Genomic DNA, 54,122 nt, shown 5'->3' with positions numbered 1-54,122 from the left:
ACGCCGCTGGAGATGACGGACCGCGAGGGGCGGTTTGTTACGCAGGATCCGATTGGGCTAAGTGGTGGGGTAAACCTTTATGGATACACCCGAAACCCTATTGATTGGATTGACGCCTTAGGGTTAAGTTGTGAGAGCCTGAATGGAAAGTATAGTGAGACGACTAAGGCAAAGCTTCCAAGCTGGGTTGCCGAGTCTTTCCATAATGGTGAATACAAGACTATTGTAACTACTAAAGATATTTATGCGTATCGTGTTTTTGGTGGTAATGCCAAGGCAGGTGGAGGTTTTGTATCTACAACGCCGGCTTCTAGTAGAATACAAGCGAAGTTAGACGCGGCCCTGTTACTGGAATGGAAAAATACACGGCAATTTGAGGCTAAAATCCTTATTCCCAAGGGGACGACACTCAATGTGGGAGCGGTGGCGCCGCAGATCACCAAGTCAGGAACAGTATTTAAAGGCGGTGCGGACCAAATGCTAATGCCGCAAAATTGGCCTGAAAGTTGGATTGTGGGTGTCAGAAGTATAAGCGCTATATAAAGGTTGCGAGATGAAAGAAGCTGAGTTGGTAGGTTTGTTGCGAGAAATACTGAGTGAGTTAAAAAAGCTTCAGGCCGAGCGAGGCGGAACTGATCTTCGTTCTATTGTCGAAAATTACGAAAGGGCGATAGTGCTCTTGCTTGGTGGTAATTTGACCGATAATTTAATCAAGTTTTCTCCTAGGGAGTATTTAGAGATATATAGTGATTATGAGAATCCACTGCTTGAAAAAATGGATTTTGCACAGAAGGAAATTAATCATTATTTGGTGGTCGGGCTTTGAGTGCTTGGTGTTTTTTTAGACGTTATTTTTGATGGTGCAAAATGTATGCAGGCATGTTGTTGCGGAGTGACTTGTAGATAGTTGTTTTTTCTATAGATCATGAAAGGTCGAGAAGCAACATGTATTCAAAAAATATGGTGGCACAATGATGAAGCTTATGGGGTAGCTCCAGCGTGATGTAAGTTATTTGGCATCCTCTGACTCTCTGATCAATGGCTTGAGCCGTACTCATAGTAAAATATGACAAAAATTTGCATTCATCTAACCACGGGTATATACACGCACCATGCTCGATTCCCAATGTTTATGCATCAACCTGCGTCGCGCCGCCCGTGGCGTCAGCAGGCATTACGACGGCGCTCTCGACGGCTTCGGGATCAACGTTGCGCAGTATTCTTTGCTGTGCAATCTGCAGCGTCTGGATCAGCCGAGCATCTCGGTCCTGGCCGAGGCCATGGGGCTGGATCGCAGCACCCTGGGGCGCAATTTGCGGGTGCTGGAGGGCGACGGCCTGGTGACGCTGGTCGAGGGCGAGGACATGCGCAACCGCATCGTCCTGCTGACCGAGGCCGGGGCAGAGCGCCTCAAGGCTGCGTTGCCGGCCTGGGAAGCCGCACAGCAGCGTTTGATCGATCGCCTGGGTGCCGAGAAGCGCGAAACCTTATTGAAGCTGCTGGACGAACTGGCGTGATGCCGGTTTTTCCGATCTTAAGCGGGTATATACCCGCTACTGGAGAATAACAATGACATCGATGTGGCGTACTTGCGGCTGGGTTCTGTTGGGGAGTGCGCTGATCCTTGCGTTGTCTCTGGGCGTACGACATGGCTTCGGGCTGTTTCTGGCGCCGATGAGCGCCGAGTTCGGTTGGGGCCGTGAAGTCTTTGCCTTCGCCATCGCCCTGCAGAACCTGATCTGGGGCCTTGCCCAGCCGTTCACCGGTGCATTGGCCGACCGCTTTGGCGCGGCAAAAGTGGTGCTGATCGGTGGTGTCCTGTACGCGGTGGGGCTGATTTGCATGGGGCTCTCCGATTCGGCGGTGACCTTGTCGCTGAGCGCCGGCCTGCTGATCGGCATCGGGCTGTCCGGTACGTCGTTCTCGGTGATCCTGGGGGTGGTCGGTCGCGCAGTGCCGCCGGAAAAACGCAGCATGGGCATGGGCATCGCCAGTGCCGCCGGTTCGTTCGGCCAGTTCGCGATGTTGCCCGGCACCCTCGGTCTGATCGGCTGGCTTGGCTGGTCCGCGGCGCTGCTGGCGTTGGGTTTGCTGGTGGCGCTGATCGTGCCGCTGGTGAGCATGCTCAAGGACAAGCCGCTGCCGGTGCTGGGGCACGAACAAACCCTTGGCGAAGCACTGCGCGAAGCCTGCTCTCACTCCGGATTCTGGCTGTTGGCGTTCGGCTTTTTCGTGTGCGGATTCCAGGTGGTGTTCATCGGTGTGCATTTGCCGGCCTACCTGGTGGATCAGCACCTTCCGGCGACGGTCGGCACCACGGTGCTGGCGCTGATCGGCCTGTTCAACATATTCGGCACCTACACCGCTGGATGGCTCGGCGGGCGGATGTCCAAGCCGCGTTTGCTCACTGGTTTGTACGTGCTGCGGGCGGTGGTGATTGCGTTGTTCCTGTGGGCGCCGGTGACCACCACCTCGGCCTACCTGTTCGGCATGGCCATGGGCTTCCTGTGGCTGTCGACAGTGCCGTTGACCAACGGTACGGTAGCGACCTTGTTTGGTGTGCGAAACCTGTCCATGCTCGGTGGGATTGTTTTCCTGTTTCACCAGCTCGGTTCGTTCCTGGGCGGCTGGTTGGGCGGGGTGGTGTATGACCGGACCGGGAGTTATGACTTGATCTGGCAAGTGGCAATTCTCTTGAGCCTGTTGGCCGCCGCCCTGAACTGGCCGGTGCGCGAGCGGCCGGTAGAGCGTCTGCAATCACAAATGAGTGCGACATGAACAGTCTTTGGCCGCGGGTCGCTGTAGCCGCCGCCTGCGCCTTGTTGCTGGCGCTGTCGTGGTGGGGCTGGCATCAGGGCGGGCTGGCGCTGATGCAGTTGGGCATGGGGACTTGCTAGCGCGATGGCGGGGCGAGTAACGTCGAACCCTGACGAATTCCCAAGGATGTCCCGAGATGCTGATGCGCTGGCTGGCAGTTCCTGCGTTACTGGTCACATTTTCCGGGTGGGTTCACGCGGCGGATTGCCCGGATCTGTTGCAAGGCTCGTTGCCCAAGCTGCGTGCCAAGGAATCCATTGATTTGTGCCAGCGCTTCGCCGGTAAGCCGTTGGTGGTGGTCAATACCGCAAGCTTCTGTGGCTTCGCTCCGCAGTTCAAAGGCCTTGAGGCGCTGAACCAGCGCTTCAAGGGGCAAGGGCTGGAGGTCATTGGCGTTCCGTCCAACGATTTCAAGCAGGAGTCGAAGGATGGCGCCGAGACTGCCAAGGTCTGCTACGTCAACTATGGCGTGACCTTCACCATGACCGAACCGCAAAAAGTTCGTGGCGACGATGCGACGCACTTGTTCAAGGTCCTCGCCAGTCAAGCGAGCGCGCCGAAGTGGAATTTCTACAAGTATGTGGTGGATCGCCAAGGCAAGGTGATCGCCAGTTTCTCCAGCCTGACCAAGCCGGATGATCCGGAGTTCATTGCGGCGGTGGAGAAAGCGCTGGCTTCGCCACCGCTCGTTTCGACCCCCTGAGCATCACCCACGAAAAAGCCCCGTCTCTGTGAAGAGAGCGGGGCTTTTTTGATTCCGTTGGCGGGCGGTTCAGGCTCGCCGGGAATCATCAGAAACGGTAGGTCGCGCCGAGACCGAAACCGTTCGCGTAGTTTTCATACTTGGAGTTGTAGCTCTGGCCACGGTCGTTGCTGTTGTTGATCTTGACCGACTCTTCGTGCAGGTACGAATACGCCAGGTCGATGGTCAGGTCGTCGGTCGGGCTCCAGCCTGCGCCCAGGCTGAACGCCTTGCGATCGCCCGTCGGGATGCGTGGGGAACGGTCGACGTTGTTGGTCGGTGCCTGGTCAATGGACAGGCCGCCACGCAGTACCCATTGCTTGTTCAACTGGTAGGACGCGCCGATGGCGTGAGCCCAGGTGTCGTGCCAGTTCTGTTCTTCGGTGATGGTGCCGAACTGGCCGTTCAGAACAGCCGGAACACCTGTGTTTTCAACGGTGATGTCTTTCAGGCGGCTCCAGCGGGTCCAGGTGCTGCCTGCATACAGAGTCCATTTGTCGTCGAGTTGGTGAGTGACCGAGAAGTCCACCGATTCAGGCGTGGTCACATCCAGCGAAGCGTCGAACTTCTGATTTGGGTTCTGGCCGATCAGGCTCAGCACGTTGTAGTTGACCTTGGTGCTGCCCTCGAGCTTGTACTTCACTTTCGAGTGGTAGGTCATGCCGACGCGAGTACTGTCGGTGGCTTGAATCAGCACGCCGATGTTGTAGCCCAGCGCGGTGTCGTCGCCTTCGATCTTGACCTTGCCGTCTGGCGCGGCCTGGGTAATCGACAGGTTCGACTCCAGGGTGCCGTCAATGCGGTTGATGGTCGGGCCAAAACCGATGGAAACCTTGTCGTTGAAGGCGTAGCTGACAGTCGGTTGCAGGGTGACGACCCTGACTTCGCTCTTGCTGCCGAAGTAACGACCGGCAAAGCCGTTCTCGTAATCAGTCACCAAACCGAACGGCGCGTAGACGCCGAATCCGACCGCCCACTGGTCATCGATTGGCTTGACGTAATAGCCCATCGGCACGCCCATGAAGGGGACCATGTCACCCTTGTTGGTGCCGCCGTTTGGACGGGAGCTGGCATCACTGATGTCGGTGTGCGCGTCGATAAATGCGACACCACCGGTCACTTGTTCGCGTTTGAGGCGAGACATGCCGGCAGGGTTGCCGAAAACAGTGCTTGCATCATCGGCAGAGGAAGATCGCCCGGCAAAACCTGTACCCATCCCGCTGATGCTTTGTTCGTTGAGGGCAAAGCCACTTGCGAAAATCTGGGTGGATGCCATGGCAACGGCGAGACTGATACTGGTTTTGAGCATTACTTTTTTCATTATTAGAACTCCTGGTGATCACCGGGGCGAAAATTACCAACATTTTCGTCCCGGCGCCATAGGCTGTATGCCTTGATTTAGAGCGGTTTTGTAGGACAATCCGACCAGATTCGCGGCGTGTTGCGCGATCTTTGGATCCAGAGGTGTCAGCAGGCTACCTGATTCAGCGGTGAAACACAGGTTTGCCAGGCGCAAGTGAAGTCACGCAGGCGCCCCTGGGGATGAAATGTCTGGCGCCAGATTCTGGCCATGCCCAGCAAATCATCGGGGGCGGGGAGGGGGGTATTCTGTTCTTCCACCAGCAGCCAGGCGATGGCTGTGGCGTAACGCAGGTTGACGGTCAACTCGAGGTGCGGGCCACTCAGGAACGCATGCTGGCTGGCCAGGCCGCGGACCAGGCTCGCACGTTCCGGATCAAGGGCCAGGTAATGGTCCCAAAGGGCCTGGTGGCGGGGTTCGGCGATGCGGTACAGACCGTGCCCGCGGCGGTCATGCAGGGCAGAACCAAGGGCGGACTGGCTGGCGGCAATGCCCAGCAGCAGGGATTCGGCAGTAGCGCTATGTTGTCCGAGATAGATCAATGTCGGACGAATCACATAACGGCACAGTTCGCTGGCAGCGATACCCATAAAACCCTCGAAACCTGAATTGGGCGGCGATACCTGAAGGGGGCTTGGCAGCTGTGAATCGACTCAGGCTCACCGCAAGCGGGTCAAGCCGCTTGAGTTGAAGTGTAGTGTCATATTCGCGCCGTAAAGGCCTGTTTTTAAAATATTTCCAACGACCAGTTATAACCCTTATATCGGATCGTGCTTAGTCGTGGCTGGAGGGCAGGGAAACATCGGGCAATAAAAAGCCCCGCTTTTCGGGCAGGGCTTTCGGGTTTTCAGCCTTTCTGGCGTTTCAGGCAACCAGTGCCTGACGGGTACGCTCGATCACGGCCTGCAGCGGCTCGGCGCTGGAGTATTGATCGGGGTACAGGCGTTCGCTGTGACGAGCGATGCCGTGTTCGTTGACCAGTGTGAAGCTGAAGCAGCCTTTGCGAGCGGCCATGATCAGGCAGTTCATTGGAGCAAAAGCGTTGGTTAGGGTGCGAATGGCATCCTGAGTCTGGATTTGAGTAGACATTATTGGGTGTTCCTACAATTGACACGGATAAGAACCGTGCAGCGTTAAAACGTTCCAGTAACGTCGATCACCATTGATCGAACGAAGAACCCGACTGGAACAAAGCAGCCAGTTTGAAGCGCTGAAAAGTTGGCGCGCTTGGGCTGGCAGGTAGGTACTTAGGAGGGCAGGCAACACATCGAGGGCAAAGGTTCTGGGCCCGGGGTGAAGATCCTGATCAATTTGCAGGTTGGTTCGAGCAGAGTAGGCAGGCGGAACAGCACCCTTTGTTTTCGATTCAAAGGTGGTGTTGGCGCAAGATTTACCTGGAAACCATCGAGGTGGTCGATCCCGCTTGTTCGGTGGAGGCTTCCGTCGGGAAGGCTGACCGGGGGGATTTGTTCGACCAGAATTGACTTTCAGCTTGGTACTAACGCCGCGGATACTAACGGATTGAACTGGCCAAGGGAAGTGTGTTAACGAAAAGAGTTTCCCGGCCGGTGCCTGATATGGCCATTTTTGGCCTGTAGCGGCGTGCATAAGGCTGCGCTGTCTGCGATTGATACGCCTTGTATCCGGACAAAATCCGACCACCGGTCATCGAAGTTTGTAGCCGCGCAACCGTCCAGATGCAGGGTTTGCCAGGGCTTATCCCCAGGCGAGGCCAGAAAATGCGCCGAAAAGGTGCATCGATATAACCGTCGCAAAGGCACTTGTGCACATTAGTTGCGCAGTCTGTCACCCCGCTGTCATCACATGTTCAAGCACAATGGCTGCCTGTAACCAAAATTTAAGTCAATGAAAAACATCGCTTTTTTTTACTGGTGAAAAAATCGTCAGTTTGACTGCGAGCCCCATTCCACAGGGCTTTGAGCGGGTTCGAGGGCGGTTGTCCACTGAGTTATCCACAGCTTCTGTGGATTGTCCCGAGCGCTTGCTCTAGGACGGGCGTGCCGGGATATTTTCAGCTTTACCTGTAAGAAAAAGAGAGTAAAGTTGCGCGCCTTCCGATCTGCCCCACAGTGCTTTATGAAGTTTCGCTCAGCCTCTGTTTCCTCTTCCTCCACACCACCTTCTGTTGCCCCTACCAAGCGCTTTTCCATGCGCGTGGCAGAGTGGCTGTTGGACAGTCCGCACCTGGGCGAAAACCGTAACGTCAAACACATCGCCGGACGCCTGCTTAAGCAGCCGGCCCGGGAAGGCGTGGTGGCCGCGCAAAGTCGCCTTGGCCAGTTGATGTGCCGGGAATGCGGGAATGCCCGGGACCGCCGGATCGGTCAGGACCTGCTGCGTCAGGCCGCCCGGGCAGGCGATCGCCGTGCGCAACAGGAACTGGGGCTGATCGAAGACTGAGCTGTCCAAGATCAGGCGCCTTGGTTAACCTTCAGGCTTTATCCCAATGGCAGGAGTGGCTATGGCAGTGGACTTGACCAGCGTATTGCTGGGTCTGGCAGCGGCTGGGTTGCCGTTGCTGGTATTGGCCTGGCAACTCCAGCGTCGGGCCAGCACCACGCAAGCCGACGTTGCGCTGCTGCACGAACGCCTGGCCATGGCACAACTGGCGCAGGACGGATTGAGTGCACAACTTGAGTCCAGCCGCGATGAAGTCGGCGATCTGACCCAGGCCAATGCCGCCAAGCAGGCTGATCTGGCGGCGCTGCGTCGTGAAGTCGAACTGCTGCAGATCGAGCGCGACGACGCCCGGGACGCCGCCCATGCGTGGAATATCGAGCGCGCCGGCAAAGAAGCCGAATTGCGCCGCCTGGATGCCCAGGCCGCCTCGCTCAACGCCGAGTTGCGCGAACAACAGGACAGCCATCAACAACGCCTCAACGACCTGCAAGGCTCTCGGGATGAATTGCGCGCGCAGTTTGCCGAGTTGGCGGGGAAAATTTTCGATGAGCGCGAGCAGCGTTTTGCCGAAACCAGCCAGCAGCGCCTGGGGCAGTTGCTCGATCCACTCAAGGAACGCATCCAGTCCTTCGAAAAACGTGTCGAGGAAAGCTATCAGAACGAGGCTCGTGAGCGTTTCTCCCTGGCCAAGGAGCTGGAGCGTCTGCAGCAGCTGAATCTGCGCTTGAGCGATGAGGCCACCAACCTGACCCGCGCCTTGAAAGGGCAGAAGACCCAGGGCAATTGGGGCGAGCTGATTCTTGAGCGGGTGCTTGAGCATGCGGGGCTGGAGAAGGGCCGCGAGTACCAGACGCAGGTCAATCTCAAGGGGCCGGACGGCGAGCGCTTCCAGCCGGACGTGATCATTTACCTGCCGGGCGACAAGCAGGTGGTGGTCGACTCCAAGGTCAGCCTGACGGCCTATCAGCAATACGTGGCGGCTGAAGACGAGGGCATCGGCCAGATCGCCATCAAGCAGCACGTGCTGTCGTTGCGAAATCACGTCAAGGGCCTGGCCGGCAAGGATTACAAGCGTCTCGATGGCTTGCACAGCCTGGATTTCGTGTTGCTCTTCGTGCCGATCGAGGCGGCGTTTTCTGCCGCGTTGCAGGCCGAGCCGACGCTGTTTCAGGAGGCTTTCGACCGCAACATCGTGATCGTCAGCCCCACCACGTTGCTGGCAACCCTGCGGGTCATCGACAGCCTGTGGAAACAGGAGCGCCAGAGCCAGAATGCCCGGGAAATCGCCGAGCGGGCAGGCTGGCTGTACGACAAGTTCGTGCTGTTCATCCAGGATCTGGACGAGGTCGGCAATCGCTTGCAGCAACTGGACAAGGCCTACAGCTCGGCACGCAACAAGCTGACAGAGGGGCGAGGCAACCTGGTCAGTCGCAGTGAACAACTCAAGTTGCTGGGCGCACGGGCGAGCAAGAGCCTGCCGGCGGACTTGCTGGAGCGGGCGATGACGGATGTGGACGGGTTGGTCGAATTGCNGTCGGCAATCGCTTGCAGCAACTGGACAAGGCCTACAGCTCGGCACGCAACAAGCTGACAGAGGGGCGAGGCAACCTGGTCAGTCGCAGTGAACAACTCAAGTTGCTGGGCGCACGGGCGAGCAAGAGCCTGCCGGCGGACTTGCTGGAGCGGGCGATGACGGATGTGGACGGGTTGGTCGAATTGCCGGAATAGCCCCAGGCGAGCGTGGACCTTGTGGCGAGGGGGCTTGCCCCCGTTGGGTCGCGCAGCGGCCCCCATGCTATTTAAAGAAACTATTCAGGAAGCACCGGTTACCTGATTGACGACTGCTGCGCAGCCGAACGGGGGCAAGCCCCCTCGCCACAGAAGGTTGTGTTGAACCGAATTACAACGGCAAATACCGGCTCAACAACGCGCGCAACGCTGCCGGTTTCACCGGTTTGGCCAGATAGTCCAGCCCCGCGGCATGCACCTGGTCAACCGTCTCCGGCCGGCCATCGGCGCTGATCACCACGCCGGGAACCGGCTCGCCCATCTGAGTGCGCAGCCAGGCCATCAAGTCGGTTCCGGTCTCGCCATGATCGAGGTGGTAATCCACCAGTGCCAATTGCGGGCGCATGCCTTCGGCCAGCAGCGTTGCGCACTCTTCGCGATTGCGTGCGGTCCAGACCTGGCAACCCCAGCGGCTGAGCAGGCTGTTCATGCCGATCAGGATGCTGTCCTCGTTGTCGATGCACAGCACCTGCGCGCCATTGAGCAATTTGCCATTGAGCTCGGCGACTTTGACCGGCGCTGCGGTTTGCGCCCGGGCCAGCGGCACGCTGACGCTGAACACACTACCGCGTCCCGGCCAGGAGCGAACGCGCAGGGTGTGACCGAGCACGCGACATAGTCCGTCGGCAATCGCCAACCCCAGGCCGAGGCCTTTTTCGGCCCGTGTCTGGTGGCTGTCGAGGCGCTTGAACTCTTCGAAAATCACCTGCTGTTTGTCTTCCGGAATACCTGGCCCACGGTCCCAGACTTCCAGGCACAGTTGTCCTTTGCGCCGACGAACCCCCAGCAGCACCGGCCCTTTGCCGTAGCGAAATGCGTTGGTCAGGAAGTTCTGCAGGATCCGCCGCAGCAGTTTGATGTCGCTGTCGACCCGCAGCGCGCTGCCGCGAACGCGGAATTCCAGTTTTTGTTCTCGCGCCAGTGCCTTGAATTCGGTACCGAAGGTGTCGAACAGTTCGTTGACTGCGAATGGCTGGCGATTCGGGTTGATCTTGCCGTTCTCCAGGCGGGAAATGTCCAGCAGGTCGCTGATCAAGTCCTCGGCCGAGCGCAGCGAACTGTCCAGGTGTTCGACCAGTTTCTGCGCTTCGCCGGACAAACCATCGTCCTGATGGGAGAGGGCGGCGGAGAACAGCCGCGCCGCGTTCAGCGGTTGCATCAAGTCGTGGCTGACCGCCGCGAGAAAACGGGTCTTCGACTGGTTGGCCGCCTCGGCGTTGCCCTTGGCTTCGGTCAGGGCAACGTTGAGTTGCGAGAGTTCGTGGGTCCGTTCGGTCACCCGTTGCTCCAGGCCTTCGTTGGCTTCGGTCAGCGCCTGCTCGGCTTCGCGGAACGCGGTGATGTCGGTGAAACTCATGACGAAGCCACCGCCCGGCATCGGGTTGCCGATCAGCTCGATCACCCGACCATTGGGGAACAATCGTTCGGAAGTATGTGCGCGGCCCTGACGCATCCAGTGCAGGCGACGCGCGACGTGAACCTCGGCTTCGCCCGGGCCGCACAGACCGCGCTCGGCATTATGGCGAATGATGTCGGCGATGGGCCGGCCGACACTGATCAAGCCATCCGGGTAGTTGAATAGCTCCAGGTATCGACGGTTCCAGGCCACCAGTTTCAGCGACTGGTCGACCACGCTGATGCCCTGGGTGATGTTCTCGATGGCGCCCTGCAGCAAGGCGCGGTTGAATTGCAGCACCTCCGAGGCTTCGTCGGCGATGCGCACGACGTCCTCCAGTTGCATCTCCCGGCCTTCAATGGCGGCTTTTACCACCGCGCGGGTCGAAGAGGCGCCGAGCACGCCGGCCAGCAGGCGTTCGGTATGGGCGATCCATTCACTGTCGGCGTTCTGGTTCGGGTTGAAGCCTTTGCCCTGGCGGTAGGCAAAGCGGATGAAGCTTTGACGGGCGCGCTCTTCGCCGACGAAGCGCGCCGCCAGTTGCAGCAGGTCGTCGATCTGCACCGCCAGCAACGAGCGTGCGTTGGGGCGGGCACTGATTTCCTGGCCGATGAAGCGGCCCGCTTGCCAGTGCTCGGAAACCCGGGTGCGCGACAGCACCGAGACCCAGGCGAACAGCGTGAAGTTGCCTGCCAGTGACAGCACCACGCCCTGGGTCAGCGGGGTGATCGGCAGGTTCAGCGGATTGCTGTGTAACCAGGCCAGCCCCGGGAATGTGCTCAGGGACAGGCCGAGGCTGAGGGCGGCAATCGGCAGGATCAGGGTGTAGAACCACAGGAACGTGCCCGCGGCGAGGCCAGCGAAAACCCCGCGACGGTTGGCCTGTTTCCAATACAGCGCGCCAAGCATGGCAGGGGCCAGTTGAGTCACGGCCGCGAAGGCGATCTGGCCAATGGTCGCCAGGCTTGCGGTCGAGCCCAGCAGGCGGTAACTGACATAGGCCAGCAGCAGAATGACCACGATGCTGACGCGGCGCACCGACAACATCCACTGGCGGAACACTTCGAACGGGCGCTCGGCGTTGTTGCGACGCAGCAGCCAGGGCAGCAGCATGTCGTTGGAAACCATGGTCGACAATGCCACGCTGGCCACGATCACCATGCCGGTGGCCGCTGATGCGCCACCGATAAATGCCAGCAGGGCCAGCGCCGGATGCGCCTGGGCCAGGGGCAGGCTGATGACGAACGAGTCCGGCAACACTGAGCTGGGCAGCATCATCTGCCCGGCCAGGGCGATCGGCACGACAAACAAGGCAGCGAGGGCGAGGTAGGTCGGGAATACCCACTTGGCGAGGCGCAGATCCTGGGGGTCGATGTTCTCGACAACGGTCACGTGAAACTGCCGCGGCAAGCAAATGATCGCCATCATCGCCACACCGGTCTGCACCACCATCGACGGCCAGTTGATGGTTTCCTTCCAGTACTGTTCGAGCCGTGGCGCCAGCATGGCCTGGTCGAACAGATCGTCGAAACCGTCGTACAGGCCGTAGGTCACGAACGCGCCGACGGCGAGAAACGCGAACAGCTTGACCAGCGACTCGAAGGCAATCGCCAGCACCATGCCGCGGTGGTGCTCCGTGGCGTCGAGGTTGCGGGTACCGAAGACGATGGTGAACAGCGCCAGCACCAGCGACACGATCAGCGCGGTGTCCTGGGCTCGGGTGCCCATGGCGTCGGCGCCGGCGCCGATCAGCAGGTTCACGCCGAGCACAATGCCCTTGAGCTGCAGCGCGATGTAGGGCAGCACGCCGACCAGGCAAATCAGCGCCACCACCACCGCCAATGGCTGGGATTTGCCATAGCGCGCAGCGATGAAGTCGGCGATCGAGGTGATGTTCTCCTGTTTGCTGATCATCACCATTTTTTGCAGGACCCACGGCGCACCGATCAGCAACAGAATCGGCCCGAGGTAAATCGGCAGGAACGACCAGAGCTGTTCGGCGGCCTGGCCCACTGCGCCGAAAAACGTCCAGCTGGTGCAATAGACCGCCAGCGACAGGCTGTACACCCAGGCTCGCACACGCGGCGGCAAGGGCGCGCTGCGACGGTCGCCATAGAAGGCGATGGCGAACATGATGGCCATATAGGCCAGGGCGACGGCGGCGATCAGCCCGGTGGACAGCGACATGGGGACTCCAGACAAAAGACACCCGGACCTCCCGCCCGGACAGACAGTCTCGCACGACCGCCAGCGTTAGTCAGTGTCGACCAAGGTCGTGGCGTGGCGGGGTGTCGCAGGGGGATTTGCTGTGCCTGAAGTGGCCTCTTCGCGAGCAAGCCCGCTCCCACATTTGATCGCATTCCAATGTGGGAGCGGGCTTGCTCGCGAAAGGGCCTTCACTGATTCAATGCGATCTCGATCAATCGGTGCAACTCTTCGAGTTCCAACGGCGCCTCGGCAAACAGGATGCGAAACACCGTCGGCGCGGCGATCAGATTGATCAGCCGGTCGACACTGGGCCTGGGCACATCCGGATAACGATCCAGAATCGTCTGCAGTTGCCCGCCAATGATCGTCGCGCAATAACTCGGCTTCAGCGCTGCCTGTACGTCGCAGAGCATGTTGCGGCCGGGTTCGGAGCTCATTTCGTCCAGGTACTGTTCCGCCCAGGCGCGCACATCGCCGTGAAGGCTGCCGGTATTGGCCGGTTCGTTGTCGGGCTGCATGCGGGCGAGGGCGACGTCGGCCAGCAGCGCCGACACATCGCCCCAGCGCCGATAGATGGTTGACGGCGTGACGCCTGCGCGCGCAGCGATCTGCGGGACGGTCACGCTGGCGCGGTCCTGCTCCTGCAGGAGTTGACGCACGGCCGCATGAATCGACTCTTGTACCCGTGCGCTGCGGCCACCGGGGCGTAATGTGGGAGCGGTCATCCTGTGTTTCCTGTATTGCGCTGGGTGCCGTCGCAGGCACCCGGTCCTGAAAGCCATGCCTGGGACCTTAACACAAAGAATTTGCTTTAAGAGGGATCCAGTAGCACACTCCGCAAAAGCAAAAAATTAGCTTTTGCGGAGTGTGTCCATGCCCGGTTCTCGTTCAAATCGTGCCAGCCTGTGGTTTCTGGCCGTTACCTTGCTCAGTTTTCTGGCGGCCTCCACTGCGCCGACCCCGCTGTACCACCTGTATCAGGAACAGATGCAGTTTTCTGCCGCGACCCTGACCCTGATCTTTGGCGTGTACGCCCTCAGCCTGTTGGCGGCGTTGCTGACGGTCGGCTCGCTGTCGGATTACCTGGGACGCAAGCCGGTGATTTTTACGGCGGTGGTTCTGAACATGTTGGCGATGCTGCTGTTCATTCACGCCGACAGCGTCGCCTGGCTGATCAGTGCCCGAATTCTGCAAGGTTTTGCCACCGGGATGGCGACCGCCGTGCTGGGCGCAACGCTACTGGATACCGACCGCGAACGGGGGCCGCTGGTCAATAGCGTTGCACCGTTGACCGGCATGGCCATTGGCGGGCTGGGCTGCGGTGCGTTGGCCGAGTACGCCCCGGCTCCGTTGCACCTGACTTTCTGGCTGCTGCTGGCTTTGTTCGTGATGCAGGCGTTGTTTGTCTGGCGCTTGCCGGAAAGCGTCTCGCGGCAGGCCGGGGTTTGGGCGTCATTGCGACCGACGCTGCATGTGCCACGGCAAGCGCGCTCCACTTTGTGGCGGGTGCTGCCGCTCAATACTGCCCTGTGGGCCCTCGGCGGTTTCTACGCATCCCTGGCGCCTTCGTTGGTGCGCACGGCCACGGGCTCGACCTCGAACATGATTGGCGGGGCGACCGTGGCCGCCTTGACGTTAACCGGCGCGCTGATGATTTACAGCATGCGCAACCGACCCGCCAGCAAGGCGTTGTTATTGGGCGCCAGCATGATGCCAGCGGGTGTCGTGTTGATATTGCTGGGGGTGCACGGTGCCAGCCTGCCGCTGTTTTTCCTTGGCACACTGGTCGCAGGCTGTGGATTCGGTTCCGGTTTTCTCGGCACCTTGCGTAGCCTGGTGCCGCTGGCCTTGCCCCATGAACGTGCCGGGCTGGTGTCGACGTATTACGCGCTCAGCTATCTCGCCTTTTGCCTGCCATCGCTGCTGGCCGGGAACCTGAGCCGGACCCTCGGCCTGGTGGCGACCGTCGATGGGTATGGTGTGGTGTTGATTATTCTGGCCCTTGGCGCTTTGGCAGGTTTGATGCGCCCGCGTTCCAGCAGGGTGTGCGAGGCCAATCCATGACATTGCGTCATGGGCATGCCTGATTGAATATCTATAAAGTAGATAAGATATAGAGAAATTACCCGTTATATAGATATTCGATTCGGATCTAACATGGGCTCTACCTCACGAGAGGACAGGAGTTCGCCATGACATGCGCCAATAGCATCAAGCCCGGTATCAAACCTTTCAGTCACTTGCAGCATCCCCGCGAGGTGATTCGCCAGTTCACCCCCAACTGGTTCGCGGCCACCATGGGCACCGGTGTGCTGGCGTTGGCGCTGGCGCAATTGCCGGTCGCCATACCCGCCTTGCACGCCTTCGCCGAAGCCCTGTGGCTGTTCAATATCGGGCTGTTTCTGCTGTTCACGGCGATGTACGCGGCGCGTTGGCTGATGTTTTTCGATGAAGCGCGACGGATCTTCGGCCACTCCACGGTATCGATGTTTTTCGGCACTATCCCGATGGGCCTGGCAACCATCATCAACGGCTTCCTGGTGTTCGGCCTGCCGCGCTGGGGGGAAGGCGTGATTCACGTCGCCGAGGTGCTGTGGTGGCTGGACGTGGCGATGTCGCTGGCCTGCGGAGTGCTGATTCCCTACATGATGTTCACCCGCCAGGAGCACAGCATCGACCAGATGACAGCGGTCTGGCTGTTGCCGGTGGTCGCGGCAGAAGTGGCGGCCGCCAGCGGTGGCCTGCTGGCGCCGCATTTGGCCGACGCTCATGCGCAACTGGTGGTGCTGGTGACCAGCTATGTGCTCTGGGCCTTTTCCCTGCCGGTGGCCTTCAGCATCCTGACCATTCTGTTGTTGCGCATGGCCCTGCATAAACTGCCCCACGAAAACATGGCCGCCTCGAGCTGGCTGGCCCTTGGCCCGATCGGCACCGGTGCGTTGGGCATGCTGGTACTGGGCGGCGATGCACCACTGATTTTCGCGGCCAACGGTTTGCCGGGTATTGGTGAGATTGCTGCAGGTTTGGGGCTTGTGGCCGGTATCACCCTGTGGGGCTTCGGCTTGTGGTGGATGCTGATGGCGTTGCTGATCACTGTGCGTTACCTGCGTGCAGGGATTCCATTCAACCTCGGCTGGTGGGGCTTCACCTTCCCGTTGGGCGTGTATTCTCTGGCGACGTTGAAGCTGGCCACTACCTTGAGCCTGACGTTTTTCAGTGTGTCTGGCTGTGTGCTGGTAGCGTTGCTGGCCGTGATGTGGCTGATCGTCGGCAAGCGCACGGTGCTGGGCGCCTGGCGTGGCGAACTGTTTGTCTCGCCGTGCATTGCCGGATTGAAGAAATAACCGGCAAAGATTAGGTAATGTGTGGCCTGGATCGGTATTTGATAATCCAATAAGAATCCAGGCCACTCGCTACCTAACATCAGGGACACATGGAAGATGAGTCACCCCTCACAGTTCACCTTGCTGCGCACCCGGCGCTTCCTGCCGTTCTTCATCACCCAGTCCCTCGGGGCGTTCAACGACAACGTATTCAAGCAGTCGTTGATCCTCGCCATCCTCTACAAGCTGAGCATCGAAGGTGACCGCTCCATCTGGGTCAACCTGTGTGCGCTGCTATTTATCCTGCCGTTTTTCCTGTTCTCGGCCCTGGCCGGGCAATTCGGGGAAAAGTTCGCCAAGGACGCGTTGATCCGCCTGATCAAGCTTGGGGAAATCGCCATCATGGCGGTCGGCGCTGTCGGCTTCCTGTTCGATCACCTGTCGCTGATGCTGGTGGCGCTGTTCGCCATGGGCACCCATTCGGCGCTGTTCGGGCCGGTGAAGTACTCGATCCTGCCGCAGGCCCTGCGTGAAGATGAGCTGGTAGGCGGCAACGGCCTGGTGGAAATGGGCACCTTCCTGGCGATCCTCGCCGGCACCATTGGCGCTGGGGTCATGATGTCTTCGGCGCATTACGCGCCGGTGGTGTCCACGGCGATCATCGGCATTGCCGTGCTCGGCTACCTGGCCAGCCGCAGCATTCCCCGCGCGGTGGCCGCCACGCCGAATATGCGCCTGAACTGGAACATCTTCAGCCAGTCCTGGGCCACGTTGAAACTGGGCCTGGGGCAAACGCCGGCGGTGTCGCGCTCGATTGTCGGCAACTCGTGGTTCTGGTTTGTCGGGGCGATCTATCTGACGCAGATCCCGGCGTATGCCAAGGAATGGATGCACGGCGACGAAACCGTGGTAACGCTGATCCTGACGGTGTTCTCGGTCGGCATCGCCTTGGGTTCGATGCTGTGCGAGAAGCTTTCCGGACGCAAGGTCGAGATTGGCCTGGTGCCGTTCGGATCGTTTGGCCTGACCGTCTTCGGTCTGCTGCTGTGGTGGCATTCCGGCGGGATCCCGGACAGTGCCGCCGGCCATGGCTGGATCGAAATCCTCGGTTTCGGCCACACCTGGCTGGTGCTGCTCGATATCCTTGGCCTGGGCGTCTTCGGCGGTTTCTATATCGTGCCGCTGTATGCATTGATCCAGTCGCGTACCGCCGAGCACGAGCGGGCGCGGGTGATTGCCGCCAACAACATCCTCAACGCATTGTTCATGGTGGTGTCGGCAATTGTCTCGATCGTCCTGCTGAGCGTGGCCAAGCTGTCGATCCCGCAACTGTTCCTGGTGGTCTCGCTGCTGAACATCGGCGTCAACGCCTACATCTTCAGGATCGTCCCCGAGTTCACCATGCGTTTCATGATCTGGCTGCTCAGCCATTCCATGTACCGCGTCGAGCACCGCAACCTGGACCTGATCCCCGATGAAGGCGCAGCGTTGCTGGTGTGCAATCACGTGTCATTCGTCGATGCCTTGCTGATTGGCGGGGCGGTGCGTCGGCCGATTCGCTTTGTGATGTATTACAAGATCTACAACTTGCCGGTGCTGAACTTCATCTTCCGCACCGCGGGGACGATTCCAATCGCGGGGCGTCATGAAGACATCCAGATCTACGAAAAGGCCTTCACGCGCATTGCCCGGTATCTGAAGGACGGTGAGCTGGTGTGCATCTTCCCCGAGGGTAAATTGACCGCCGATGGCGAGATGAATGAGTTCAAGGGTGGCTTGACGCGCATTCTCGAAGAGACGCCGGTGCCGGTGATTCCGTTGGCCTTGCAAGGGTTGTGGGGGAGTTTCTTCAGCCGCGATCCGGGTAAGGGGCTGTTTCATCGCCTGTGGTCGCGGGTGACCCTGGTGGCAGGGCCGGCGGTAGCGGTTGAGGCGGCGGAGCCTGCCAGGTTGCAGGCGTTGGTGGGGGAATTGCGCGGGGCCGTAAGATAATCGGTGATTCTACCGGCCTCTTCGCGAGCAGGCTCGCTCCCACACTGGATCTTCAGTGAGCACGACACTTGTGTGAAACGGAAAAACCTGTGGGAGCGAGCCTGCTCGCGAAGGCGATAGTGGCCTAGGCGCTGACCTTGAGGCCAACCAACCCGGTAATGATCAATGCCACACTGGCCAGCCTCACCAGCGCCATGGATTCGCCAAACAGAATGATCCCGGCGATCACCGTGCCTACGGCACCGACGCCGGTCCAGATCGCATAGGCCGTACCCAGCGGCAATTCCTTCATGGCAAGGCCGAGCAAGCCAAGGCTGACGGCCATGGCCGCAACGGTCAAAACAGTGGGGAGCGGGCGGGTGAAGCCGTCGGTGTACTTGAGGCCGACGGCCCAGCCGACTTCGAACAGGCCGGCGAAAAACAGAATGATCCAGGACATGAAGACCTCCATCGATTGACGGGGTCGTCCCCAGATTAATGACTCGATCGAGCCGCGAGGTCGTCCTCGCGATGCGCAATATAGTGCCCAGTATTAACCCGGGGATCAAGATCGCGGATCAAGATCGCAGATCATTCAGTGGCTTGTTGAGCAGCGATTTCCCGGTCCTGTTTCTCGCTCATGCGACGGAAGTAAGTCGACAGCAGCGCCCCGGAAATGTTGTGCCAGACGCTGAACAATGCGCTGGGCACCGCCGCCAGTGGCGAAAAGTGCGCACTGGCCAGCGCCGCACCCAGTCCGGAGTTCTGCATGCCGACTTCCAGGGCCAGGGACTTGCGCTGTGCCAGGGGCAGCTTGAACAGGCGCCCGGTGAAGTAACCCAGCAAGTAGCCAAAGCTGTTGTGCAGCATGACCACGGCCATGATCAGCAGGCCGGACTCGGCAATCTTCGCCTGGCTGGCGGCGACTACTGCGGTGACTATGATCACGATGCTGACCACCGACACCAGCGGCAACACGTCCACGGCGTGTCGCACCTTGTCACCGAGCAGCCGTTGGGCCACCACGCCCAGCACGATCGGCAACAGCACCACTTGCAGGATCGACCAGAACAACTCCATGAACGACACCGGCAACCAGGCCGAGGCCAGCAGCCAGATCAGCGCTGGCGTCAGCAACGGGGCGAGGAGGGTGGTGACGGCGGCGATGGCCACCGACAACGCCAGGTCGCCACGGGCCAGCCAGGTCATCACGTTCGACGAGGTGCCGCTTGGGCAGCAGCCCACCAGAATCACGCCGACGGCGATTTCCGCCGGCAAGTGGAACGCCTGGCAGAGCAACCACGCCACACCGGGCATGATCACGAAATGTGCAACCACGCCCAGGGCCACGCGCCATGGGTGGCGAGCGACTTCAGCGAAGTCTTCGAGTTTGAGGGTCAGGCCCATGCCGAACATCACCAGCCCCAGCAAGGGCACGATGGCGCCTTTGAGGCCGAGGAACCATGCCGGCTGCAGGAACGCCACGGCCGCGAAAATCAGGACCCAGTAAGCGAAGGTGTTGCCGACAAAACGACTCAATGCAGCCAGTGCGCGCATGGCTTGATCCTTATTATTAAGTAGCACCACAAAAAACCAATGTGGGAGCGAGCCTGCTCGCGAAGGCGGTGGGTCAGTCAATCTATATGTCGACTGATACTCCGCTTTCGCGAGCAAGCCCGCTCCCACAGTTTGAGATCACAAGCTGTTAGATCCCCTGCGGAGTCTCTTCGCCGCCCAGCGCTTCAACCAGCGCCGGCAGGAAGTCGCCGAACGTCAGCATCATCAGGGTGAAGCTGGCGTCCAGTTGGCCGAGGGCTTCGTCGCCGCCGTCCTGTTCCGCCTGGTCTTGCAGCAGGTCTTCGAACTTCAGGCGCTTGACCACCATCTTGTCGTCGAGGACGAACGACAGTTTGTCCTGCCAGGCCAGGGACAGTTGCGTGACCACTTTGCCAGTGCTCAGGTGCAACTGGATTTCTTCGCTGGTCAGGTCCTGGCGCTTGCAACGCACGATGCCGCCGTCTTCATGGGTGTCGCGCAGTTCGCACTCGTCCAGCACAAAGAAATCGTCTGCGGCTTTCTGCGTGGTGACCCACTCGGTCATGGTCGCGGTCGGGGACATTTTTACGGTCAGCGGACGTACCGGCAGGGTGCCGATCACTTCGCGCAAGGTCGACAGCAGGTCTTCGGCGCGTTTCGGGCTGGCCGAGTTGACCAGGATCAGGCCCTGTTTCGGCGCGATGGCGGCGAAGGTCGACGAACGGCGGATAAAGGCGCGAGGCAGGAAGGCCTGGATGATTTCATCCTTGATCTGATCGCGTTCCTTTTTATAGACCTTGCGCATTTGCTCGGCTTCGATCTCTTCGACCTTTTCCTTGACGGCGTCACGCACAACGCTGCCCGGCAGAATACGTTCTTCCTTGCGCGCGGAAACCAGCAGGAAGTCACCGCTGACGTGCACCAGCGGTGCATCTTCGCCTTTGCCGAACGGCGCGACGAAACCGTAGGTGGTCAACTCCTGGCTTGCACATGGGCGCGCCAGTTTGGTGGCCAGTGCAGTTTCCAACGCCTCGGCATCAACAGGCAGATCTTGGGTCAGGCGATAGATAAGCAGGTTTTTGAACCACATGGGGTGAGCCTCTCCTTTATACAAAGGCGGGCATTATTGTCTTCGCCGTGCCATAGGCCAACCTTTCTCTAAGCCTTTGGAAGGCCTGAGAAAATTATTTTAAAAAGTGCTTGCCAGAGGTTGGGTCGCTCCGTAGAATGCGCGCCACACCGAAGCGAAGGGTGATTAGCTCAGCTGGGAGAGCGTCTGCCTTACAAGCAGAATGTCGGCGGTTCGATCCCGTCATCACCCACCATTCGTTTCAAGTGTTTAGCGCAGCGGTAGTTCAGTCGGTTAGAATACCGGCCTGTCACGCCGGGGGTCGCGGGTTCGAGTCCCGTCCGCTGCGCCATATTCGGTAACCTGGAACACTGAACGCCAGGTCACCACGGAAAAGCCCGCTTAGGCGGGCTTTTTTCTGCCTCAAGTTTGTATGTTGTACCCGCGGGACGTGTCGTTTCACCGGTTTTTAGATTTTTTTGAAAAAAACTTCAAATAAATCAACACTTTATAAAAACTTGTGGCATAATGCGTCCCGTAACGAAGCGAAGGGTGATTAGCTCAGCTGGGAGAGCGTCTGCCTTACAAGCAGAATGTCGGCGGTTCGATCCCGTCATCACCCACCATTCGTTTCAAGCGTTTCGCGCAGCGGTAGTTCAGTCGGTTAGAATACCGGCCTGTCACGCCGGGGGTCGCGGGTTCGAGTCCCGTCCGCTGCGCCATATTCGGTAACCTGGAACACTGAACGCCAGGTCACCACAGAAAGCCCGCCTAGTGCGGGCTTTTTGCTGTCCGGGATTTGGCTTTTTTCGCGCCCTGTAGGAGCGAGCTCGCTCGCGATGGTCGTCAACGATAACGCGTAATTTCAGATAGCCAGCGGAGCCCATTGGTTTTTCGCGAGCGAGCTCGCTCCTACAGTCCGGTGTTGCGGCTGTGGCGGTAGTCGCTGACGGCTTCATACACGGCCTTGCGCAGGCGATTGATCCCGCCGATAGGGCGGTGTGCTTCGATGCCAAACCAGGGGTTGAACGACTGGTTGTCGCATTGCAGGTTCAGCGCCGGTGTATCGAAGTCCTGCGCCGGCACGTTGATCCGCGCCACCGTTTCGAAGGGCGCATCGCTTTCACTCCACTCAACGCTGGTGTCCTCGATCGGCATGTACTTGTTGGCGTCCTGTCGCTGGATTTGCAGGGCGAAACACGCGGGCACCCGGTCGGTCGACAGCTGTTGGTTCAGCGCATTGCGCAGAAAGTTTGGCAGCTTGCGATTTTGTTCCGGCAGGCTGTAGGCCGGGCAGTTATCCGGATCGGGTATCACCCGGAACTTCGCGTTGGCTTCACCGAATTTGTAGGGTGACACCGAAAAGTAGGTCGTTTGGGTTGGGCTCGACGGGGCGGGGGACAATGTCGCCAGGGCAATAAACAGGTGACGAACCTGCCAGGTGCGTGGATCCCAGCCTGGGAAAAAAGCCATGATCTTTTTACCATCGGCCTGGGCGGCGACGTTCTGACGGTATTCGGCGACATTGCTGACAAAGAAGTTCGGATGGCTGAACATCACAAAGTCCTGTTCGCTTCGCCCCTGCTGATCGCTCAACAGTTGTTTACCCGGAACATCGAACAGTTTGATCGCCATGCCCCGGGCGTCACGGATGCTGTCGAACTGCGGGTAGGCATTGCCGTTGGACAGGCGCATCGTCGCTTGCCAGATTTTGCCCGGCTCGCTGAACACGCCCTGGCGCAGTTCGCCTGGCAGTTCCGGCAGCACCCGGACTTCGGCCTTCACGCAACCGTGGGCCTTGGCATGGGCGTCGCGCAGGTAGCGGGTGTTTTCACGGTGCTGATCGACGATGCGCACGGCGGTCTGGATGATGTCCTGGGTCATCGCCGCTTCACCCTCAGGTATGAGCTCTTGCGCCGACACCGGTCCGCGATGCTGCCAGGCAAACCAGGCGGTGGCCAATACCCAGCCAAGCACTGCGAGACCCAGCAGCCACAGCACCAGCTTGCCGAGGAGTGCGCCCAGGCGCAGCCAGAGAGTTGTCAGCATGGGAAAGTCCTTTTGTCGTGGGCTGGGTTCATGGCAATTGCGCTTCCAGCGGGCCGCCCAGCACCTTCAGGTATTCCAGCAGCGCCCAGCGCTCCTCCGGCTGCAGCCAGCGGCCGATCACGCCGTTGCCGGGTTTGCCGGCGCGGAATTCATGACCGCTGTTGTGGTTGCCGGTGATTCGCGTGTCGAACAGAAAACCATTGGTGATGGCTTCGGTGCGGTAACCCAGGTGTCCCGGGTCGTATTCGAAAGTGCCTTTGTAGAACGTGGTCGCACGCTCATCCTGAGGCGACAGCAATTGATAAATGCTCGGCACCGAACCGTTGTGCAGGAACGGCGCGGTCGCCCAGACACCGGCCAATGGCCTGGCCTTGTACGAACGCAATTCGCGCACACCGATGGGCAGGCCGAAACCGTCCATTTCCGGGCGCTCGGCAGGGCTGACGTGGGCGTCCTGATACGCGCGGTCCCGGACAAATGCCGTGACATAGGCCAGCCCCTTGGCCACGGACATCCTGCTCAGGTCCAGGGGTTCGGCGGGTTTTGGCTCTACATCAAGTTTGTCCAGATCCGCCTGCGTCCATTGCAGCGCTGTCAGGTCGAAGCGGTGGTCGGCGATGTTGTTGGCCGCACCGGGGTCTGTGCCGATGTAATCCACCGGGAGCATTTTCAAGTGCTGAACGTATCGCCCCTCGCCCTGGGTGGCAGGCGGTACATGACAGCCTGCGCAATTTTCCGTGAACAAGGTGCGCCCCTTTGCTGCCAGGGGTTTGTCGATCGCACCCAGCAGATCTTCAGGCCAGGCGGGCGGCGAGAGTCGTTGCAGGGTCTCTTCGATCAGGTGCAGGTCGCGCACACGGACACTGGAGGGATAGCGGGCATCGCCCGTCAGCGGCTGGCCGTTCCTGTCGAAGAAATCCAGCGTGGCGCCGACGCCCAGCGCCTCGCCGATGTTGCGCGCCATCGGTTGTTTCGCCGAGCCGTTCCACTGCACCCATTCGAACGTCCACATGTACCACAACTGCGGATAGTCGACCGGGGCATTGGCTACGCGGTAGTTATCGGGGGAAATTGCGTCACCGAAACTGGCGTTGGCAATGCGTCCGAAGGCGTCTGTACGCCCCGGGCCTTCCTCGGTTGGATAGAGCCCGCGATGGGTGTCGTTCCAGGCCACTTTGAGGAATGTATCGAGTGAAGATTTGAATTCCTTGCGCAACTGTTGGTGGCGGGCGTCGTAGTCCTGGCCCAGCACGTTGCGGGCGAAACGTTCGAACTTCCACGGGTTGTAATAGGTCGAGACCAGGCTGGCCACCAGCGCTTGTCCGAAACTGCCGCCTTTGAGTGTAGGAACACTCGACGGCAGGACATGCTGCGCCGAGCCGCCGTCGATACGCACCGCTTGACCCTTGAAGCGCAGCTCACCGGTGTGGCAGGCCGCGCAGGTGATGTCCAGAAGCACATCCGGGCTCCCTGCATTCTGGTGCCGGGTAAAGCCTGCCGGGAGGTTGCCGGGGTTGTTCGGTGTCGGTTTCTGGCCGGGGTCCACCAGAAAACCGAAACGTGCGAGGTACTCGGGGGCGGCGAAACGTTGCTGCGAGAAAGGCAGTTCGAGGGCGGTGAACCAGTCATAGTGCAAGCCTTTGACCTGAGTGCCCTGGGGAGTGAAGTAATAGGTCTCTCGATCGGTGGCGCTCCATTGCTCCAGGTAATGTACCTGTTGCGCGGGCGACCAGACCGGCAATTTCGGGTTGGCTACGTAGTAGAGAACCACGGCCATGACCAGCCCGAGCAGCACTGCGATGAGAGCCAGCAAGCGAAAGAAGAGGCGCAAGATAAACATCCTTGTCGGGTGATCTTGCCGTTATCCCCCAGTCCCCAAGGTGCGGCAAGAGGCCATTACGCCAGATGTTGTAGGTTCAGGAACCGGTCTGCGTCGGAACAAGATGAAAGAAGCTTCATCAGCCGAATTGTGAAATGCGTTTAAACACCTGAACTTATCAAGTGTTTCCGGCTCTCATGCCGGTAGCCATTGGTCGTGGCGGCCTGATAAGCTCGCGGCTTTACTCGATTGCCCTTTAGGCGCATGAACAAGGAAATAGCATGAAACAGCATCGGTTGGCGGCGGCGGTGGCCCTGGTTAGCCTGGTACTCGCGGGTTGTGATTCGCAGACCAGCGTAGAGCTGAAAACTCCGGCGCAAAAAGCTTCCTACGGCATTGGCCTGAACATGGGCAAGAGCCTGGCTCAGGAAGGCATGGATGATCTCGATTCCAAAGCTGTAGCCCAGGGCATCGAAGACGCCGTCGGCAAGAAAGAGCAGAAGCTCAAGGACGAAGAACTGGTCGAGGCGTTCGCCGCGCTGCAAAAGCGTGCCGAAGAGCGCATGGCCAAGATGAGCGAAGAGTCGGCTGCTGCCGGCAAGAAGTTCCTCGAGGAAAACGGCAAGAAAGCCGGCGTGACGACTACCGCTTCGGGCTTGCAGTACGAAGTCGTGCAGAAAGCCGATGGCCCTCAGCCAAAGCCGTCTGACGTAGTGACCGTCCACTACACCGGCAAACTGACCAACGGCACCGTTTTTGACAGCTCCGTCGAGCGCGGCAGCCCGATCGATCTGCCGGTCAGCGGCGTGATTCCGGGTTGGGTCGAAGGCCTGCAACTGATGCACGTTGGCGAGAAGTACAAACTGTACATCCCTGCTGACCTGGCTTACGGCGCTCAAAGCCCGAGCCCGGCGATTCCAGCCAATTCGGTGCTGGTATTCGACCTGGAACTGCTGGCCATCAAGGACCCGGCAAAAGAAGACGCTCCTGCCAAGTAAGCAGCGTCTGCTTCGATAACAACGCCTCGCTCATGCGGGGCGTTGTTGCATCTGGCGCTCGGCACGGGTAAACAAAACGAACAGACGCTCTAGACCGGAGTCTCAGGCATAGTAGCCCTGGCGGTAGACGCACAAGGCCGCCAAGTCAATGAAATTATGGGTTTTTTTTGATGAGTAAAAAACGCCCGATCTGAACGCAGGCCTTGTAAAACGGGGCTTGCAGCGGCGAAAAGCAGCTCTGTTCACAAGGTTATCCACAATTTGTGTGGATAACATTTCAACGGGAGGAATCATGAAGGCACCCTGGAATTTCGCTCGTTTCCTGCCACTGGCCGGGCGCCTGCTGGCACGCGGCCGATTGCCGACCCTGCTGTTCGCGGTCGCCAGCAAAGGCGCGAGCCAGGGCAATCGACTGGGCAAGCTCAAGGACGACTTGAAGCTGTTGCAGGCACTCTGCCTGGCCTACTGGCGGGGTGAGTATCGCGCCATCAGCCCCAAGGCGCTGGTTTCGGTCGTTGCGGGCCTGATGTACTTCCTCAGCCCGGTGGATGCGATTCCGGATTTCATTCCGGTATTCGGCATGCTCGATGACATCGCGGTATTGGCGTGGCTGATGAAAGTACTCGACGACGAACTCAATGCCTTCCGCACCTGGCGCAAACGGCAGGTGCCGGAGAAGCTCGCGGTGGTTGAGCGTCTGCCTGATACCCCCGAGCAACTGCAACTTCAAGGCCCGAAAAAAACCTGAGTCGATTTCGACCTGTTCACAGATTGATACGCCCCCGCGACCTTGGCCGCTGTTAGGATTACACTTCTAAGGAAAAGTGCTGACTCGCTAAGTGTTTTTGTCCTACGGGGTAGTCATGGATATTCAGATAATTACACGCGAAGGCGAGCCCGAATATGCGGTTCTGCCATGGGCTCAGTATCAGGCGTTACTGAAAGCAGCAGGCATCAAGGAGCAAGCATCACCTGAAACCACGAAGTTTCAGGCAGCAGTACCAGACCCGATTCTTCCGGGGCTGGATCAATTACGCATTTTGCGCGAAGGGAAGGGCATCGCCATCGAGGCGCTGGCCCGCACGGTAGGCATCAGCCCGTCTTACCTGGCCATGATCGAAAGTGGCGAGCGTCTGCCCGACGCCGCGATTCGCCGCAGCCTGGCCTGGGAATTGACGGTGCCAGGGTGGAGGGATGAATCGTGAGCGTACGCATCAGTCGTCAACACTGGGACGGATTGCTGGGCGAACTGGATCAGGCGCGGCGCCAGCGCCATTTGTTGACGTATCGGGCATTGCTGGAGCGTTTGCAGCTGCCGACCCCGGCCATGCAGACCCTGACGGCGGCCCTTGAGCATCTGGCGGCCCTGGACGCCAAGGCGGAACAACCCTTGCGCAGTTCTCTGGTGATCAGTCAGGGCGCCAGCCGCTTGCCGCGCACCGGGTTCTTTGAGTGCGTCGAACGCCTCGGGCGTTTTTCCGGGCCGTCGGATGGTGTTGCCGCCGCGTCCTGGCACGCGTCGGAAGTGGTGCGGGTGTTCGAATACGAATACCCGGAATCGGCCGAGGCCTGAGTGTTTTTACAACTCAAGGCACGGGCCGGTTACTGGCTCGCGCGCCGATTGTTCCACTGGTCATGGTTTGTCCGGCAGCCACGAGGCTGGCGCTGGCTCGAGGGCCAGTTCGCCCGCATGGCCAACCTGGGCAATGTCGGCGCCCAGAGCTTCTATGGGCACATCCTGACCTTTCGCGGTGTCGGCCTCGGTGCTCGTGAGGAGGGCGTGCGTTTGTTGCGCCTGGCGGCGTTGGCGGGCGATGGCAAGGCGGCGTATCAAGTGGGCGTGATCAGCCTGGCGGGGACGGCGAGCAAGGCGCCGGATCCGGCTGAAGCGGCGCGGTTCTGGGCGATGGCTGCCAAGGCTGGGCATCCGTTGGCCGAGATCAAGCTCAAAGAGTTGGCGTCTCGCGGTCCTTTGGATAATTAGTGGCTGGTCTGACGCTTTCGCGAGCAGGCTCGCTCCCACAGATGTCGAGTCAAATGTGGGTATTGCGAACGACACCAAATCCTGTGGGAGCGAGCCTGCTCGCGAAGGCGTCAGTTCAATCACCGTTGCCCCACGAACAACTCCGCATCCGACACCCGATGCGCCAGACTATCAATCATATGCACGCTGTACCCCGGCACATTCTTCGCGTGATGCTTGGCCTGTGACGCCATCTCCGCCAACTGGCTCGCATCGAGTTGTGCACAGGCCTGTGGATGCAGATGCACCACCCCGATCGACAGCGACAACAGCGCAAACTCCTGGCGCAAACCCTGGCGATTCGGCGCAATGAAGCAGCCGGCTTCCAGGTGCTCGCTGCGATAGAAGCGCCGGCACTGGCTCTGGAAGTCGTCGAGCAACTGGTTCAAACGTTTGCGCCAGTCTTCCGGGCCGAGCACCAGCAGGAAATCATCACCGCCGATGTGCCCGACAAAGTCGCGGGACGGGTCGATGCGGTCATTCAGGCATTGCGCCAGGCACAGCAGGACTTCGTCGCCGCGGCCATAGCCGTAGATGTCGTTGAAAGGTTTGAAGCTATCAATGTCCACGTAGCAGATCACCGATTCCCGTTGCTGTTGCAGCAGCCGCGTCAGGCATTGCTGGATCGGTACGTTGCCCGGCAGCAAGGTCAGCGGGTTGGCGTAGCGGGCCTGCTGGATCTTCAGTTCGGTAATCAGTTTGAGCACGTCTATTACGCGGCCCAGCCCGAGGTAGTCGCCATTGAGGGTGATGATGAAGTCTTCTTCGATACGCTGGCGGGCACGGCTGGTGATCAGGCGGCTGACTTGTTGCAGCGACTGGCTCAGTTCGACGGCGAGGAAGTCATCGCTCATCAGGCGGCTGATGGGCTTGCGGGCGAACAGGTCGGTGGCAAAGGGCTTGAGCAGGACGTCGGAGAGCGAATGACGATGGACAATGCCGCAAGGCTGGCCCAGTTCATCCACGACCGCCAGCGAGTTCAGGTTGGCCTGGCGGCGAAAGGCTTCGAGCACCGTGGCGGTCGGAGTGTCCCGGTCCACGGCGGGTTGCTCGTTGAGCAGGGCGCTCAGATCGCTGCCGTCTTCGCTCAACGCAACGGCGGTGCTGTCCTGTCGGGGCATCAATGCCCGGGCATCGCGCGGTGGGTGTTCCTGAGGGCGGCAGAGCAGGTAGCCCTGCACCAGGTCCACGCCCATTTCGGTCAGCACCGTGAGCTCTTCGGGTAGCTCGATACCTTCGGCGATGACTTGCGCCCGTGAGGCCTTGGCGATCTGCAGGATCGAGCCGACGAACTCGCGCTTGAGCGCATCCTGATGAATGCCATCGATGAAATGCCGGTCGATTTTCACGTAATCCGGCCGTAGTTCGGACCACAGCCGCAAACTCGAATAACCCGCCCCGAGATCATCCAGCGCAATCGAAAATCCCATCGCCCGATAGTGATGCAGGGCGGTTTGCAGCAGCTGGAAATCTTCCGTCGGCGTCTGTTCCGTGAGCTCGATCACCACCTGACTCGGCGGGATGCCGAAGTCCTGCAGCAATTGCAGGGTGCGCCCCGGTTGATGCGCCGCTTCGAGCAGGGATTCCGGAGAGACGTTAAGGAACAGCAGGCCAGGCAGTTGTTGCTCATTGAAGCGTCGGCAAGCGCTTGCGCGGCAGGCAATTTCCAGTTCGCTCAGGCGTCCGGCCTGGCGGGCGACGGCGAACAGCGCGACAGGAGAGTGCAGAGGGCTGTTGGAGGGGCCGCGACTGAGGGCTTCGTAACCGAGAATGCGCCGTTCGGAGAGGCTGATGATCGGCTGGAACAGGCTGTGCAAACCGCTTTGAGTCAGGATCGAGCTCAATGCACTCAGCTGTTCGGTTGTGGTCATGGCGATCTCTGGCGATAAAAAAAGGACCGGGCGTGCCCTTGGTAAAAGAGCACGCCCAGTCCTTTATTTCACGACAGAATGATGACTGTTTAATGACGCTCCGGGGAGCGTCAGCATTAAATTGCCATCATTGTTGGTAAAAACTCAGTGCTTGGCCACTGCCGTGTTGAGTTTCAGGTAGTCCAGCAGAATCCGCCCGGTTTCGCTCAGGTAGGCATCGTCTTCCGGTTTGGTCTTGGCATCCTCGGCCGCAATGGCGTCCTCGTCTTCTTTCTTCAGCTCTTTGAGCGGTTCTTCGCCCTTGGCCTTGCGACGGATGTTTTCCATGGCCAGCTGTTTGGCTTCGATGTCGGCGTGCTGGGCGCGACGCTCGGATTCATTGAGGCTGACGGTTTTTTCGGCCATCAGCTTCTGTGCCAGGGCCAGCTTGTCGCGGATGAACACGAATTCCGCATCCTTGGCCGTGCGCACGTCATGCTCGGACTTGAGCTGCGAAATGTACGGCTTGAACGGATCCACGGCAGGCTTGATTGCAGCCTTGATGGTGTCCCACGGCATGGCTTCCGGCAGGGCGCTTTCACCAATTTCCTTGGTGTCGATGATCGACGGGTAATCGATGTCCGGCAGGACGCCCTGATGCTGGGTGCTCTGCCCGGAAACCCGGTAGAACTTGGCCAGGGTCAGTTTCAGTTCGCCATGGTTGAGCGGCTGAATGGTTTGCACGGTGCCTTTGCCGAAAGTCTGGCCGCCGATGATCAGTGCGCGGTGGTAGTCCTGCATGGCGCCGGCAAAGATCTCCGAAGCCGAGGCGGACAGGCGGTTGACCAGCAACGCCATCGGGCCTTTGTAGAACGCGCCCGGGTTTTCATCTTCCAGCACATCGACACGGCCATCGGCATTGCGCACGAGCACGGTCGGGCCTTTGTCGATGAACAGGCTGGTCAGCTCGGTAGCTTCCTGCAAGGAGCCGCCGCCGTTGTTGCGCAGGTCGATGACCACGCCATCGACTTTCTCTTTCTGCAACTCGGTCAGCAGTTTCTTGACGTCGCGGGTGGTGCTCTTGTAGTCCGGATCGCCAGCGCGGAAGGCCTTGAAGTCCAGGTAGAACGCCGGGATTTCGATGATGCCGAGCTTGTAGTCCTTGCCGTCCTGCTTCAGGTTCAGCACCGACTTTTTCACGGCCTGGTCTTCGAGTTTCACCGCTTCACGGGTGATCGGCACGATCTTGCTGGTCTGGTCGTTCGGCGCATTGCTGGCCGGAATCACTTCCAGACGCACCACGGTGCCTTTCGGACCACGGATCAGCTTGACCACTTCATCCAGGCGCCAGCCCACCACGTCGACCATCTCTTTGTTGCCCTGGGCCACGCCGATGATCTTGTCGGCCGGTGCAACCAGCTTGGTCTTGTCCGCCGGACCTGCCGGCACCAGGCGAACGACTTTCACCTGGTCGTTATCGCTCTGCAACACGGCACCGATACCTTCGAGGGACAGGCTCATGTTGATGTCGAAGTTCTCCGCGTTATCCGGCGACAGATAATTGGTGTGCGGGTCGTAGGACATGGCGAAGGTGTTGATGTACGCCTGGAAGATGTCTTCGGCACGGGTCTGGTCCAGGCGCGCCAGCTGGTTCTTGTAGCGCTTGGTCAGGGTTTCCTGGATCTGCTTGGGCTCTTTGCCGGCGATCTTCATCCGCAGCACTTCATCCTTGACGCGTTTGCGCCACAGGTCGTCGAGTTCTGCGGTGGATTTGAGCCAAGGGGCGTCCTTGCGGTCGATCAGCAAGGTTTCCTTGGTGGTGAAATCAATCTTGTCGACGCCTTTGCCAAGCTCCGCAAGGGCGAAGTCCAGACGCGCCTTTACGCGGTCCAGGTAGCGCTTGTAGATGGTGAACCCGGCGTTCAGGTCGCCGCTCTTGAGGAAGTCGTCGAACTGCGTCTTCCACTTGTCGAATTCGGCAATGTCGCTGGCCATGAAGTAGCTGCGCGACGGATCCAGCAGCTTGAGGTAGCTGTCGTAGATGATCACCGAGCGCGCGTCATCGAGTGGCGGCTTGCTGTAGTGGTGGCGCTTGAGCAACTCCACGACGTTCAGACTGGCGATCACTTCGTCACGATCGGGTTGAAGCTTGTCCCAGCTATTGGCTGCGAATGTATTGCTCGACAACGGCAGCAAGCCGATACCGATGAATAAGGCGAGGGCAGTGCTGGGGAACAGATGCTTCATGCTGATTCGACGCGGGGACAATTGATAACGCATATTAGGCCGTCTTTGAAGTCGCCGGTTCTTTGGGAGCCGGTCGCATAATGCAAAAAGCCCGGCGCTATAGCTTCGGGCTCAGTCCAGACTCACTATGGAGGCACTGTGAAAGCATTGCAAGGCGTTGACGGTCAAGTGGTATGGGTTGATGAGCCGAGTCCTGCATGTGATGTAGGACAAGTTCGTATTCGAGTGGCGGCATCGGGCCTCAATCGCGCCGATTTGTTGCAGAAAGCCGGCCTGTATCCGCCACCGCCCGGGGCCAGCCAGGTGCTCGGTCTAGAGTGCTCCGGCGTGATCAGCGAGGTCGGCGCCGGGTCCTCCTGGAAGGTCGGTGATCGGGTTTGCGCCTTGCTGGCCGGGGGCGGGATGGCCGAGGAGGTGGTTGTCGACGGGCGGCATGTATTGCCGGTCCCTGACGCAATGTCACTGGTCGAAGCGGCGGCATTGCCCGAAGTTTATGCAACAGTCTGGCTGAATCTGTTTCAGCTGGCGGCGCTCAAGCCGGGTCAGAAAGTGCTACTGCATGCCGGGGCAAGTGGAATCGGTTCAGCGGCCATTCAGCTGTGCAAGGCCTTCGGTAACCCGTGTTGGGTCAGCGTCGGCTCCGCCGAACGACTGGCGTACTGCGAAGCGCTCGGCGCCCAGGGCGGCGTGGTGCGTAACGGTGATCTGGAGAGCCTGCGGGACCTGGGGCCGTTCGACGTGATTCTCGACCCGGTGGGCGGCCATTACGCGGCGTTGAACCTCAAGCTGCTCGCGCAGGATGGCCGTTGGGTGTTGATCGGGCTGATGGGCGGGCGCGAGGCCAAGCTGGACCTGGCCCAGGTGCTGGCCAAGCGCGTGCAGTTGCTGGGTTCGACGTTGCGCAGCCGTGATGATCAGTTCAAGGCCGATCTGTTCAGCGACCTGAGCCAGCATGTGTGGCCGTTGTTCGCCGAAGGGCGCTTGAGCCCGCAACTGGCCAGGACATTCCCGATCAAGGATGCCGAGGCGGCGTTTGCCGAGTTGGCGAGTAATACCGTGGCGGGGAAGGTGGTGCTGGTGATTGACGAAAGCCTCACCTGAGAACACGGAACCTGTAGGAGCGAGCCTGCTCGCGATGGTCGTGAACGATAACGCGTGTTACCTGATAACCAGCGTCGTCTTCAAGTTCATCGCGAGCAAGCTCGCTCCTACAGGGGATCCGGGTTATTTCCAGTCATGGATCGGCCAGCCGGCTTTTTCGGCCTGCTCGCGCAGCACCGGATCCGGGTTGACCACGTGGGGGAAGTCCACCTTCAGCAACAGCGGCAGGTCGTTGCGTGAGTCGGAATAGAAACTCGCGCCTTCGAGGTTTTCCTCTTCCGCATCCAGCCATTCCAGCAAACGGGTGATCTTGCCTTCGCGGTAGGTCAGGGTGCCGACGGTATGGCCGGTGTAAACGCCGTGGGCCACTTCCAGTTCAATGCCGAGAATCTCGTCGATGCCCAGGCGCTCGGCTATGGGGCCGACCAGATGGGTGCCCGAGGCCGAGATCACCAGGATGCGGTCGCCGGCCTTGCGATGCGCCGCGATGGTTTTGGTGGCGTCGCTGAAAATGATTGGCTCGATATAGTCTTCCACCCAGGGGCCGACCAGATGCTCGACCTCTTGCGGCGTGCGGCCGATCATCGGCTCCAGGCTGAAGGTCATGTAGTCTTCCATGCGCAGTTTGCCGTGGCTGTAGGCGTCCATCAGCTCGTTGTTCTGCCGCATGAACGACTCGGGATCGACCCAGCCCAGTCGCCCCATCTGCTCGCTCCAGAGGGTGGCGCAGTCGCCGTGGATCAAGGTTTCGTCCAGATCAAAAATTGCCAGGGCCATCAGTGCAGTTCTCTCTTCAGCATAAGCAAAGGCATCAGGCTACCTCACACAGGGCCGTCGGATCGATGGAAAGCGCCAGGCGCTGACCATCGGGGTGCAGATCGGCGCCCGAGCGGTTGAGCACGTCCACCACCAATTCCACGCCCCGGGCTTCGATCCGGTAGCGAATCACGTTGCCCAGCAGGCTGTGGCTGCGCACCTGCGCGTCCAGCTCGCCATTGAGGCTCAGTTCGATGGCCTCCGGGCGAATGGCGATGCGATGGTTGACCGGCCGTTGCAACAGCTTCGAGGCCGCGGCGGCGTCCAGCAGGTTGTAGTTGCCGATGAACCCGGCGGCGAACACATCCACGGGCGCGGTATAGAGGGTTTCGGCGTCGCCGCTTTGTACGATTTTTCCCTGATTCATCAGGAAAATCCGGTCAGACATGGTCAGGGCTTCTTCCTGATCGTGTGTGACGAAAATCGTGGTCAGGCCCAGTTCGCGCTGGATCTGACGGATCTGTTCGCGCAAGTGCTTGCGAATCCGTGCATCGAGGGCTGACAACGGTTCGTCCAGCAACAACAGGCGTGGCCGGGTGACCAGCGAACGGGCGAGGGCGACACGCTGGCATTGGCCACCGGACAGCTGATGCGGATAGCGGGCGGCAAAATCCTGCAGCTCCACCAGTTTCAGCACTTCGGCGACGCGCTTCTGGCTGTCGTCGGCGTTGACCTTCTGCATGCGCAAACCGAAGGCGACGTTCTGCTCGACGGTCATGTTGGGGAACAGCGCATAACTCTGGAACACCATGCCGATCCCGCGTTTCTGCGGGCTCAATGGCACGATATCGACGCCATCGAGCAGGATCTTGCCGCCATCCACCGGGGTCAGCCCGGCGATGCAGCGCAGCAGCGTGGATTTGCCGCAACCGGACGGGCCGAGCAGGGTGACGAATTCGCCTTTCTGGATTTCGCAGTTGATGTCGCTGAACACCGTGGTGCCCGCGTAATTTTTTTGCAGGTGTTGGACGCTGACATAGCTCATTCGCTTTTGTCCTTGTTCAAGATATTGGCCGCCCAGGTCAGAACCAGCACGAAGAAGAAGTAGGAAATCACCAGCGCACTGGTGAAGTGGCCGCTGCTGTTGCGCATGTTATTGAGGTAGACCTGCAGGGTTTCGTACCGGGTGCCGACGAGGATGTTGGCGAATACAAACTCACCGAACAGGAACGAAAACGACAACAGCAACGCCACCATCAGGCCTTTGCGCAGGTTCGGCAGCACCACCAGGATCGCCGCTTGCCAGGTGCTGGCACCGAGCAATTGGGAGGCGTCCATCAGGTCACGCAGGTTGATCGCCTGCAGGTTGTTGGTGATTGCCCGATACATGAACGGCAGCGCCACGGTGAAGTAGCAACCGATCAGGATCCACGGCGTGCCGACCATGGCGAACGGTCCGGAACCGTAGAGCTGCAACAGCCCCACCGATGACACTACCGGCGGCACGGCGAAGGGCAGCAGGATCAGGATGTTCATCAGCGCATCAAGTTTGGGGAAGTGGTAATGCACCACGAACAGCAGCGGCAGAATCAGCACCACCGACAGAATCAGCGCGCCAACGCACACCAGCAGTGACTGGCTGAAAGCACTCAGAAAACGCGGATCGCTCCACAACTGCACGTACCATTTGATGCTGAATCCGCTGGGCAGGATGGTGGCCGACCAACTGCTGGATATCGAATAGATAAAGGTGCCGAGCAGCGGCAACAACAGAATGGCAAACAGCAGGTAGACCACTACCCGATGATAGATACCGGCGGGACCCAATTCAGCGCGAGACATGGTAGCTCCTCTTCAACAGCAGCTGATGCACGATGGTCACCAGGGTCATCAACGCCACCAGCACCACGGCCAGGGCGCTGGCCAGGTTCGGGTCCAGGGAAATATCGCCCGAGACCATCGCCGCGATGCGGATCGGCATCACGTTGAAGTTGCCGGTGGTCAGGGCGTACACCGTGGCGTAGGCGCCGAGGGCATTGGCCAGCAGGATCACGAAGGTACCGAGCAGTGCCGGGGTCAGCACCGGCAGGCCGATGTGGCGCCAGAACTGCCAGCCGTTCGCGCCGAGCAGCGCGGCGGACTCGCGCCAGTCTTCGCGCAAGGCGTCAAAGGCCGGGTAGAGCAGCAGCACGCCAAGGGGAATCTGGAAGTAGGTGTAGAGAATGATCACCCCGGTTTTCGAATACAGGTTGAAGTCCTGGATGATGCCGGCCTGCTTGAGCATGATGGTGAAGCTGCCGTTGAAACCCAGCAGGATAATGAACGCGAAGGCCAGGGGTACGCCGGCGAAGTTGCTGGTCATGTTGGCGAAGGCGTTGACGAAATTACGCAGTTTCGAGTCGACCCGGCGCAAGGAATAGGCCCCGAGCACGGCGATGATGATCCCGAACACGCTGGACCAGAAACTGATCTCGAGGCTGTACTGGATCGCCTGCATATAGAACTTCGAATTGAAGATCCTGGTGAAATTGGCGATACCCCAGCCAAATTCTTCCGATTCCAGGCTGTTGATCATCACCCATACCAGCGGGGCGATTTCGAACACGATAAAGAACAGGGCGAAGGGCACCAGACACAAGGCTGCCAGCCATTTGCCGCGCGTCATGGAGTTCACTTGAGTAACTCCCGGCACACGGCTTTGTCGTGGGGCACGCCCAGCAGTTCGCAGACGGTGCCGCAGATGTCGGTCTGTTTTGGCGCGGCTTTGGTGTTGAAGCTGAACGCATCACCGAGAACGAACAGCGGTACTTCACGTTCTTCGGGCAGCAGGCCGTTGTGCGAGCGGTCGTTGTTCATGCCGTGGTCGGCGGTGACCAGCACCTGATAACCGGCATCGAGCCAGCCTTGCAGGTAGTCGGCCAGGATGATGTCGGCCGAACGGGCGCTGTTGCGGTACTGCGGGGTGTCGAGGCCGTGCTTGTGCCCGGCGTCGTCAATGTTCATCGGGTGGATCAACAGGAAGTTCGGCGCATGGCGCTGGCGCAGGCTTTCGGCGTCGGCGAACAGGTGCGAATCGGGGTAGTGGTCGTTCCAGTAGAAATGCCCGTGCTGGATCGGCAGTTGCGGGTCATCGGTGTGGCGATCCCGGGCCGCCACGAAGGGCGAACGGTTGTACAGTTCGCTGACCCAGTGATAGGCCGCCGCAGCAGTGACAAGACCGGCGTCGCTGGCGTAGTGATAGATGCTGCGCTGGTTGGACAGGCGCGAGACGTTGTTGTGGACGATGCCGCTGTCGATGGGCGCAACGCCGGTCAGGATGCATTCGTACAGCGGGCGGGAAAGGGCCGGTAACGCACACTCCAGTTTGTAGAGTGCTGCGCGTCCTGCGCCGACGTAAGCCTGCAGGTGCCCCATGGCGTGCCGGGCGACTTCGTAGTTGAGGCCGTCGAGCACGACAAGGATGACGTTGTGTTTCATAGGGGCTGGAGCTCCGCAAAACAGGAATTCGGAAATCTCGAAATCAACATGGTCCCTTGTAGGAGCGAGCTTGCTCGCGATGAGGGACTTCCATTCAACATCAATGCTGAAGGTCAGGTCGCTATCGCGAGCAGGCTCGCTCCCACAGGGATCTACAGCATTACTTCATTTCAACAATGACTTCTTCGTTCCACTTCTGAGGCAGGGCCTTGGAAGTCTTTTCCCACGCATCCGCGTCCTTGATCGGCGTGACTTTCTTGTACTGCTCATTAGGCAGCAGCTTGGCCTGCACTTCGGCTGGCAGGGTCAGGTGCTCGGCACGGATCGGACGGGCGTTGCCCTTGGCCAGGTTGATCTGGCCGGCGTCGCTGAAGATGTATTCGCGGGTCAGCTTGGCGGCGTTCGGGTTCTTCGCGTACTTGTTGATGATGGTGGTGTAGCCGGAAATCACCGAGCCGTCGGACGGGATCAGCACCACGTAGTCATCCGGGTTGGCCATCTTGGCCCTGTAGCTCAAGCCGTTGAAGTCCCAGACCACGCCGACTTCGATCTCGCCTTTTTCCATGGTGGCGATGGTCGGGTTGGCCATCGACAGGCGACCTTGCTTGGCGATGTCGGCGAACAGTTTCAGGGCAGGTTCGAGGTTTTTCTCGTCGCCACCGTTGGCCAGTGCCGCGGCCAGTACGCCGTTGGCGGCCTGGGCTGCGGTGCTCACGTCACCAATGGAGACCTTGTATTTGCCGCCCTTGAGGTCAGCCCACTTGGTTGGGGCTTCGGAACCGTGCAGCAACTTCTTGTTGACGATGAACGCGATGGTGCCGGTGTAGGCCAGGGCCCAGTGACCGTCTTTGTCTTTAGCCCAGGTCGGTACCTGGTCCCAGGTGGATGGCTTGTAGGGCTGGGTAACGTTCTGCTTGACCGCGATCGGGCCGAACGCTGCACCGACGTCGCCGATGTCGGCGCTGGCGTTGTCTTTTTCAGCGGCGAACTTGGCGATTTCCTGGGCCGAGCTCATGTCGGTGTCGATGTGTTTCAGGCCATAGGTCTTGGCCAGGTCTTCCCAAGTGCCTTTCCAGTTGGCCCAGTCATCGGGCATGCCGACGCTGTTGACGGCGCCTTCCGCTTTCGCAGCGGCTTCCAGGGTTTTCAAATCATCAGCTGCCATGGCGGCGGTGCACATGGCAATGGTCGAGCCTAACAGTGATGCCAGGAAAAACTGTTTCATTCCGAAGCTCCTTGGGTCGTGTTCAACGCTGCGATTGCGGTTTGTGTTGGTCTAGGTCAGCAATACCTGAGCCAATTTAAGGGGGCTGGATGACACTTTGATGTCGCTCGTCGCCTTGCATGACTTTTTGTTCAGCGGTATCGCCACTGGCCTGCTAAGCGTAGACCATGGGCAAGGCCCCGGCTGGCAAGGGACTTGGCCGATGAATTGCAGGTTCTTGCAGGCAGCGAATGGCGACCGTTGGGCAGCTTTGTCACATCTCGGTCATCTGCACTGCCTACGCTTGCAGACTATTGAATGAGCCGGTTTGCGCTGCGGTTCTGCCCTGAATTGGTGCTGGTCTAGTCCAGATAGGAAACGTTGATGCGTGACGAGGCAACAAAAGCGGTAACCGCCATCGGCCAGGTGCTTCAGGAACAGATCGATCACGGTCTGTTGGCTCCCGGCAGCAAACTGCCGGCCGAGCGCAAGCTCAGTGAATTGTTCGGCACCACGCGGATCACTTTGCGTGAGGCGTTGTTGCAGTTGGAGTCACAAGGGCAGATCTACCGCGAGGAACGCCGCGGCTGGTTCGTCTCGCCGCCGCGCCTGGCGTACAACCTGATGCAGCGCAGCCACTTTCACGCGATGGTCAGCGCCCAGGGGCGGGTGCCGTCCACCGAAGTCATTTCGGCACGCTTGCAACCGGCATCGGCGGCGGTCTGCGCCTGGTTGCAACTGCCAGCACTGTCGAGCGTGATCCAGATCTGCCGCGCTCGGCGGATCGACGGGCGATTGGTGCTGTATGTGGAGCATTATCTGAACCCGCAGTATTTCCCCGGGATCCTCGATTTCGATTTGAATCAGTCAATCACCGAGTTGTATGCGCGGCATTACGATTTGCACTACGGGCGGGTGCGTTTCGAGATTGTGCCCACGGCGTTGTCGGTGGACGCGGCGGCGGCGTTGAAGGTGTCGGCGGGCAGCCCGGGCTTGCAGATTGCCCGGGTCAACTATGACCAGCATGAACGCTTGATCGACTGCGACCTGGAGTTCTGGCGACATGATGCGATTCATGTCGGGGTGGATGTGGTGTAAGAAGGATCTCTTCGCGAGCAGGCTCGCTCCCACATTTGATCTGTGCCGTTCACAAAACCATTGTGGGAGCGAGCCTGCTCGCGAAAACGGTCGAATGCCCAACCCATCAATCAGACGGATAAATCATTCTGCGGGCCACCACCGGCGGTGATGACTTGTACGCTCATTCTTGGTGTCGCCAGGTCCAGCCCGGCTTCATCCATGTGCCGCTTGAGCGACAGGTTGAAGGCTCGCGACACTTCCCACTGCTTGATTGGCGCAGTCTTGAAGCGGGCGCGCAGGATCGCGTTGCCCGACTCGAAGCTTTCCACCCCCTGAAACTCCAGTGGCGACCAGATATTGCGCCGTTGCAGCGGGTCGGTGCGCATTTTCTGGCCGACTTCGCGCATCAGTTTGATTGCATTGTCGATGTCCATGCTGGCCGGCACCGCGACCCGGAAGATCGCGTAGCCGAATTCCCGGGAGTAGTTCTTGATGCTTTTTATTTCGCTGAACGGAATGGTGTGGACGATGCCATCGATGTCCCGCAGGCGCACGGTGCGGATGGTCAGGCCTTCGACGGTGCCGAGGTGGCCGCCGACATCCACGTAGTCATCGATGGCCAGGGAGTCTTCGATGATGATGAACAACCCGGTAATCAGGTCGGCTACCAGCGACTGTGCACCAAAGCCGATGGCCAGGCCGATCACGCCGGCACCGGCCAGCAGTGGCGTGACGTTCATGCCCATGTTCGCCAGGGCAACGATCAGCGCGACGATGAAAATGGCCACGAACAGCACGTTGCGGATCAGCGGCATCATCGTCTGGGCGCGGGCGTTGGCCAGGCCTTTGCGTGAGCGGGTCAACGCGTGATGCACGGCGGTGTCGCTGAGAATCCAGATCAGCCAGGCAAACAGCAGTGTGCCGGCGAGGCTGAACAGCTTGACGCTGACTTCATGGCCGTCGCCTTCGGTAAAGCGGATCAACGACATGCCCCAGACCCGCAGGCCGAGTTCGATGAAGGCCAGCCATACCAGCAGGTGGACGATGGTGTAGAAGAAGTTTTTCAGCCGTTCCGAATACACCGCGTAGCGCCGGATGCCGTGCTGCGGCTTGAGGGCGTGGCGGCGTACCAGGCCGTTGATGACCATGCACAACACCAGCAAAACGGTGCAGATCAGCGACTGGCGCAGGGCGGTGCTGGTGTCGCCGGCGGAAATGAACGTCGCGAACAGCGAGATGGCCACCAGCACCAGCGCCGGCACGTACCAGAAGGTGCCGAGAATCGACAAGGTGTCGTTGAGGGCGCGCCGGGTCAGGCGTCGGGACAGCGGCTGGTTGCGGATCAGGTGGGCGATCGGCCGGCGAAAACGCAGGATGAACCGCCCCGTCGAAAGCGCTGCCAGGACATTGGCGACGGTCGCGGCGGTATGGGCCAGATGGCTGCCGAGGCTGTCGACCAGTTGCGGATCGCTCAGCGCTTCGCCAAACGCGGCAAAGCTGCCGATCAGCCACAGTGGCCGGAACGCCTGGTGCCGCAGGATGTACAAGGCGCGGTGGCGGTGCGGGCCGTCGAGCAGGGAAAAGGCAATCACGCAGATGGCCGAGAAGCAGGTGCCGACCACCAACGCATAGGCCAGAACCATGGCCAGGCTTTTGCCCAGGGACGAGGGCAGGGCGTAGCTCATGTAGACCGTGATCACCAGGGCGATCAGCCATGGCCCGAGCTTGCGCAAGGCGAAGCGCAACATGTCGAGGGCCCGGGGGTGCTGCGGCAGTTCTTCGGGCAGGCCGAAGCGCATCCGCACGCGGTGACTGATCCAGATCAGGGCGGCGGCCAGCAGGCTCCAGACCACCAGGATCATCGCGAAGGCAAACAGCATCGGCAGCCATTCATTGGCCGGCAACGCCAGCGCCACCAGTTCTTCCCTGGCCTGATCGAACTCACTGGACCAGCGCGTGAGCGGACTGTCGTCGCCGGATAACTTCTTCTCGATATTGGTCAGGGTTCCGCCGATCAGGCCCAGCACGCCTTCTTCGGTCGTCGGCTGGGCCTTTTTGGTGGCGTCACGGAGCTTTTTCAGGTCGGCCAGCAATTTGGTGCGTTGCTGATCGTTTTCCAGCGACTTGATCACTTCGTCCAGGGATTGCCCCAGCGGCTCCTGTGCTTCGGGCTGGGGCTTGGCCTGGCTGCCGAGCAGGCTGGGCAGGCCGGCCGCCTGGGCAGGCGCCACCGACAGCAGTGTCATCAGGCAGACGAGGAAAATACACGGGAGGGCAAAAAGACGAGCGAACACTAGGCGGTCAACCTCGCAAGGAGCGGATCGACCGAGTGTACGAGCCCGTCAAAATCAATGCGAGCCAAGGGCGATGAATTATTCGTTGAGTTTGGCGAGGATCTTGAAGATCACAGTCGCGAGGATGGTCAGCATGCCGATCCACATGACAAACACACCGGCATTTTTATCGCGAAAGTTGAAGCCGATGGCGAGCATGAGCATCCCGGCAAGAATCGGGATGAGCATGGCGTGAAAGGTGGACATCGAGATCATGGTGACAGCCTTGTCGAAGGGATACTGGAAGTCTAGGTGGCTTTTTTGCGCGGTGTTGCCTGTCTGTCTGTAGGAGCGAGCTTGCTCGCGATGGTCGTCAACGATGATGTTGGAAGACTGACACCCCGAGGTGTTCTCGGGTGCATCGCGAGCGAGCTCGCTCCTACACAGGGTATTGCGGGTTTACGGCAATTCGCGGCAAGCGTAGAACGCGCTCAGCACCTTGACCAGGTGCGCCAGGTCATGGCTGCCGCACAGTTCGCGGATCGAGTGCATGGCGAACGTCGGCAGGCCGATGTCCACGGTGCGCACACCCAGGTGGCTGGCGGTGATCGGGCCGATGGTCGAACCGCAGCCCATGTCGCTGCGCACCACGAAGCTTTGCACCGGCACTTCTTCAGCCATGCACAGGTGACGGAAGAACCCGGCGGTTTCGCTGTTGGTGGCGTAGCGCTGGTTGCTGTTGACCTTGATCACCGGGCCGGCGTTGAGTTTCGGGCCGTGGTTGGCATCGTGTTTGTCGGCGTAGTTCGGGTGCACGCCGTGGGCGTTGTCGGCCGAAACCAGCAGGGATTTCTGAATGGTGCGCACGAACTCATCGCCTTCGGGCAGCAGGCGACGCAAGGTTTGCTCGAGCATCGGGCCGTCGGCGCCGCAGGCCGAGCAGGACCCCACTTCTTCGTGATCGTTGCACACCAGCACGCAGGTTTCGTCGGTGTCGGCCGTCAACAGTGCTTGCAGGCCGGCGTAGCACGACAGCAGGTTGTCCAGGCGCGCGCCGGCGATGAAGTCGCCATGCAAGCCAATGACCGCAGCGCTTTGGGTGTCGTAGAAGCTCAGCTCGTAATCGAGCACCACGTCCGCATTCAGGCCGTGCTCGCGGGCGAGTTGGTCGGTGAGCACCGCGCGGAAGTCCACGCGTTCGTCACCGGCAAATTGCGCGAGGATCGGTGGCAGTTCGGTCTGGGCGTTGATGGCCCAACCCATGTTGGCTTCGCGGTTGAGGTGAATCGCCAGGTTCGGAATGATCGCGACCGGAGCCTTGAAGTCGATCAACTGGCTCTCGACCTTGCCATCACGACGGAAGGTTACGCGGCCCGCCAGCGACAGGTCACGGTCGAACCACGGCGCCAGCAGCGCACCGCCATAGACTTCGACGCCCAATTGCCAGAAGCCCTGGCGTTGCAGTTCCGGCTGCGGCTTGACCCGCAGGCACGGGCTGTCGGTATGGGCACCGACCAGGCGAATGCCGCCGTGCAGCGGAGAGTGGCGGCCCATCTTGATCGCGACAATCGAAGAGTCGTTGCGGGTGACGTAGTAGCGGCCGTTGGCTTCGGTATTCCACGGCTCGCGCTCGTCGAGGCGTTGATAGCCCGCCGCTTCCAGGCGTTTTACAAGGCTGGCGGTGGCATGGAACGGGGTAGGGGAGGCCTTGAGGAAATCGATCAGGCCTTGGTTCAACTCTTCGCGCATAAAGTAGCTCCAGACAGCAATGGCGCCAGTTTAACGTATTGGTCAGAGAATTGGCGGTGTGGGAGCGAGCTTGCTCGCGATGGTCGTCAACGATAACGCGGGAAACCTGGCGCCCCGCGGTGTTCTTGGGATCATCGCGAGCTAGCTCGCTCCTACAGGGGAGTGCGTTGCGTTTAGAACGGTGCCGGGCACTCGAAGCGCAGGCGTTCGCCGGTCTGGGGATGGGTGAACGTGAGCATGCTCGCGTGCAGGCACAGGCGCGGCCAGGCCGCCAGTGCCTGCTCGTGGGCATACAGCCCGTCGCCCAGCAGCGGGTGGCCGATCGAGAGCATGTGCACGCGCAACTGGTGGGAGCGGCCGGTGATCGGTGTGAGTTCCACGCGGCACCAGTCGCCACAACGTTCCAGTACTCGCCAGAACGTCAGCGCATGTTTGCCGAATTCGTGATCGACCACGTGCCGTGGCTTGGTCGGCGGGTCGTAGCGCAGGGGCAGGTCGATGCTGCCACTGTCCAGTTCCGGCTGACCCCAGCACAGTGCGGTGTAGGCCTTTTCGGTTTCGCGGTCGTGAAATTGCCGAGAGAGTTCGCGATGGGTGTCCGGATCGCGGGCCAGCAGGATGATGCCGGAGGTTTCCCAGTCCAGCCGATGGACGATTCGCGCTTCCGGGTAGCCGTTTTCCTGCAGGCGGGTGATCAGGCAGTCCTTGTTGTCGTCGGCCCGGCCAGGGACGGAGAGCAACAGGGTCGGTTTGTTCACCACCAGTACGGCGGCGTCCTGATGGATGATGTGGACGTTGGACAACGGCATTAAAACAGCCTCGTAACAAACGCCAACGGCGGTTCAGGCCCCCCGCAGTCGCGCGTGGGGCCTGAACCGCCGTGGCTCCAGCCGAATCGACTCAGCGATCAGGCAGGGTGATATTGAGTTCCAGAATCGAGCAGCTGCCCTGGCTTTCCAGTGCGACATGCACGTCATCGGACCCGATGTTGACGTACTTGCGGATCACCTCGACCAGTTCCTTCTGCAAGGCCGGCAGGTAGTCCGGGGTGCTGCGTTGGCCGCGTTCGTGCGCCACGATGATCTGTAGACGCTCTTTCGCTACCGACGCGGTGCTTTGCTTTTTGTTGGCACGAAAGAAGTCAAAAAGGTTCATTGCTTAGTTGCCTCCAAACAGGCGCTCGAAGAATCCCTTCTTCTGTACATCGAGGAATCGATGATCCACGGTCTTGCCCAGCAGGCGGTCAACGGTATCGCTGTAGGCCTGGCCGGCATCGCTCTGGTCGTCGAGAATCACCGGAACGCCCTGGTTGGATGCCTTGAGCACCGCCTGGGATTCAGGGATCACGCCGAGCAGGGTCACCGAAAGGATTTCCTTGACGTCTTCTACGCCGAGCATTTCGCCTTTGCTCACACGCTCCGGGTGGTAACGGGTAATCAGCAGGTGTTCCTTGATCGGGTCTTCGCCGCGTTCGGCACGACGGGACTTGCTGGCCAGCAGGCCGAGCATGCGGTCCGAATCTCGTACCGAGGAGACTTCCGGGTTGGTCACGACGATCGCTTCATCGGCGAAGTACATGGCCAGGTGGGCGCCTTTCTCGATACCCGCCGGGGAGTCGCAGACCACGAACTCAAAGTCTTCCTTGAGTTGCATCAGGACTTTTTCCACGCCTTCGACGGTCAGCGCGTCTTTGTCGCGGGTCTGGCTGGCGGCCAGCACGTAGAGGTTTTCCAGGCGCTTGTCTTTGATCAGGGCCTGTTGCAGGTTGGCTTCGCCGTTGACCACGTTGACGAAGTCATACACCACGCGGCGCTCGCAACCCATGATCAGGTCGAGGTTACGCAAGCCCACGTCGAAGTCGACGATAACTGTTTTGTGGCCGCGCAGAGCGAGGCCGGTACCGATAGCGGCGCTGGTGGTGGTCTTACCCACACCACCCTTGCCGGATGTAACCACGAGAATCTTGGCCAAGGTGTTTCACCCCTAAGGAAAAAGGACTTTCCAGCCCCTGAAAAACATCTCCTGAAAAACTACTGCAGTCGGACAGCCTTGGCTGGAATCCGGTTTTGAGCGGCATTTACCCCCGGTAAACACTGCTTTCGGCCTTTTTCCTACTTCGTTTGAGCCGTTTTCGCTACGTTTTAGAGATGCTTGAAAATGCGGCAGTATCCGTTAAAGCCGAATGATGTTCAACACGTCGCCGGACAGGCTGACCTGCACACCCGACCCCCATAGAGGGTCGCGGCGCAGATCTTCGGAAACCTTGTAATGCCCGGCGATGGAAATCAGTTCAGCACTCATTTGCTGACAGAAAATCCGCGCCTTGGTGTCGCCCTTGACGCCGGCCAGCACACGACCGCGCATCGGGCCGTATACATGGATGTTGCCATCGGCGAGAAGTTCCGCCCCGGGGCTGACCGAGGAAATCACCACCAGGTCGCTGCCCTGGGCATAAATCTGCTGGCCACCACGTACTGGCGAGGTGATGATTTTCGTCGGCTTGATGGTGGGCTCGGGTGGTTTTTCCGGTTTTTTCTTCGGTTCGCCTTCGCTCAGGTCCAGTGCACGCTCGCGGGCACCGGACGGTGGCAGCACCGGCAGATCGACCGCGATGGCGGCGGCAATGTCTTCGATACGGCTGGCGCGGATCGCCAGGGTCCGCAGGCCATGCTGGCGGCAGACGCGCATCAGCCCTGGCAGATCGACAGCGCCTTCGTTGGCCGGGAGCTTGTCCAGGGCCAGTACCAGCGGCGCATTGCTGAAGAAGTTGGGCGCCTGGGCGACCTTGGCGGCCAGTTGCCGATCAAGGCTTTCGAGGTCGTTACGGGCCAGTTCCAGCACCGTAATGGCCAGCATACTGCCCTTCAACTGGAACACGGGATCTTGGTCTAGCGGTTCGGTTTGGCTCATGGTCGGCATACAACGACTTGTCACTAAAAGTGCCGAGACTTATAACGAGAACGCCCGCAGGCCGCAAGCCGGGTCGAACGATGTAGAATGCGCGGCCATTGTCATTCCGGAAGCATTAATGGACCGCCCGCGTTTTCGAAAAGCATTTCTATCTCCACGTTTCTGGCCGCTGTGGTGTGGCTTGGGGCTGCTGTGGCTGATCGTCCAGTTGCCGTATCCGGCACTGCTGTGGATCGGTCGCGCACTGGGCGCATTGATGTATCGCGTGGCCGGCGACAGACGGCGCATTGCCAAGCGCAATCTGGAACTGTGTTTTCCTGAAAAAGCCGCCGCCGAACGCAAACGCCTGCTCAAGGAAAACTTCGCGTCCACCGGCATCGCCTTTTTCGAGATGGCGATGAGCTGGTGGTGGTCGCGCAAGCGCCTGGCAAATCTGGCTCACATTGAAGGGCTGGAATATCTGCAGCAGGCTCAGCGCGAAGGCAAGGGCGTGATCCTGATGGCGCTGCATTTCACCACCCTGGAAATCGGTGCGGCGCTGCTTGGCCAAAAGCACACCATCGACGGCATGTACCGCGAGCACAAGAACCCCTTGTTCGACTACATCCAGCGCCAGGGCCGCGAGCGGCACAACCTCGACTCGCTGGCAGTGGAGCGCGAAGACGTGCGGGGCATGCTCAAGTTGCTGCGCTCGGGCCGCGCGATCTGGTATGCGCCGGATCAGGACTACGGCGCCAAGCAAAGCATCTTCGTGCCGCTGTTCGGCATTCAGGCCGCGACCGTCACCGCCACCAGCAAGTTTGCACGGCTGGGCAAGGCGCTGGTGGTGCCGTTCACCCAGGAGCGTCTGGCGGACGGCAGCGGTTATCGCCTGGTGATCCATGCGCCGCTCGAGGGCTTCCCTGGCGAAACCGAAGAAGCCGACTGCCTGCGCATCAACCAGTGGATCGAAGGCGTGCTGCGCGAGCGTCCCGAGCAATACCTGTGGGCCCACCGCCGCTTCAAGAGCCGTCCACCGGGCGAGCCGAAGCTGTACGCCAAACGCGGTTGAACCACGATCCCCTGTAGGAGCGAGCCTGCTCGCGATGGTGGTCAACGATAACGCGGGGCACCTGACACCCAGCGGCGTTATCACGACCATCGCGAGCAGGCTCGCTCCTGCAGGGGAATGGAAAATCCCATCAAGCACCATGGAGAGTTGTGCATGAGTCCAGGCGAACCGGTTACAGGGTTGATTCTTTCCGGCGGCGGGGCTCGGGCGGCCTATCAGGTCGGGGTGCTGGCGGCGATTGCCGAGTTGCTGCCGCCGGGGGCGAGCAATCCGTTTCCGGTGATCGTCGGTACCTCGGCAGGCGCGATCAACGCAGTCAGTCTCGCCAGCGGGGCCATGGACTTTCGTAATGCCATCGAGCGCCTGACGGCCTTCTGGCAGGGTTTTCGCAGTCATCTGGTATTGCGCAGCGACTGGCCCGGGGTGATTCGCCAGGCCAGCCGCTTTGTCGGCCACAGCTTGCTCGGCATCGGCAGACACATGCCTGTGGCGCTGCTCAACAGCTCTCCCCTGCGCCATCTGCTCAACGACAAGCTGCATATGGGCGGCATTGCCGAAGCGATCGCACAGAAGCAATTGCACGCGGTGGCGGTCACGGCGTTCGGCTATGAGTCTGGCCAGGCCGTCACCTTCTATCAGGGCGGCGGCAAGATCGATGCCTGGTTGCGCCATCGACGCATCGGTATTCCCACCCAGCTGTCCGTCGAACACCTGCTCGCCAGTTCGGCCATTCCACTGCTGTTCGCCCCGGTGAAAATCGGCGAAGAATATTTTGGTGACGGCGCGGTGCGTCAGTCGGCGCCGATCAGTCCGGCGTTGCACCTGGGCGCCAGTCGGGTGCTGGTGGTGGGCGTCAGTGGCAACCCGCGTGGCTTCGATCCGGAGCAGCCACTGCAACGCGCCTACACCGGGCAGCAACCCACCCTGGCGCAGATTGGCGGGCACATGCTCAACAGTACGTTCATTGACAGCCTGGAAAGTGACATCGAGTTGTTGCAGCGTCTGAATCAGTTCAGTCACCTGATGCCCGACGGTACCCCGGTCCGCGCCTTGGGCGTGGCACCGGTGGACGTGCTGGTGATTTCACCGAGCCAGCCAATCGATGAGATTGCCGCGCGACATCGCCAGGAGTTGCCACCCGCATTGCGCCTGTTCCTGCGCGGGCCGGGCGCGACCAAGACCAGCGGGGCAGGGGTGCTGAGTTATCTGCTGTTCGAGGCGGGGTATTGCAGCGAGTTGATCGAACTGGGGCGGCGGGATGCGTTGGCCAAGCGCGGGGAGTTGTGCCGGTTTCTGGGGATCGCCGAGGCGGTGGTTTCGGCTTGAGACTTGCGGTGAGGCTATCTCTTGTAGGAGCGAGCTTGCTCGCGATGGACGAAAGGACGCCGCGGGGCATCAGGACCCCAGCGTTATCGTTCACGACCATCGCGAGCGGGCTCGCTCCTACAGGAGGTTTTCAGATCAGAAGTGGAACTTCACCAAGAGGCTCGTGTTGTTCTGATTGGTGGTGAACGCGCTGGAATCGTCGATCCCGTACTTGTTCGACCAGTAGTCGTACTCGATACCGACGTACAGCTGCTTCGCACCGAAATTCAACGCCTTGCCCAGGTCGTATTTGACCTGTGGGTTGAAGTGCAGGTTGGCGTGGTATTCGCCTTTGCTGTTGACGTCGTTGTCGACGACCCAGTCCATGTAGCCGTCGATCAGGATGCTCGAGTCGCCGACCGGGATGGTGTAGGACCAGACCGGAGTGATCTGCCAGACGTTGTCGCCCGGACGGTCGCCCTCGGTGTGACGGTTGTAGAAGTTCAGCTGGAAGTAGTCGAAACCAGGGATCGCCAGGTCGAAGCCCGGGCCGATCAGGTACGACTCGGTGTCACCCTCGCCGAACTCGTAGGTCATTGCCAGCAGCACGTCTTTGATCGGGCCGAATTCGATCTTCTGATCGAGCACCTTGCCCAGGGAGATGCGTGGCTGGAACTCGCCGTAGTAGCTATTCGGACCGTTGTTGAAGTCCTTTTCACCGTTGTAGAAGATCTTGTCGACGAAGAAGAAGTTATCGCCGTACTTCCACGCATCGGCGTGTTCAAAGGTCACGGTTTGCTGGATGTGCGGGTTGACCTTGAAGTCTTTACCGTAAAGGTAGGTCAGGCTGTTGTTCTGCCACTGCAGCAAATCGCCGGCCATGGCCTGGCCACCGGCTAGCATCGATCCCGCCAGCATCAGGCTGGTGCACGTACGTTTCATTCGGTTGCTCCCAAAAAGTAGGTGGTTCCACGTTATTTTTTTAAGGTCGGCGCTCTGGTGTGGCGCCTGTTTCCGTAGCGGTAAAAAATTATCCAATCGGTCAGCTTTAGTGCGGTTGACAAGAGCTGGGCCAAGGTTTTCAAAAAGCAAAAAAACTCCCGCTCGACGGCTCAAGAACAGTCGATTGAGAGGGGTTTTGGAGTGCCTTGGTGCCTGCCAGCGCCGGGATAAGTTGGCCTGCTGGTCAGGTTTTACATCCGGGCTTTTTTTTAAACCGGATTCGGGCGGCCGCGGAGAATACTGACTCCTCGGCCAGGTCTCAAGTGCTCCGCAACGGCGCACCGACGACAGGTTTGGGGCGCGGTTGCGGGGCAGCATCAGAAATGCACCTTCACCAGCAGGCTGGTGGTGTTTTCATTGGTGTCGAAACGGGAGCTGTTTTCGATGCCGTACTTGTCTTTCCAGTAGCTGTACTCGACGCCGGCGTACACCTGTTTCTCCCGCCAGCCCAGGGCCTTGCCCAGGTCGTACTTGATCTGCGGGTTGAAGTGCAGGTTGGCGTGATAAGTGCCGTGTGAGTTCTGGTCGTTATCCACCACCCAGTCGATGTAGCCGTCGATCAACAGGTTCGAGTTGCCCAATGGCAGGGTGTAGGACCAGGCCGGTGTGATCTGCCAGACATCGTCGCCGGGACGCGAGCCTTCGGTCTGACGGTAATAGAAGTTCAAGGTGAAAAAATTGAAGCCCGGTACCGCGAGGTCGAAACCAGGGCCGATCAGGTAGGCCTCGGTGTCGTCCTCGCCGTTCTCGTAGGTCATGGCCAGCAACACGTCCTTGACCGGACCGAATTCGAAACGGCGGTCGAGGATCTTGCCGAAGGAGAGGCGTGGGCTGAACTCGCCGTAATAGGCGTGAACGCCTTTGTTCCGGTCTTTCTCGCCGTTGTAGTAAGTGCTGTCGATGAACATGAAGTTGTCGCCGTACTTCCAACGGTCGGCATGTTCGAAAGTGATCGTCTGCTGGATGTGCGGGTTGACCACGAAATCCTTGCCGTACAGATAGCTCAGGCTGTTGGTCTGCCACAGCAGCAAATCGCCGGCCATGGCCTGACTCGCGGCCAGCAGGCCACCACACAACAGTACGTTGGTTTGTGTCCGAATCATCTGTTGCTCCCTCTTGTTTTTATTTTTCTGTGGCGCAGGCAACCCCAAACCCTGTAGGAGCGAGCTCGCTCGCGATGGTCGTCAACGATTACGCGTGTTGTCTGAATACCCGTGGTGCTCTCGGGTCCATCGCGAGCGAGCTCGCTCCTACAAGGGGGGCGTGTATTTACCTGTCAGTGGGCGTGGCAGTCGTTGGCGGCCGCGCGTTCGGCGCCGCCAAGGATGTTGAACAGCAGGTTCAGCGTCAGTGCGCTGAGGGTGGCCATGGCGATGCCGCTGTGGGTGATCGGGCTCATCCATACGGGCAGGTGGGCGAAAAACTCCGGGCGTACCACCGGGATCAGACCCATGCCGATGCTCACCGCCACCAGCAACTGGTTGCGACGGTCACCGATGTCGGCTTCCTGGAGAATCTTGATCCCGGTGGCGGCGACCATGCCGAACATCGCGATCGCTGCGCCACCCAGTACTGCCGGAGGAATCGAGGCCACCAGGAACGCGGCCTTGGGCAGCAGGCTCAGCACGATCAGCAACCCGCCGGCAACGATGGTCACCGAACGGCAACGCACGCCGGTCATCTGCACCAGGCCGATGTTCTGGGCGAAGGAGGAGTGGGTGAAGGTGTTGAAGAACCCGGCGAAGAACGAAGCGCCGGCATCGCACAGCAAGCCGCGACGCAGCATCCGTGGGCAGACTTCCTGGCCGGTGATCTTGCCCAGCGCCAGGAACATCCCGGTGGACTCGACGAAGATGATCACTACCACCAGGCACATCGAGAGGATCGGTGCCAGTTCGAATTTCGGCATGCCGAAGTGCAACGGGGTGACGAATTGCAGCCACGGCGCCTGGGCCATGCCACTGAGGTCGACCATGCCGATCAGGCCGCAGAGCACGTAGCCCAGGCACATGCCGATCAGCACGGAAATATTGACCCAGAAACCGCGCATGAAACGGTGCACCAGCAATATGGTGCCCAGCACCAGCGCGGCAATGGTCAGGTAGATGGGGGAGCCGAATTGCGCAGCCTGCGCGCCGCCACCGGCCCAGTTCACGGCCACGGGGAACAGCGACAAACCGATCGAAGTGATGACCGTACCGGTCACCAGTGGCGGGAAAAAGCGTACGACCTTGGACATGAACGGGGCGATGAGCATGCCGAAGAACCCGGCGGCGATGGTGGCGCCGAAGATGCCCTGCAGGCCGACTCCGGGCATGCCGGCCATGGCGACCATGCTGCCGACGGCGGCGAAACTGGCGCCCATCATCACTGGCATGCGAATGCCCATGGGGCCGATGCCGAGGGACTGGACGATGGTGGCAATACCGGCCACCAGCAGGTCGGCGTTGATCAGGAAGGCGATTTCTTCACGACTCAGGCCAGCGGCCTGTCCGATGATCAGCGGCACTGCGATGGCTCCGCCGTACATCAGCAGAACGTGTTGCAGGCCAACCAGGATCAGTTGCAAAAGGGGCAAACGCTGAATGGCGGGTGCGTCGGGGATGCGCGCTTCGGATAGCTCGGACATGCAACACCTCGGATCTTTTTTATTCTTGTGTTTTTTTTGCATCAGGTTGACCGCGGCGCGGCCGTTCGCGAGCAGGCTCGCTCCCACAGGTTTTGCATTGTCTGTGTGGGAGCGAGCCTGCTCGCGAAGCTTTCTACTTAGTTGGTCGGAGCACCCTGCACAATCCAGGCACCGATCAGGTCACGTTCCTGCTGGGTCATCTGCGTGATGTTGCCCAGTGGCATGATCTGACTGGTGACGGCTTGCGCCTGGATGCGCGCCGCGTTCTGGCGAATCTGCTCGGGGGTATCGAACATAACGCCGGCAGGCGCCGCACTGAACAGCGGGCTGGTCGGCTTGGCCGAATGGCAAACCGCGCAACGTTCCTGGATCACGCTGTGCACTTTGTCAAAGGCCGGGCCGGCGTTGGATGCCTGCGCCGGTGCAGCTGCAGGCGCTTCGGCAGGTTTGGCTTCAGCAGGTTTCAAACCACCACCCACGGCTGTTTCCGGCAGCGGCTGGTATTCGATCTTCGCTGGCGCCTTGGCCACTTCCGGGCTGTTCAACGGCGCAGGGCCGGTGACGTAAGCCAGGCTGATCATGCCGACGGCTGCCACAGGCAGGGTCCAGGCAAACTTGTGGCTGTCGTGACGGGTGTTGAAGTAGTGACGCACCAACACCGCCAGTACCGCGATCCCGGCCAGGATCAACCAGTTGTACTGGCTGCCGTAGGTGCTCGGGAAGTGGTTGCTGATCATGATGAACAGCACTGGCAAGGTGAAGTAGTTGTTGTGACGCGAACGCAGCAGGCCTTTGGCCGGCAGCGCCGGGTCCGGCGTGCGGTTCTCGGCGATCGCCGCGACCAGTGCGCGCTGCGCCGGCATGATGATGCGGAACACGTTGCCGACCATGATGGTGCCGATGATCGCGCCGACGTGCAGGTACGCACCCCGACCGCTGAACACTTTGCTGAAGCCGTAGGCCGCGCCGATGATCAGTACGAACAGGATGAAACCCAGCAGGGCAGGGCGTTTGCCCAGGGCCGAGTCGCACAGGAAGGAGTAGACGAACCAGCCGATGAACAGCGAGCCGATACCGATGGCCACGCCTTCGGGACCGCTCAGGGTGCTGCCCGGAGCCAGCAGGTAGAGCGTCGGGTTAGAGTAGAACACCACGCACAGCAGCGCGATACCCGACATCCAGGTGAAGTAGGCTTCCCATTTGAACCAGTGCAGGTTGTCCGGCATGGTCGGTGGAGCCAGTTTGTATTTTTCCAGGTGGTAGATACCGCCACCGTGGATTGCCCACAAATCGCCCGCCAGACCGCTTTTCGGGTTGACCCGATTGAGGTTGTTTTCCAGCCAGACGAAATAGAACGACGCACCGATCCAGGCCACGCCAGTAATCATGTGAACCCAGCGCACGCTCAGGTTCAGCCATTCCAACAGATGTGCTTCCACAGTCTTTACCTCTCGCCCGTCACTCTGTTGTCGAGTGATCGGACCTTCTCTTATTGGTGGGGGGCGAGGATCAAACGCTCATCCTCTTTGAAAAAATGCTCATCGCAGTTATTGCCTGTGCCACTGCGATCAACCACCAGGAAGTCATCCCGCTTTTCGATCGTCAGCACCGGGTGGTGCCAGACGCCGCGATGGTAATTGATGCCCTGCCTGCCGTTGGTGACGAAGGCGCGGACCAAGCCTGATACAGGTACATCGCCAAGTGGCGCGACCACGATCAGAAAGGGGTTGCCGAGCAGCGGAATGAAAGCCTGGCTGCCCAGCGGATGACGCTCCAGCATGCTGACGGTCAGCGGCATGTCCTGCGCGTCGGCGCGGAAAATGCTGATGATCGCCTTGTCCTCTGGCGTGGCGGTTTCCACCGACGCCAGTTTGTGGAAGCGCATGGTCGAACCGTTGTTGATCATGAAGTGATCGCTGCCGTCGGTTTCGATCACGTCACCGAAAGGGGCGAAGGCTTCTTTGGTCA

The 54,122-nt window shown here is 60.0% G+C and carries 50 protein-coding genes, 4 tRNA genes and 1 pseudogene (1 of these 55 running past the window's edge); 25 read left to right on the top strand and 30 right to left on the bottom strand.

What is annotated here, in order from left to right; translation table 11 throughout:
* From ACLD1X_RS16665 to ACLD1X_RS16640, 6 genes are all read left to right on the top strand, one after another.
* A partial coding sequence (locus ACLD1X_RS16665; RefSeq protein WP_429369427.1) for an RHS repeat-associated core domain-containing protein occupies positions 1 to 543 on the top strand: 543 nt, incomplete at its 5' end.
* 10 nt (positions 544 to 553) lie between these two features.
* Complete coding sequence (locus ACLD1X_RS16660; protein WP_429369425.1) at positions 554 to 826, top strand: hypothetical protein; 273 nt, start codon at positions 554 to 556, stop codon at positions 824 to 826.
* Positions 827 to 1,112: 286 nt separating this feature from the next.
* Positions 1,113 to 1,517 (top strand): MarR family winged helix-turn-helix transcriptional regulator, encoded by a 405-nt coding sequence (locus ACLD1X_RS16655; protein ID WP_008017903.1) that lies wholly within the window; start codon positions 1,113 to 1,115, stop codon positions 1,515 to 1,517.
* Positions 1,518 to 1,569: 52 nt separating this feature from the next.
* Positions 1,570 to 2,778, top strand: a complete 1,209-nt coding sequence (locus ACLD1X_RS16650; protein ID WP_429369423.1) for an MFS transporter — start codon at positions 1,570 to 1,572, stop codon at positions 2,776 to 2,778.
* Positions 2,775 to 2,897 carry a hypothetical protein gene (locus ACLD1X_RS16645; RefSeq protein WP_429369421.1) on the top strand — a complete coding sequence of 41 codons (123 nt, stop codon included), beginning with the start codon at positions 2,775 to 2,777 and terminating at the stop codon, positions 2,895 to 2,897. The genes ACLD1X_RS16650 and ACLD1X_RS16645 overlap by 4 nt, the downstream gene beginning before the upstream one ends.
* Positions 2,898 to 2,953: 56 nt before the next feature.
* Positions 2,954 to 3,520: a glutathione peroxidase gene (locus ACLD1X_RS16640; RefSeq protein ID WP_429369419.1), complete on the top strand. Its 567-nt coding sequence runs from the start codon at positions 2,954 to 2,956 to the stop codon at positions 3,518 to 3,520.
* A gap of 88 nt (positions 3,521 to 3,608) precedes the next feature.
* On the opposite strand, the gene ACLD1X_RS16635 is transcribed toward ACLD1X_RS16640, so the two are convergent.
* The 3 genes from ACLD1X_RS16635 to ACLD1X_RS16625 all read right to left on the bottom strand — a co-directional run bounded on the left by ACLD1X_RS16635 (position 3,609) and on the right by ACLD1X_RS16625 (position 6,008).
* Positions 3,609 to 4,880 carry an OmpP1/FadL family transporter gene (locus ACLD1X_RS16635; protein ID WP_429369417.1) on the bottom strand — a complete coding sequence of 424 codons (1,272 nt, stop codon included), beginning with the start codon at positions 4,878 to 4,880 and terminating at the stop codon, positions 3,609 to 3,611.
* Between the two features lie 146 nt (positions 4,881 to 5,026).
* The gene (locus ACLD1X_RS16630; protein WP_057399385.1) at positions 5,027 to 5,509 is read right to left on the bottom strand and encodes a hypothetical protein; all 483 of its coding nucleotides are present in this window, start codon (positions 5,507 to 5,509) and stop codon (positions 5,027 to 5,029) included.
* A 274-nt stretch (positions 5,510 to 5,783) separates the two neighbouring features.
* Positions 5,784 to 6,008, bottom strand: a complete 225-nt coding sequence (locus ACLD1X_RS16625; RefSeq protein WP_008051046.1) for a hypothetical protein — start codon at positions 6,006 to 6,008, stop codon at positions 5,784 to 5,786.
* A 1,008-nt stretch (positions 6,009 to 7,016) separates the two neighbouring features.
* On the opposite strand from ACLD1X_RS16625, the gene ACLD1X_RS16620 reads away from it, so the two are divergent.
* The 3 genes and pseudogenes from ACLD1X_RS16620 to ACLD1X_RS16610 all read left to right on the top strand — a co-directional run.
* Positions 7,017 to 7,340 (top strand): sel1 repeat family protein, encoded by a 324-nt coding sequence (locus tag ACLD1X_RS16620; RefSeq protein WP_429369414.1) that lies wholly within the window; start codon positions 7,017 to 7,019, stop codon positions 7,338 to 7,340.
* Between the two features lie 175 nt (positions 7,341 to 7,515).
* Positions 7,516 to 8,931, top strand: coding sequence for a DNA recombination protein RmuC (gene rmuC / locus ACLD1X_RS16615; protein ID WP_429369441.1), 1,416 nt, complete (start codon positions 7,516 to 7,518; stop codon positions 8,929 to 8,931).
* Positions 8,874 to 9,068 (top strand): annotated as a pseudogene (locus tag ACLD1X_RS16610) (DNA recombination protein RmuC); the annotation flags it as partial. The gene rmuC and the pseudogene ACLD1X_RS16610, both read left to right, overlap by 58 nt.
* A 172-nt stretch (positions 9,069 to 9,240) precedes the next feature.
* On the opposite strand, the gene ACLD1X_RS16605 reads toward ACLD1X_RS16610, so the two are convergent.
* Positions 9,241 to 12,711, bottom strand: a complete 3,471-nt coding sequence (locus ACLD1X_RS16605; RefSeq protein ID WP_429369412.1) for a hybrid sensor histidine kinase/response regulator — start codon at positions 12,709 to 12,711, stop codon at positions 9,241 to 9,243.
* A 209-nt stretch (positions 12,712 to 12,920) separates the two neighbouring features.
* Positions 12,921 to 13,457 (bottom strand): TetR/AcrR family transcriptional regulator, encoded by a 537-nt coding sequence (locus ACLD1X_RS16600; protein ID WP_429369410.1) that lies wholly within the window; start codon positions 13,455 to 13,457, stop codon positions 12,921 to 12,923.
* A 148-nt stretch (positions 13,458 to 13,605) separates the two neighbouring features.
* On the opposite strand from ACLD1X_RS16600, the gene ACLD1X_RS16595 reads away from it, so the two are divergent.
* The 3 genes from ACLD1X_RS16595 to ACLD1X_RS16585 all read left to right on the top strand — a co-directional run bounded on the left by ACLD1X_RS16595 (position 13,606) and on the right by ACLD1X_RS16585 (position 18,047).
* Entirely contained in the window at positions 13,606 to 14,796 is a 1,191-nt protein-coding gene (locus tag ACLD1X_RS16595) for an MFS transporter (protein ID WP_429369408.1), read from the top strand.
* Positions 14,797 to 14,924: 128 nt separating this feature from the next.
* Positions 14,925 to 16,076, top strand: coding sequence for a TDT family transporter (locus tag ACLD1X_RS16590; protein ID WP_429369406.1), 1,152 nt, complete (start codon positions 14,925 to 14,927; stop codon positions 16,074 to 16,076).
* Positions 16,077 to 16,172: 96 nt separating this feature from the next.
* Positions 16,173 to 18,047, top strand: coding sequence for an MFS transporter (locus ACLD1X_RS16585; protein WP_429369405.1), 1,875 nt, complete (start codon positions 16,173 to 16,175; stop codon positions 18,045 to 18,047).
* 124 nt (positions 18,048 to 18,171) lie between these two features.
* Here ACLD1X_RS16585 and sugE read toward each other — a convergent pair whose 3' ends face one another.
* The 3 genes from sugE to rdgC all read right to left on the bottom strand — a co-directional run bounded on the left by sugE (position 18,172) and on the right by rdgC (position 20,652).
* On the bottom strand, positions 18,172 to 18,486 hold the full coding sequence (gene sugE, locus ACLD1X_RS16580) for a quaternary ammonium compound efflux SMR transporter SugE (protein ID WP_057399377.1): 315 nt from the start codon (positions 18,484 to 18,486) through the stop codon (positions 18,172 to 18,174).
* Between the two features lie 131 nt (positions 18,487 to 18,617).
* Positions 18,618 to 19,583 carry a bile acid:sodium symporter family protein gene (locus tag ACLD1X_RS16575; protein ID WP_429369402.1) on the bottom strand — a complete coding sequence of 322 codons (966 nt, stop codon included), beginning with the start codon at positions 19,581 to 19,583 and terminating at the stop codon, positions 18,618 to 18,620.
* 148 nt (positions 19,584 to 19,731) lie between these two features.
* Positions 19,732 to 20,652 carry a recombination-associated protein RdgC gene (gene rdgC / locus ACLD1X_RS16570; RefSeq protein WP_007969735.1) on the bottom strand — a complete coding sequence of 307 codons (921 nt, stop codon included), beginning with the start codon at positions 20,650 to 20,652 and terminating at the stop codon, positions 19,732 to 19,734.
* A gap of 159 nt (positions 20,653 to 20,811) precedes the next feature.
* Between rdgC and ACLD1X_RS16565 the strand changes: the two genes are divergently transcribed.
* From ACLD1X_RS16565 to ACLD1X_RS16550, 4 genes are all read left to right on the top strand, one after another.
* A tRNA-Val gene (locus ACLD1X_RS16565) sits at positions 20,812 to 20,887 on the top strand.
* 19 nt (positions 20,888 to 20,906) lie between these two features.
* Positions 20,907 to 20,983, top strand: a tRNA-Asp gene (locus ACLD1X_RS16560).
* A 198-nt stretch (positions 20,984 to 21,181) separates the two neighbouring features.
* A tRNA-Val gene (locus tag ACLD1X_RS16555) sits at positions 21,182 to 21,257 on the top strand.
* Between the two features lie 19 nt (positions 21,258 to 21,276).
* Positions 21,277 to 21,353: transfer RNA gene (locus ACLD1X_RS16550), tRNA-Asp, on the top strand.
* 190 nt (positions 21,354 to 21,543) lie between these two features.
* On the opposite strand, the gene ACLD1X_RS16545 is transcribed toward ACLD1X_RS16550, so the two are convergent.
* Entirely contained in the window at positions 21,544 to 22,680 is a 1,137-nt protein-coding gene (locus tag ACLD1X_RS16545) for a catalase family protein (protein ID WP_429369400.1), read from the bottom strand.
* Positions 22,681 to 22,708: 28 nt separating this feature from the next.
* Positions 22,709 to 24,511: a di-heme-cytochrome C peroxidase gene (locus tag ACLD1X_RS16540; RefSeq protein ID WP_429369398.1), complete on the bottom strand. Its 1,803-nt coding sequence runs from the start codon at positions 24,509 to 24,511 to the stop codon at positions 22,709 to 22,711.
* A gap of 269 nt (positions 24,512 to 24,780) precedes the next feature.
* Between ACLD1X_RS16540 and ACLD1X_RS16535 the strand changes: the two genes are divergently transcribed.
* The 5 genes from ACLD1X_RS16535 (at position 24,781) to ACLD1X_RS16515 (ending at position 27,481) form a co-directional block, all read left to right on the top strand.
* Positions 24,781 to 25,497, top strand: coding sequence for an FKBP-type peptidyl-prolyl cis-trans isomerase (locus ACLD1X_RS16535; protein ID WP_429369396.1), 717 nt, complete (start codon positions 24,781 to 24,783; stop codon positions 25,495 to 25,497).
* A 292-nt stretch (positions 25,498 to 25,789) separates the two neighbouring features.
* Complete coding sequence (locus ACLD1X_RS16530; protein ID WP_429369394.1) at positions 25,790 to 26,245, top strand: YkvA family protein; 456 nt, start codon at positions 25,790 to 25,792, stop codon at positions 26,243 to 26,245.
* A gap of 115 nt (positions 26,246 to 26,360) precedes the next feature.
* Entirely contained in the window at positions 26,361 to 26,702 is a 342-nt protein-coding gene (locus ACLD1X_RS16525; protein WP_429369392.1) for a helix-turn-helix domain-containing protein, read from the top strand.
* Positions 26,699 to 27,070, top strand: a complete 372-nt coding sequence (locus tag ACLD1X_RS16520; protein ID WP_003223109.1) for a hypothetical protein — start codon at positions 26,699 to 26,701, stop codon at positions 27,068 to 27,070. The genes ACLD1X_RS16525 and ACLD1X_RS16520 overlap by 4 nt, the downstream gene beginning before the upstream one ends.
* Positions 27,071 to 27,481, top strand: a complete 411-nt coding sequence (locus ACLD1X_RS16515) for a sel1 repeat family protein (protein ID WP_429369390.1) — start codon at positions 27,071 to 27,073, stop codon at positions 27,479 to 27,481.
* A gap of 119 nt (positions 27,482 to 27,600) precedes the next feature.
* Here the strand turns inward: ACLD1X_RS16515 and ACLD1X_RS16510 are convergent, their stop codons facing one another.
* Positions 27,601 to 29,391 carry a bifunctional diguanylate cyclase/phosphodiesterase gene (locus ACLD1X_RS16510; protein ID WP_429369388.1) on the bottom strand — a complete coding sequence of 597 codons (1,791 nt, stop codon included), beginning with the start codon at positions 29,389 to 29,391 and terminating at the stop codon, positions 27,601 to 27,603.
* A gap of 144 nt (positions 29,392 to 29,535) precedes the next feature.
* A complete protein-coding gene (locus tag ACLD1X_RS16505; protein ID WP_429369386.1) occupies positions 29,536 to 31,617 on the bottom strand; it encodes a carboxy terminal-processing peptidase in 2,082 nt (693 codons plus the stop codon).
* Between the two features lie 138 nt (positions 31,618 to 31,755).
* Here ACLD1X_RS16505 and ACLD1X_RS16500 point away from each other — a divergent pair, with 138 nt between their 5' ends.
* The gene (locus ACLD1X_RS16500; RefSeq protein ID WP_429369384.1) at positions 31,756 to 32,718 is read left to right on the top strand and encodes an NAD(P)H-quinone oxidoreductase; all 963 of its coding nucleotides are present in this window, start codon (positions 31,756 to 31,758) and stop codon (positions 32,716 to 32,718) included.
* A 123-nt stretch (positions 32,719 to 32,841) separates the two neighbouring features.
* On the opposite strand, the gene ACLD1X_RS16495 is transcribed toward ACLD1X_RS16500, so the two are convergent.
* The 6 genes from ACLD1X_RS16495 to ACLD1X_RS16470 all read right to left on the bottom strand — a co-directional run bounded on the left by ACLD1X_RS16495 (position 32,842) and on the right by ACLD1X_RS16470 (position 38,176).
* Entirely contained in the window at positions 32,842 to 33,495 is a 654-nt protein-coding gene (locus tag ACLD1X_RS16495; RefSeq protein ID WP_429369382.1) for an HAD family hydrolase, read from the bottom strand.
* Positions 33,496 to 33,529: 34 nt separating this feature from the next.
* On the bottom strand, positions 33,530 to 34,519 hold the full coding sequence (locus tag ACLD1X_RS16490) for an ABC transporter ATP-binding protein (protein ID WP_429369380.1): 990 nt from the start codon (positions 34,517 to 34,519) through the stop codon (positions 33,530 to 33,532).
* On the bottom strand, positions 34,516 to 35,316 hold the full coding sequence (locus ACLD1X_RS16485; protein ID WP_429369378.1) for an ABC transporter permease: 801 nt from the start codon (positions 35,314 to 35,316) through the stop codon (positions 34,516 to 34,518). The genes ACLD1X_RS16490 and ACLD1X_RS16485 overlap by 4 nt, the downstream gene beginning before the upstream one ends.
* Positions 35,303 to 36,139 (bottom strand): ABC transporter permease, encoded by an 837-nt coding sequence (locus tag ACLD1X_RS16480; RefSeq protein ID WP_429369439.1) that lies wholly within the window; start codon positions 36,137 to 36,139, stop codon positions 35,303 to 35,305. The genes ACLD1X_RS16485 and ACLD1X_RS16480 overlap by 14 nt, the downstream gene beginning before the upstream one ends.
* Positions 36,140 to 36,144: 5 nt before the next feature.
* Complete coding sequence (locus tag ACLD1X_RS16475; protein ID WP_429369376.1) at positions 36,145 to 36,951, bottom strand: alkaline phosphatase family protein; 807 nt, start codon at positions 36,949 to 36,951, stop codon at positions 36,145 to 36,147.
* Positions 36,952 to 37,111: 160 nt separating this feature from the next.
* A complete protein-coding gene (locus ACLD1X_RS16470) occupies positions 37,112 to 38,176 on the bottom strand; it encodes an ABC transporter substrate-binding protein (protein ID WP_429369374.1) in 1,065 nt (354 codons plus the stop codon).
* A gap of 363 nt (positions 38,177 to 38,539) precedes the next feature.
* On the opposite strand from ACLD1X_RS16470, the gene ACLD1X_RS16465 reads away from it, so the two are divergent.
* On the top strand, positions 38,540 to 39,253 hold the full coding sequence (locus ACLD1X_RS16465; RefSeq protein ID WP_429369372.1) for a UTRA domain-containing protein: 714 nt from the start codon (positions 38,540 to 38,542) through the stop codon (positions 39,251 to 39,253).
* Between the two features lie 110 nt (positions 39,254 to 39,363).
* On the opposite strand, the gene ACLD1X_RS16460 is transcribed toward ACLD1X_RS16465, so the two are convergent.
* The 7 genes from ACLD1X_RS16460 to minC all read right to left on the bottom strand — a co-directional run bounded on the left by ACLD1X_RS16460 (position 39,364) and on the right by minC (position 46,167).
* Positions 39,364 to 41,481 (bottom strand): mechanosensitive ion channel family protein, encoded by a 2,118-nt coding sequence (locus ACLD1X_RS16460; protein WP_429369370.1) that lies wholly within the window; start codon positions 41,479 to 41,481, stop codon positions 39,364 to 39,366.
* Positions 41,482 to 41,607: 126 nt separating this feature from the next.
* Complete coding sequence (locus tag ACLD1X_RS16455) at positions 41,608 to 41,784, bottom strand: hypothetical protein (protein WP_429369368.1); 177 nt, start codon at positions 41,782 to 41,784, stop codon at positions 41,608 to 41,610.
* Between the two features lie 183 nt (positions 41,785 to 41,967).
* Positions 41,968 to 43,257, bottom strand: coding sequence for a M18 family aminopeptidase (locus ACLD1X_RS16450; protein WP_429369366.1), 1,290 nt, complete (start codon positions 43,255 to 43,257; stop codon positions 41,968 to 41,970).
* A gap of 173 nt (positions 43,258 to 43,430) precedes the next feature.
* A complete protein-coding gene (locus tag ACLD1X_RS16445; protein ID WP_008017695.1) occupies positions 43,431 to 44,066 on the bottom strand; it encodes an RluA family pseudouridine synthase in 636 nt (211 codons plus the stop codon).
* Positions 44,067 to 44,157: 91 nt separating this feature from the next.
* Positions 44,158 to 44,412: a cell division topological specificity factor MinE gene (minE, locus tag ACLD1X_RS16440; protein WP_007974947.1), complete on the bottom strand. Its 255-nt coding sequence runs from the start codon at positions 44,410 to 44,412 to the stop codon at positions 44,158 to 44,160.
* 3 nt (positions 44,413 to 44,415) lie between these two features.
* Entirely contained in the window at positions 44,416 to 45,228 is an 813-nt protein-coding gene (gene minD / locus ACLD1X_RS16435; RefSeq protein WP_007974946.1) for a septum site-determining protein MinD, read from the bottom strand.
* A 201-nt stretch (positions 45,229 to 45,429) separates the two neighbouring features.
* Entirely contained in the window at positions 45,430 to 46,167 is a 738-nt protein-coding gene (minC, locus tag ACLD1X_RS16430; protein WP_429369363.1) for a septum site-determining protein MinC, read from the bottom strand.
* A 118-nt stretch (positions 46,168 to 46,285) separates the two neighbouring features.
* On the opposite strand from minC, the gene ACLD1X_RS16425 reads away from it, so the two are divergent.
* Both ACLD1X_RS16425 and ACLD1X_RS16420 read left to right on the top strand, forming a co-directional pair.
* The gene (locus ACLD1X_RS16425) at positions 46,286 to 47,218 is read left to right on the top strand and encodes a lipid A biosynthesis lauroyl acyltransferase (RefSeq protein WP_429369361.1); all 933 of its coding nucleotides are present in this window, start codon (positions 46,286 to 46,288) and stop codon (positions 47,216 to 47,218) included.
* 153 nt (positions 47,219 to 47,371) lie between these two features.
* Positions 47,372 to 48,544 (top strand): patatin-like phospholipase family protein, encoded by a 1,173-nt coding sequence (locus ACLD1X_RS16420; protein WP_429369359.1) that lies wholly within the window; start codon positions 47,372 to 47,374, stop codon positions 48,542 to 48,544.
* Positions 48,545 to 48,679: 135 nt separating this feature from the next.
* On the opposite strand, the gene ACLD1X_RS16415 is transcribed toward ACLD1X_RS16420, so the two are convergent.
* From ACLD1X_RS16415 to ACLD1X_RS16395, 5 genes are all read right to left on the bottom strand, one after another.
* Positions 48,680 to 49,465, bottom strand: a complete 786-nt coding sequence (locus ACLD1X_RS16415) for an outer membrane protein OmpK (RefSeq protein WP_429369357.1) — start codon at positions 49,463 to 49,465, stop codon at positions 48,680 to 48,682.
* A gap of 377 nt (positions 49,466 to 49,842) precedes the next feature.
* Positions 49,843 to 50,628, bottom strand: coding sequence for an outer membrane protein OmpK (locus ACLD1X_RS16410; RefSeq protein WP_429369355.1), 786 nt, complete (start codon positions 50,626 to 50,628; stop codon positions 49,843 to 49,845).
* A gap of 173 nt (positions 50,629 to 50,801) precedes the next feature.
* A complete protein-coding gene (locus ACLD1X_RS16405) occupies positions 50,802 to 52,154 on the bottom strand; it encodes a nucleobase:cation symporter-2 family protein (protein WP_429369353.1) in 1,353 nt (450 codons plus the stop codon).
* A gap of 137 nt (positions 52,155 to 52,291) precedes the next feature.
* Complete coding sequence (locus tag ACLD1X_RS16400) at positions 52,292 to 53,593, bottom strand: urate hydroxylase PuuD (protein WP_429369351.1); 1,302 nt, start codon at positions 53,591 to 53,593, stop codon at positions 52,292 to 52,294.
* Between the two features lie 50 nt (positions 53,594 to 53,643).
* On the bottom strand, positions 53,644 to 54,122 hold the 3' portion of the coding sequence (locus ACLD1X_RS16395; RefSeq protein WP_175392019.1) for an ureidoglycolate lyase. 25 nt of this gene lie beyond the right edge of the window; the window shows 479 of its 504 coding nt (coding positions 26-504); the start codon falls outside the window, past its right edge; it ends in the stop codon at positions 53,644 to 53,646.

It is taken from the genome of Pseudomonas sp. 18173 (assembly GCF_050432945.1).
Classification (GTDB): Bacteria; Pseudomonadota; Gammaproteobacteria; order Pseudomonadales; family Pseudomonadaceae; genus Aquipseudomonas.
Note: the sequence above shows the minus strand (reverse complement) of the source record. Positions and strands in the feature narration are given on the sequence as shown.

Coding starts and splice junctions, on each gene's coding strand:
- ACLD1X_RS16660 (WP_429369425.1), top strand. CDS start 554: ATGAAAGAAGCTGAGTTGGTAGGTTTGTTGCGAGAAATACTGAGTGAG.
- ACLD1X_RS16655 (WP_008017903.1), top strand. CDS start 1,113: ATGCTCGATTCCCAATGTTTATGCATCAACCTGCGTCGCGCCGCCCGT.
- ACLD1X_RS16650 (WP_429369423.1), top strand. CDS start 1,570: ATGACATCGATGTGGCGTACTTGCGGCTGGGTTCTGTTGGGGAGTGCG.
- ACLD1X_RS16645 (WP_429369421.1), top strand. CDS start 2,775: ATGAACAGTCTTTGGCCGCGGGTCGCTGTAGCCGCCGCCTGCGCCTTG.
- ACLD1X_RS16640 (WP_429369419.1), top strand. CDS start 2,954: ATGCTGATGCGCTGGCTGGCAGTTCCTGCGTTACTGGTCACATTTTCC.
- ACLD1X_RS16635 (WP_429369417.1), bottom strand. CDS start 4,880: ATGAAAAAAGTAATGCTCAAAACCAGTATCAGTCTCGCCGTTGCCATG.
- ACLD1X_RS16630 (WP_057399385.1), bottom strand. CDS start 5,509: ATGGGTATCGCTGCCAGCGAACTGTGCCGTTATGTGATTCGTCCGACA.
- ACLD1X_RS16625 (WP_008051046.1), bottom strand. CDS start 6,008: ATGTCTACTCAAATCCAGACTCAGGATGCCATTCGCACCCTAACCAAC.
- ACLD1X_RS16620 (WP_429369414.1), top strand. CDS start 7,017: ATGAAGTTTCGCTCAGCCTCTGTTTCCTCTTCCTCCACACCACCTTCT.
- ACLD1X_RS16605 (WP_429369412.1), bottom strand. CDS start 12,711: ATGTCGCTGTCCACCGGGCTGATCGCCGCCGTCGCCCTGGCCTATATG.
- ACLD1X_RS16600 (WP_429369410.1), bottom strand. CDS start 13,457: ATGACCGCTCCCACATTACGCCCCGGTGGCCGCAGCGCACGGGTACAA.
- ACLD1X_RS16595 (WP_429369408.1), top strand. CDS start 13,606: ATGCCCGGTTCTCGTTCAAATCGTGCCAGCCTGTGGTTTCTGGCCGTT.
- ACLD1X_RS16590 (WP_429369406.1), top strand. CDS start 14,925: ATGACATGCGCCAATAGCATCAAGCCCGGTATCAAACCTTTCAGTCAC.
- ACLD1X_RS16585 (WP_429369405.1), top strand. CDS start 16,173: ATGAGTCACCCCTCACAGTTCACCTTGCTGCGCACCCGGCGCTTCCTG.
- sugE (WP_057399377.1), bottom strand. CDS start 18,486: ATGTCCTGGATCATTCTGTTTTTCGCCGGCCTGTTCGAAGTCGGCTGG.
- ACLD1X_RS16575 (WP_429369402.1), bottom strand. CDS start 19,583: ATGCGCGCACTGGCTGCATTGAGTCGTTTTGTCGGCAACACCTTCGCT.
- rdgC (WP_007969735.1), bottom strand. CDS start 20,652: ATGTGGTTCAAAAACCTGCTTATCTATCGCCTGACCCAAGATCTGCCT.
- ACLD1X_RS16545 (WP_429369400.1), bottom strand. CDS start 22,680: ATGCTGACAACTCTCTGGCTGCGCCTGGGCGCACTCCTCGGCAAGCTG.
- ACLD1X_RS16535 (WP_429369396.1), top strand. CDS start 24,781: ATGAAACAGCATCGGTTGGCGGCGGCGGTGGCCCTGGTTAGCCTGGTA.
- ACLD1X_RS16530 (WP_429369394.1), top strand. CDS start 25,790: ATGAAGGCACCCTGGAATTTCGCTCGTTTCCTGCCACTGGCCGGGCGC.
- ACLD1X_RS16525 (WP_429369392.1), top strand. CDS start 26,361: ATGGATATTCAGATAATTACACGCGAAGGCGAGCCCGAATATGCGGTT.
- ACLD1X_RS16510 (WP_429369388.1), bottom strand. CDS start 29,391: ATGACCACAACCGAACAGCTGAGTGCATTGAGCTCGATCCTGACTCAA.
- ACLD1X_RS16505 (WP_429369386.1), bottom strand. CDS start 31,617: ATGAAGCATCTGTTCCCCAGCACTGCCCTCGCCTTATTCATCGGTATC.
- ACLD1X_RS16495 (WP_429369382.1), bottom strand. CDS start 33,495: ATGGCCCTGGCAATTTTTGATCTGGACGAAACCTTGATCCACGGCGAC.
- ACLD1X_RS16490 (WP_429369380.1), bottom strand. CDS start 34,519: ATGAGCTATGTCAGCGTCCAACACCTGCAAAAAAATTACGCGGGCACC.
- ACLD1X_RS16485 (WP_429369378.1), bottom strand. CDS start 35,316: ATGTCTCGCGCTGAATTGGGTCCCGCCGGTATCTATCATCGGGTAGTG.
- ACLD1X_RS16480 (WP_429369439.1), bottom strand. CDS start 36,139: ATGACGCGCGGCAAATGGCTGGCAGCCTTGTGTCTGGTGCCCTTCGCC.
- ACLD1X_RS16475 (WP_429369376.1), bottom strand. CDS start 36,951: ATGAAACACAACGTCATCCTTGTCGTGCTCGACGGCCTCAACTACGAA.
- ACLD1X_RS16470 (WP_429369374.1), bottom strand. CDS start 38,176: ATGAAACAGTTTTTCCTGGCATCACTGTTAGGCTCGACCATTGCCATG.
- ACLD1X_RS16465 (WP_429369372.1), top strand. CDS start 38,540: ATGCGTGACGAGGCAACAAAAGCGGTAACCGCCATCGGCCAGGTGCTT.
- ACLD1X_RS16460 (WP_429369370.1), bottom strand. CDS start 41,481: ATGACACTGCTGTCGGTGGCGCCTGCCCAGGCGGCCGGCCTGCCCAGC.
- ACLD1X_RS16455 (WP_429369368.1), bottom strand. CDS start 41,784: ATGATCTCGATGTCCACCTTTCACGCCATGCTCATCCCGATTCTTGCC.
- ACLD1X_RS16450 (WP_429369366.1), bottom strand. CDS start 43,257: ATGCGCGAAGAGTTGAACCAAGGCCTGATCGATTTCCTCAAGGCCTCC.
- ACLD1X_RS16445 (WP_008017695.1), bottom strand. CDS start 44,066: ATGCCGTTGTCCAACGTCCACATCATCCATCAGGACGCCGCCGTACTG.
- minE (WP_007974947.1), bottom strand. CDS start 44,412: ATGAACCTTTTTGACTTCTTTCGTGCCAACAAAAAGCAAAGCACCGCG.
- minC (WP_429369363.1), bottom strand. CDS start 46,167: ATGAGCCAAACCGAACCGCTAGACCAAGATCCCGTGTTCCAGTTGAAG.
- ACLD1X_RS16425 (WP_429369361.1), top strand. CDS start 46,286: ATGGACCGCCCGCGTTTTCGAAAAGCATTTCTATCTCCACGTTTCTGG.
- ACLD1X_RS16420 (WP_429369359.1), top strand. CDS start 47,372: ATGAGTCCAGGCGAACCGGTTACAGGGTTGATTCTTTCCGGCGGCGGG.
- ACLD1X_RS16415 (WP_429369357.1), bottom strand. CDS start 49,465: ATGAAACGTACGTGCACCAGCCTGATGCTGGCGGGATCGATGCTAGCC.
- ACLD1X_RS16410 (WP_429369355.1), bottom strand. CDS start 50,628: ATGATTCGGACACAAACCAACGTACTGTTGTGTGGTGGCCTGCTGGCC.
- ACLD1X_RS16405 (WP_429369353.1), bottom strand. CDS start 52,154: ATGTCCGAGCTATCCGAAGCGCGCATCCCCGACGCACCCGCCATTCAG.